The 55,533-nt window shown below is 61.8% G+C and carries 56 protein-coding genes, 1 tRNA gene and 1 pseudogene (2 of these 58 only partly in view); 45 read left to right on the top strand and 13 right to left on the bottom strand.

The features are described 5' to 3' along the window. The 3 genes from AC5PZ0_RS17220 to AC5PZ0_RS17210 all read left to right on the top strand — a co-directional run. On the top strand, positions 1-376 hold the 3' portion of the coding sequence (locus tag AC5PZ0_RS17220) for a GNAT family N-acetyltransferase (RefSeq protein ID WP_027595514.1). 188 nt of this gene lie to the left of the window's left edge; only the last 376 of its 564 coding nucleotides appear in the window; its start codon lies beyond the left edge, outside the window; it ends in the stop codon at positions 374-376. Positions 377-520: 144 nt separating this feature from the next. Next, positions 521-1,060 (top strand): hypothetical protein, encoded by a 540-nt coding sequence (locus AC5PZ0_RS17215; protein WP_493855379.1) that lies wholly within the window; start codon positions 521-523, stop codon positions 1,058-1,060. A gap of 20 nt (positions 1,061-1,080) precedes the next feature. Continuing rightward, positions 1,081-1,467: a lysozyme inhibitor LprI family protein gene (locus tag AC5PZ0_RS17210; protein ID WP_493855378.1), complete on the top strand. Its 387-nt coding sequence runs from the start codon at positions 1,081-1,083 to the stop codon at positions 1,465-1,467. A 123-nt stretch (positions 1,468-1,590) separates the two neighbouring features. On the opposite strand, the gene mnmH is transcribed toward AC5PZ0_RS17210, so the two are convergent. Continuing rightward, positions 1,591-2,703, bottom strand: a complete 1,113-nt coding sequence (gene mnmH / locus AC5PZ0_RS17205; protein WP_099428357.1) for a tRNA 2-selenouridine(34) synthase MnmH — start codon at positions 2,701-2,703, stop codon at positions 1,591-1,593. After that, positions 2,703-3,737, bottom strand: a complete 1,035-nt coding sequence (selD, locus tag AC5PZ0_RS17200; RefSeq protein WP_493855377.1) for a selenide, water dikinase SelD — start codon at positions 3,735-3,737, stop codon at positions 2,703-2,705. The genes mnmH and selD overlap by 1 nt, the downstream gene beginning before the upstream one ends. A gap of 127 nt (positions 3,738-3,864) precedes the next feature. On the opposite strand from selD, the gene AC5PZ0_RS17195 reads away from it, so the two are divergent. The 4 genes from AC5PZ0_RS17195 to phnE are packed head-to-tail and all read left to right on the top strand — an operon-like array spanning position 3,865 to position 7,116. Further along, positions 3,865-4,719, top strand: a complete 855-nt coding sequence (locus AC5PZ0_RS17195) for a putative selenate ABC transporter substrate-binding protein (protein ID WP_493855376.1) — start codon at positions 3,865-3,867, stop codon at positions 4,717-4,719. 11 nt (positions 4,720-4,730) lie between these two features. Then, the gene (locus tag AC5PZ0_RS17190; RefSeq protein ID WP_374707378.1) at positions 4,731-5,531 is read left to right on the top strand and encodes a phosphonate ABC transporter ATP-binding protein; all 801 of its coding nucleotides are present in this window, start codon (positions 4,731-4,733) and stop codon (positions 5,529-5,531) included. Continuing rightward, positions 5,525-6,352 (top strand): PhnE/PtxC family ABC transporter permease, encoded by an 828-nt coding sequence (locus tag AC5PZ0_RS17185; protein WP_099428361.1) that lies wholly within the window; start codon positions 5,525-5,527, stop codon positions 6,350-6,352. The genes AC5PZ0_RS17190 and AC5PZ0_RS17185 overlap by 7 nt, the downstream gene beginning before the upstream one ends. Further along, positions 6,349-7,116 (top strand): phosphonate ABC transporter, permease protein PhnE, encoded by a 768-nt coding sequence (gene phnE, locus AC5PZ0_RS17180; RefSeq protein WP_493855375.1) that lies wholly within the window; start codon positions 6,349-6,351, stop codon positions 7,114-7,116. Before AC5PZ0_RS17185 ends, phnE begins: the two co-directional genes overlap by 4 nt. A gap of 29 nt (positions 7,117-7,145) precedes the next feature. Here the strand turns inward: phnE and AC5PZ0_RS17175 are convergent, their stop codons facing one another. Further along, complete coding sequence (locus AC5PZ0_RS17175) at positions 7,146-8,036, bottom strand: bestrophin family protein (RefSeq protein WP_027595523.1); 891 nt, start codon at positions 8,034-8,036, stop codon at positions 7,146-7,148. 210 nt (positions 8,037-8,246) lie between these two features. Here AC5PZ0_RS17175 and AC5PZ0_RS17170 point away from each other — a divergent pair. Both AC5PZ0_RS17170 and AC5PZ0_RS17165 read left to right on the top strand, forming a co-directional pair. After that, a pseudogene (locus AC5PZ0_RS17170) lies at positions 8,247-8,435 on the top strand (type II toxin-antitoxin system RelE/ParE family toxin); the annotation flags it as partial. Then, on the top strand, positions 8,432-8,728 hold the full coding sequence (locus AC5PZ0_RS17165; protein ID WP_027595525.1) for an addiction module antidote protein: 297 nt from the start codon (positions 8,432-8,434) through the stop codon (positions 8,726-8,728). The pseudogene AC5PZ0_RS17170 and the gene AC5PZ0_RS17165, both read left to right, overlap by 4 nt. A 10-nt stretch (positions 8,729-8,738) precedes the next feature. Here AC5PZ0_RS17165 and AC5PZ0_RS17160 read toward each other — a convergent pair whose 3' ends face one another. Both AC5PZ0_RS17160 and AC5PZ0_RS17155 read right to left on the bottom strand, forming a co-directional pair. Then, positions 8,739-9,218 (bottom strand): GNAT family N-acetyltransferase, encoded by a 480-nt coding sequence (locus AC5PZ0_RS17160; RefSeq protein WP_085272634.1) that lies wholly within the window; start codon positions 9,216-9,218, stop codon positions 8,739-8,741. A 93-nt stretch (positions 9,219-9,311) separates the two neighbouring features. Then, the gene (locus AC5PZ0_RS17155; RefSeq protein WP_027595527.1) at positions 9,312-9,959 is read right to left on the bottom strand and encodes a S1 family serine peptidase; all 648 of its coding nucleotides are present in this window, start codon (positions 9,957-9,959) and stop codon (positions 9,312-9,314) included. A gap of 332 nt (positions 9,960-10,291) precedes the next feature. On the opposite strand from AC5PZ0_RS17155, the gene AC5PZ0_RS17150 reads away from it, so the two are divergent. Continuing rightward, on the top strand, positions 10,292-11,623 hold the full coding sequence (locus tag AC5PZ0_RS17150) for a Fic family protein (RefSeq protein ID WP_493855374.1): 1,332 nt from the start codon (positions 10,292-10,294) through the stop codon (positions 11,621-11,623). 142 nt (positions 11,624-11,765) lie between these two features. Here AC5PZ0_RS17150 and AC5PZ0_RS17145 read toward each other — a convergent pair whose 3' ends face one another. Then, positions 11,766-11,984, bottom strand: a complete 219-nt coding sequence (locus AC5PZ0_RS17145) for a hypothetical protein (protein ID WP_085272636.1) — start codon at positions 11,982-11,984, stop codon at positions 11,766-11,768. Positions 11,985-12,503: 519 nt separating this feature from the next. Beyond that, a tRNA-Leu gene (locus AC5PZ0_RS17140) sits at positions 12,504-12,588 on the bottom strand. A 106-nt stretch (positions 12,589-12,694) separates the two neighbouring features. Between AC5PZ0_RS17140 and queA the strand changes: the two genes are divergently transcribed. The 6 genes from queA to AC5PZ0_RS17110 all read left to right on the top strand — a co-directional run bounded on the left by queA (position 12,695) and on the right by AC5PZ0_RS17110 (position 18,767). Next, positions 12,695-13,744 carry a tRNA preQ1(34) S-adenosylmethionine ribosyltransferase-isomerase QueA gene (gene queA, locus AC5PZ0_RS17135; RefSeq protein WP_027595528.1) on the top strand — a complete coding sequence of 350 codons (1,050 nt, stop codon included), beginning with the start codon at positions 12,695-12,697 and terminating at the stop codon, positions 13,742-13,744. Between the two features lie 14 nt (positions 13,745-13,758). Next, the gene (tgt, locus tag AC5PZ0_RS17130; protein ID WP_077068621.1) at positions 13,759-14,874 is read left to right on the top strand and encodes a tRNA guanosine(34) transglycosylase Tgt; all 1,116 of its coding nucleotides are present in this window, start codon (positions 13,759-13,761) and stop codon (positions 14,872-14,874) included. Positions 14,875-14,916: 42 nt separating this feature from the next. Beyond that, the gene (yajC, locus tag AC5PZ0_RS17125) at positions 14,917-15,252 is read left to right on the top strand and encodes a preprotein translocase subunit YajC (protein WP_027595530.1); all 336 of its coding nucleotides are present in this window, start codon (positions 14,917-14,919) and stop codon (positions 15,250-15,252) included. 64 nt (positions 15,253-15,316) lie between these two features. Next, entirely contained in the window at positions 15,317-17,179 is a 1,863-nt protein-coding gene (gene secD / locus AC5PZ0_RS17120) for a protein translocase subunit SecD (RefSeq protein WP_027595531.1), read from the top strand. A 10-nt stretch (positions 17,180-17,189) separates the two neighbouring features. Further along, the gene (gene secF, locus AC5PZ0_RS17115) at positions 17,190-18,098 is read left to right on the top strand and encodes a protein translocase subunit SecF (RefSeq protein WP_027595532.1); all 909 of its coding nucleotides are present in this window, start codon (positions 17,190-17,192) and stop codon (positions 18,096-18,098) included. 120 nt (positions 18,099-18,218) lie between these two features. After that, positions 18,219-18,767 (top strand): glycine zipper 2TM domain-containing protein, encoded by a 549-nt coding sequence (locus tag AC5PZ0_RS17110; RefSeq protein WP_027595533.1) that lies wholly within the window; start codon positions 18,219-18,221, stop codon positions 18,765-18,767. Positions 18,768-18,910: 143 nt separating this feature from the next. Here AC5PZ0_RS17110 and AC5PZ0_RS17105 read toward each other — a convergent pair whose 3' ends face one another. Beyond that, on the bottom strand, positions 18,911-20,335 hold the full coding sequence (locus AC5PZ0_RS17105; RefSeq protein WP_493855373.1) for a class I adenylate-forming enzyme family protein: 1,425 nt from the start codon (positions 20,333-20,335) through the stop codon (positions 18,911-18,913). A 351-nt stretch (positions 20,336-20,686) separates the two neighbouring features. On the opposite strand from AC5PZ0_RS17105, the gene AC5PZ0_RS17100 reads away from it, so the two are divergent. Beyond that, a complete protein-coding gene (locus tag AC5PZ0_RS17100; RefSeq protein ID WP_265969318.1) occupies positions 20,687-21,403 on the top strand; it encodes a LuxR family transcriptional regulator in 717 nt (238 codons plus the stop codon). A 3-nt stretch (positions 21,404-21,406) separates the two neighbouring features. Here AC5PZ0_RS17100 and AC5PZ0_RS17095 read toward each other — a convergent pair whose 3' ends face one another. Continuing rightward, a complete protein-coding gene (locus tag AC5PZ0_RS17095) occupies positions 21,407-21,637 on the bottom strand; it encodes a hypothetical protein (protein ID WP_027595536.1) in 231 nt (76 codons plus the stop codon). 138 nt (positions 21,638-21,775) lie between these two features. On the opposite strand from AC5PZ0_RS17095, the gene AC5PZ0_RS17090 reads away from it, so the two are divergent. After that, positions 21,776-22,369, top strand: a complete 594-nt coding sequence (locus AC5PZ0_RS17090; protein WP_027595537.1) for an acyl-homoserine-lactone synthase — start codon at positions 21,776-21,778, stop codon at positions 22,367-22,369. A 123-nt stretch (positions 22,370-22,492) separates the two neighbouring features. On the opposite strand, the gene suhB is transcribed toward AC5PZ0_RS17090, so the two are convergent. Continuing rightward, positions 22,493-23,311 (bottom strand): type III secretion system regulator SuhB, encoded by an 819-nt coding sequence (suhB, locus tag AC5PZ0_RS17085; RefSeq protein WP_027595538.1) that lies wholly within the window; start codon positions 23,309-23,311, stop codon positions 22,493-22,495. A gap of 151 nt (positions 23,312-23,462) precedes the next feature. Between suhB and trmJ the strand changes: the two genes are divergently transcribed. From trmJ to AC5PZ0_RS16975, 22 genes are all read left to right on the top strand, one after another. Then, positions 23,463-24,218 (top strand): tRNA (cytosine(32)/uridine(32)-2'-O)-methyltransferase TrmJ, encoded by a 756-nt coding sequence (gene trmJ / locus AC5PZ0_RS17080; RefSeq protein WP_027595539.1) that lies wholly within the window; start codon positions 23,463-23,465, stop codon positions 24,216-24,218. Between the two features lie 3 nt (positions 24,219-24,221). Next, positions 24,222-25,007 carry a serine O-acetyltransferase gene (gene cysE, locus AC5PZ0_RS17075; protein ID WP_027595540.1) on the top strand — a complete coding sequence of 262 codons (786 nt, stop codon included), beginning with the start codon at positions 24,222-24,224 and terminating at the stop codon, positions 25,005-25,007. 179 nt (positions 25,008-25,186) lie between these two features. Further along, positions 25,187-25,678 (top strand): Fe-S cluster assembly transcriptional regulator IscR, encoded by a 492-nt coding sequence (gene iscR, locus AC5PZ0_RS17070; protein WP_027595541.1) that lies wholly within the window; start codon positions 25,187-25,189, stop codon positions 25,676-25,678. Positions 25,679-25,725: 47 nt separating this feature from the next. After that, positions 25,726-26,940, top strand: coding sequence for an IscS subfamily cysteine desulfurase (locus AC5PZ0_RS17065; protein WP_493855372.1), 1,215 nt, complete (start codon positions 25,726-25,728; stop codon positions 26,938-26,940). Between the two features lie 46 nt (positions 26,941-26,986). Further along, positions 26,987-27,373 carry a Fe-S cluster assembly scaffold IscU gene (gene iscU, locus AC5PZ0_RS17060; RefSeq protein WP_003248539.1) on the top strand — a complete coding sequence of 129 codons (387 nt, stop codon included), beginning with the start codon at positions 26,987-26,989 and terminating at the stop codon, positions 27,371-27,373. A gap of 28 nt (positions 27,374-27,401) precedes the next feature. Then, positions 27,402-27,725 carry an iron-sulfur cluster assembly protein IscA gene (gene iscA / locus AC5PZ0_RS17055; protein ID WP_027595543.1) on the top strand — a complete coding sequence of 108 codons (324 nt, stop codon included), beginning with the start codon at positions 27,402-27,404 and terminating at the stop codon, positions 27,723-27,725. 8 nt (positions 27,726-27,733) lie between these two features. Then, positions 27,734-28,255: a co-chaperone HscB gene (gene hscB / locus AC5PZ0_RS17050; protein ID WP_027595544.1), complete on the top strand. Its 522-nt coding sequence runs from the start codon at positions 27,734-27,736 to the stop codon at positions 28,253-28,255. Positions 28,256-28,297: 42 nt separating this feature from the next. Further along, entirely contained in the window at positions 28,298-30,160 is a 1,863-nt protein-coding gene (gene hscA / locus AC5PZ0_RS17045; protein WP_186675547.1) for a Fe-S protein assembly chaperone HscA, read from the top strand. Positions 30,161-30,163: 3 nt separating this feature from the next. Then, complete coding sequence (fdx, locus tag AC5PZ0_RS17040) at positions 30,164-30,505, top strand: ISC system 2Fe-2S type ferredoxin (protein WP_264310212.1); 342 nt, start codon at positions 30,164-30,166, stop codon at positions 30,503-30,505. A 10-nt stretch (positions 30,506-30,515) separates the two neighbouring features. Further along, positions 30,516-30,716, top strand: a complete 201-nt coding sequence (gene iscX, locus AC5PZ0_RS17035; RefSeq protein WP_024762959.1) for a Fe-S cluster assembly protein IscX — start codon at positions 30,516-30,518, stop codon at positions 30,714-30,716. Between the two features lie 90 nt (positions 30,717-30,806). After that, the gene (gene ndk, locus AC5PZ0_RS17030; RefSeq protein ID WP_012316140.1) at positions 30,807-31,232 is read left to right on the top strand and encodes a nucleoside-diphosphate kinase; all 426 of its coding nucleotides are present in this window, start codon (positions 30,807-30,809) and stop codon (positions 31,230-31,232) included. A gap of 28 nt (positions 31,233-31,260) precedes the next feature. After that, entirely contained in the window at positions 31,261-32,406 is a 1,146-nt protein-coding gene (rlmN, locus tag AC5PZ0_RS17025) for a dual-specificity RNA methyltransferase RlmN (protein ID WP_027595547.1), read from the top strand. A 13-nt stretch (positions 32,407-32,419) separates the two neighbouring features. Further along, positions 32,420-33,181: a type IV pilus biogenesis/stability protein PilW gene (gene pilW, locus AC5PZ0_RS17020; RefSeq protein ID WP_493855371.1), complete on the top strand. Its 762-nt coding sequence runs from the start codon at positions 32,420-32,422 to the stop codon at positions 33,179-33,181. Next, the gene (locus AC5PZ0_RS17015; protein WP_493855370.1) at positions 33,178-34,209 is read left to right on the top strand and encodes a RodZ domain-containing protein; all 1,032 of its coding nucleotides are present in this window, start codon (positions 33,178-33,180) and stop codon (positions 34,207-34,209) included. The genes pilW and AC5PZ0_RS17015 overlap by 4 nt, the downstream gene beginning before the upstream one ends. A gap of 3 nt (positions 34,210-34,212) precedes the next feature. Further along, the gene (ispG, locus tag AC5PZ0_RS17010) at positions 34,213-35,322 is read left to right on the top strand and encodes a flavodoxin-dependent (E)-4-hydroxy-3-methylbut-2-enyl-diphosphate synthase (protein WP_027595550.1); all 1,110 of its coding nucleotides are present in this window, start codon (positions 34,213-34,215) and stop codon (positions 35,320-35,322) included. A gap of 25 nt (positions 35,323-35,347) precedes the next feature. Further along, complete coding sequence (hisS, locus tag AC5PZ0_RS17005; protein ID WP_027595551.1) at positions 35,348-36,637, top strand: histidine--tRNA ligase; 1,290 nt, start codon at positions 35,348-35,350, stop codon at positions 36,635-36,637. 39 nt (positions 36,638-36,676) lie between these two features. Next, entirely contained in the window at positions 36,677-37,318 is a 642-nt protein-coding gene (locus AC5PZ0_RS17000; RefSeq protein ID WP_027595552.1) for a tetratricopeptide repeat protein, read from the top strand. A gap of 1 nt (position 37,319) precedes the next feature. Then, positions 37,320-38,462 (top strand): outer membrane protein assembly factor BamB, encoded by a 1,143-nt coding sequence (gene bamB / locus AC5PZ0_RS16995; protein ID WP_027595553.1) that lies wholly within the window; start codon positions 37,320-37,322, stop codon positions 38,460-38,462. 117 nt (positions 38,463-38,579) lie between these two features. Beyond that, complete coding sequence (gene der, locus AC5PZ0_RS16990; RefSeq protein ID WP_027595554.1) at positions 38,580-40,043, top strand: ribosome biogenesis GTPase Der; 1,464 nt, start codon at positions 38,580-38,582, stop codon at positions 40,041-40,043. 148 nt (positions 40,044-40,191) lie between these two features. After that, on the top strand, positions 40,192-41,121 hold the full coding sequence (locus AC5PZ0_RS16985; RefSeq protein ID WP_493855369.1) for an RHS repeat-associated core domain-containing protein: 930 nt from the start codon (positions 40,192-40,194) through the stop codon (positions 41,119-41,121). Positions 41,122-41,338: 217 nt separating this feature from the next. Then, complete coding sequence (locus AC5PZ0_RS16980; RefSeq protein WP_493855368.1) at positions 41,339-42,487, top strand: pyridoxal phosphate-dependent aminotransferase; 1,149 nt, start codon at positions 41,339-41,341, stop codon at positions 42,485-42,487. Continuing rightward, positions 42,475-43,266, top strand: a complete 792-nt coding sequence (locus tag AC5PZ0_RS16975) for an amidohydrolase (RefSeq protein ID WP_085272641.1) — start codon at positions 42,475-42,477, stop codon at positions 43,264-43,266. Before AC5PZ0_RS16980 ends, AC5PZ0_RS16975 begins: the two co-directional genes overlap by 13 nt. A gap of 113 nt (positions 43,267-43,379) precedes the next feature. Here AC5PZ0_RS16975 and AC5PZ0_RS16970 read toward each other — a convergent pair whose 3' ends face one another. Next, positions 43,380-45,935, bottom strand: a complete 2,556-nt coding sequence (locus tag AC5PZ0_RS16970) for a PepSY domain-containing protein (protein ID WP_493855367.1) — start codon at positions 45,933-45,935, stop codon at positions 43,380-43,382. 228 nt (positions 45,936-46,163) lie between these two features. Beyond that, a complete protein-coding gene (locus AC5PZ0_RS16965; protein WP_493855366.1) occupies positions 46,164-48,470 on the bottom strand; it encodes a TonB-dependent receptor in 2,307 nt (768 codons plus the stop codon). Positions 48,471-48,691: 221 nt separating this feature from the next. Here AC5PZ0_RS16965 and AC5PZ0_RS16960 point away from each other — a divergent pair, with 221 nt between their 5' ends. Beyond that, positions 48,692-49,372 carry a Fe2+-dependent dioxygenase gene (locus AC5PZ0_RS16960; protein ID WP_027595559.1) on the top strand — a complete coding sequence of 227 codons (681 nt, stop codon included), beginning with the start codon at positions 48,692-48,694 and terminating at the stop codon, positions 49,370-49,372. Positions 49,373-49,375: 3 nt separating this feature from the next. Beyond that, on the top strand, positions 49,376-50,125 hold the full coding sequence (locus tag AC5PZ0_RS16955; protein ID WP_493855365.1) for a tetratricopeptide repeat protein: 750 nt from the start codon (positions 49,376-49,378) through the stop codon (positions 50,123-50,125). Between the two features lie 154 nt (positions 50,126-50,279). Here the strand turns inward: AC5PZ0_RS16955 and AC5PZ0_RS16950 are convergent, their stop codons facing one another. Then, positions 50,280-51,443, bottom strand: coding sequence for a type III PLP-dependent enzyme (locus AC5PZ0_RS16950; RefSeq protein WP_027595561.1), 1,164 nt, complete (start codon positions 51,441-51,443; stop codon positions 50,280-50,282). A 505-nt stretch (positions 51,444-51,948) separates the two neighbouring features. Between AC5PZ0_RS16950 and AC5PZ0_RS16945 the strand changes: the two genes are divergently transcribed. The 3 genes from AC5PZ0_RS16945 to AC5PZ0_RS16935 form a co-directional block, all read left to right on the top strand. Further along, the gene (locus AC5PZ0_RS16945; RefSeq protein WP_085272642.1) at positions 51,949-52,431 is read left to right on the top strand and encodes a sigma-70 family RNA polymerase sigma factor; all 483 of its coding nucleotides are present in this window, start codon (positions 51,949-51,951) and stop codon (positions 52,429-52,431) included. 17 nt (positions 52,432-52,448) lie between these two features. Beyond that, positions 52,449-53,411, top strand: coding sequence for a FecR family protein (locus AC5PZ0_RS16940; RefSeq protein WP_493855364.1), 963 nt, complete (start codon positions 52,449-52,451; stop codon positions 53,409-53,411). 108 nt (positions 53,412-53,519) lie between these two features. Beyond that, positions 53,520-55,533, top strand: the 5' portion of a protein-coding gene (locus AC5PZ0_RS16935) for a TonB-dependent siderophore receptor (protein WP_493855363.1). It continues 416 nt past the right edge of the window; the window shows 2,014 of its 2,430 coding nt (coding positions 1-2,014); its start codon is at positions 53,520-53,522; its stop codon lies beyond the right edge, outside the window.

Raw genomic sequence — 55,533 nt, 5'->3', positions numbered from 1 at the left:
TGAAGCCTATGCCAATGGCGACCAACTCAAGCTCGGCATGTACCGCCGTGACAACGGCGAACTCATCGGCATGGTCCAACTGTTCAACATCGATGACGTATCCCGCCGTGGCGAGATCGGCTATTGCCTGGCCAGCGCCGTACAGGGCAGGGGGTACATGGATGAGGCATTGACCTGCTTCATCGACTACCTCGCTCACACCCTGCACATGCGCCGCCTGGAGGGCGAGATCGACCCACGTAACCAAGGCTCGGCACGCACGCTCGAACGCCAGGGCTTCGTGCTCGAAGGCACCCTGCGGGCGCGCTGGTGCGTGGCCGGTGAGCTGTCCGACTCGGGCATCTATGGCCTGCTGCTGGAACCACCGGTTGCATAGTGTTATGGCGAACCTCGATTTTCATCGTCTGCTGGTCACCACGCTACCGGTGGTGACCCTGCGCGGCACTTACTAAACGCCTGGAAGCGGGGCAGGGCCTGGGTTATGGTCGCAGCCTGTCCCGTTTTCACCAGGTGTGCCCCTTTGCCCGTTTTCTACCTGAGCATCAGCCTGTTCCTGTACCTGCTCGCGCTGTTTTTCGATGGCGTGCTGATGAGTGGCGACCGCCACATGCCCGCCCTGCAGATGTTGCTGTACGGGCCATGGGGCATGCCCTTCGGGATGTATCAATGGTTTGCCAATCCGCTGCTGGCCGTGGCGATTCTTGCCCATCGACGTTTCCGTCGGTTGGCCTTGGCGTGCGGTGTGGCGGCGTTGTATCTGGCGGCCAGCAGTTTCGGAATCGACCGCCTGCCAGACAGCCAAAGCTACGCGTTTCATGACCGCACCGGTTTTGGTGCAGGCTTTTATCTGTGGCTCATTGCGATGGTGGTGTTTTGCGCGGGCCAGGCCTGGCATTGCTGGAAGGCCCGCAGCGCCGATGACATGCCCGGATGGCGCTGGCTCGATGTGGCCTTGATAGCAGCATTGGGTGTGGCGTTGTATGCCGCGACGCAGATGCCGTCGTTGCGTTTCGAGCCGAACAAGGTGCTGATGCCGCCGGAACAGCCACAGACATTTTGATATCCACAGGGGGAATAGTCATGAACAGGTATCACCTGACGGGCCTGGCGCTGGCGTGTGTGCTGCCGCTGGCCATGGCCGAAGAAAATTCGCCGAGCTACGGCCAATGCATGGACAAGGCGTCCAGCACAGTGGCCATGAGCAGTTGCATCCAGGCCGAGACCCAGTTGCAGGACCAACGCTTGAACCGGGTGTACAAACAGTTGATGGGCAAACTGGAGGCAGGGCAGCAGAAACGCCTGCGGGAGGTACAGCGCAAGTGGATCGCCTACCGTGATGACAACTGCACGTTCCACGTACAGGCCAGTGGCGGGACCATGGCGCAGCTGGAAGGCGGCGTGTGCGTGATGGACATGACCCGGGACCGAGCGGCCGAGCTTGAGCGAGTACTCAGCCCGGGGCAGTGAGGTTGCCTGTTCCGGCCTCATCGCTGGCAAGCCAGCTCCCACAGATGCGGCGCTAGCCTTGGAGGCTACATAGTTCGGGTGGGAGCTGGCTTGCCGGCGATGGGGCGCGAAGCGGCCCTGGTTTTATTTGCGCGGTTCGCGCCGCGCGCGGGCCTTGAGGTATTCGCGCACCTCCACGGCATCCCCCGCAAACTCGATACGCTCAGCCTTGGCATCGCGCTGATAGGCATACATCGGGTCGTAATACTCCTTCAGCAACCCTTCGATCCAGCCCCGGTGCAGCTCCACCGCGCCGCTGCGCTGTTGCTCATCCAGGGCTTGTTGCAGGATGGCGGACAAGCGTTGGCAGCGTTCACCACCCAGTCGCTTGTGGATATTGGCCATGCTCGACAGCATGCGTTCGGCAAACAGTCGGCGGCCCTCTTCGTCGCCGTGCACATCGACGAACTCTGCGCTCAGGTTGACCACGTAATCGCGCAGGATACGTTCAACACGCTGCTCGAAACTGTCCTCCAGCCATACCAACGGGTACTGCTGCATGCCTTGGTACAAGGCCAGCGGCACGGTGCAGCTGCCGACGATACGGCCTTCATCTTCGAGCACGAACTGCTCGATGCCACGCGCGCGCTTTTTCAGCACATCGATGGCCAGCTTGTTCTCGAAGCCGATTTGCGCGGGTTGCGCGGTGGCACGCTTGCCGAAGCTGGAGCCACGGTGGTTGGCATGGCCTTCAAGGTCCAGCCCATTGCTCAACTGGTGCAATACCTCCGTCTTGCCGGTGCCGGTGAGGCCGCCAATCAAAACGAAATCGCAGTGCGCCACGGCCTGTTCAGTGGTGTCCAGCAGGAAGGTGCGCATCGCTTTGTAGCCGCCCTTGACCCGCGGGTAGTCGATGCCCGCTTCCTCGCGCAGCCACTGTTGAACGATCAACGAACGCAGGCCACCGCGGAAACAGTACAGGTAGCCCTCGGGATGCGCCTTGGCGAAGCTGGCCCAGGCGTGCAGGCGGTCGCGCTTGATCGCGCCACTGACCAGTTGGTGGCCAAGCGTGATGGCGGCGGCCTGGCCTTGCTGTTTGTAGCAGGTGCCGACCTTCTGCCGCTCCTGGTCGTTCATCAGTGGCAGGTTGACGACGCCCGGGAAGGCACCCTTGGCGAATTCGATGGGCGCGCGCATGTCCATCATCGGCACGTCGTTCAAAAATAGCGGGCGAAAATCCGTGCAGTCGGGACGCATCAGATCACCTCGACCGCGTTGCTCTGTCGCTCACCCAGCGTGCCGATGGGCGACAGTTGCAGGCCCAGTTCGGCCGCCACGGCCAGAAACTGCGCGTCACCCTCAGGGCTGACCGCCACCAGCAGGCCACCGCTGGTCTGCGGATCGCACAGCAGGTGCTTCTGCTCATCGCTCAGGGCGCCGATCTTGTGGCCGTAGCTTTCGTAATTGCGCAATGTGCCGCCCGGGATGCAGCCCTCGGCCAGGTAGTGATCGACACTTGGCAGGCGCGGTACTGCGGCGTAGTCCAGGTGCGCGGTAAGGCCGCTGCCGTCGGCCAGCTCCACCAAGTGGCCCAACAGGCCGAAGCCGGTGACGTCGGTCATCGCCATCACACCCTCGAGCTTGCCGAAGCGGCTGCCGGGGGTGTTGAGGGTGCACATCCAATCGCGCGCCAGGCCTTGGTCCTGCGCGCGCAGCTTGGCCTTTTTCTCGGCGGTGGTGAGGATGCCGATGCCCAGCGGTTTGGTCAGGTACAAGCGGCAACTGGCGGTGGCGGTGTCGTTGCGCTTGAGATGGCGCTTGCTGACCACGCCAGTGACGGCCAGGCCGAAGATCGGCTCCGGGGCGTCGATGGAGTGGCCGCCGGCCAGCGGGATGCCAGCTTCGGCGCAGACCGCACGCCCGCCGCGGATCACTTCGCGGGCGACTTCCGGCGGCAGCACGTTGACCGGCCAGCCGAGGATGGCGATGGCCATCAACGGGTCGCCGCCCATGGCGTAGATGTCGCTGATGGCGTTGGTGGCGGCGATGCGGCCGAAGTCATACGGGTCATCGACGATCGGCATGAAGAAGTCGGTGGTCGAGACCACGCCGCGCTCTTCGTCCAGGGCGTACACGGCAGCGTCGTCGCGCGAAGCATTGCCGACCCAGAGGTTCGGGTCCAGGGCCTGGACGCCGCTTTCGGCAAGGATTACGTCCAGTACCTTGGGGGAGATCTTGCAGCCACAACCGGCACCATGGCTGTACTGGGTCAGGCGGATTGGCTCGCTCATACATACCTCAGCAGATCAAATTGTTGCGCGATTGTAGCAAAGCTGGCCATTGCGCCATGGGCACTTATACTTTTGACGGTCGGCACGGCTGCCGACCCTTTAGCTGCCAATGACCCGGAGATTGCCCATGCTCAAACGCCCTCTGGCGCTCGCCGCCGGCCTCGTGCTGTCCTGCTGTGCCGTTGTCGCCCAGGCTGCTGAAACCCTTCGGGTCAGTGCCATCCCCGACGAAGCGCCCACGGAGCTACAGCGTAAATTCAAGCCGTTGGGGGAGTACCTGGCCAAGCAGCTGGGCATGGAGGTGAAGTTCGTGCCGGTCGCCGACTACCCGGCGGTGGTCGAGTCGCTGGCCTCCGACCGCCTCGACCTGGCGTGGCTGGGGGGGTTCACCTTTGTTCAGGTGCACTTGAAAGACCCGAACGCCACGCCGCTGGTGCAGCGTGAGCAGGACGCGCAATTCACGTCCAAGTTCATCACCGCCAACCCCAATGTGAAGAGCCTGGCCGACCTCAAGGGCAAGTCGTTCGCCTTCGGCTCCATTTCGTCCACCTCGGGCAGCCTGATGCCGCGTTACTTCATGCTCAAAGAGAACAACATCAAGCCTGAGGAGTACTTCAGCCGTGTGGCCTACTCCGGCGCCCACGATGCCACTGCGGCCTGGGTGCAGGCTGGCAAGGTCGATGGCGGCGTGCTCAATGCCAGCGTCTGGCAAAAGCTGGTGGACGCCGGCAAGGTCGATACCAGCAAGGTGAAGGTGTTCGCCACTACCCCGACCTACTACGACTACAACTGGACCGTGCGCGGCAACATGGCGCCGGCACTCAAGGCGAAGATCAAACAGGCGTTCCTCGACCTGGACCCGGCCAACCCCGAGCACAAGGCGATCCTCGACCTGCAGGCTGCCAGCCGCTTTATCGAGACCAAGCCTGAGAACTACCAGGGCACCGAACAAGCCGCGCGTGAGGCCGGCCTGCTCAAGTGACGTCCGCTCCGGTGGCAATTCATCTGCACGATGCCAGCCTGCAGCATGGCCAGGTCCGCGCGCTCGACGCGATAAACCTGCGCGTGGAGCAGGGCGAGCGGGTCGCGATCATCGGCCCCTCTGGCGCTGGCAAGTCCAGCCTGCTGCACCTGATGGCCACTGCTATCCAGCCCAGTGCCGGGCGCCTGGCACTGTTCGGTGAACAGCCCTGGCAGTTGTCTGGCAGGGCGCGTCAGCGCTTGCGGGCACGGGTTGGCTTGGTGCATCAGGCACCGCCCTTGCCGCCGCGCCAGCGAGTTGTGACCGCAGTGCTGGCGGGGCGGTTGGGGCAGTGGGGTATCGTGCGTGGCTTGTTCAACCTGCTGTACCCGACCGATGTGCCAGGCGTGCGCCAGGCATTGGCCGAGCTGGGGCTGGCGGACAAACTGTTCGTCCAGTGCGGGCAACTGTCTGGCGGCCAACTGCAACGGGTGGGCATTGCACGGGTGCTGTATCAACGCCCGGACTTGCTGCTGACCGATGAGCCCGTTTCGGCGATGGACCCGGTGCTGGCCGACCACAGCCTGGCATTGCTCAACCGCCACGCCCAGGCCAACGGTGTAACGCTGGTGGCCAGCCTGCATGCGGTCGAGCTGGCGCTGGCGCATTTTCCACGGGTGATCGGCATTCGTGAAGGGCAGGTGGTGTTCGACAGCCCGGCCGAGGCGGTCAGCCCGCAAATGCTCGATGCACTCTATGCCAACGAACACTTGGCTTCGCCTCCCTTGCAGGGCCCTGCAGCAGTGCTGACGGTACAGATCCCGCGATGCTGAAGGCCCATGCCCGCGACCCGGCTGCCCTGCCACGGTTGCTGCTGACCCTGCTTGCTGTGGCGGTGTTATGGCCGGGCCTGCAGTTGAGCGAGCTGAACCCCGGCGTGCTGTGGCAGGCCGAAAACCGTCAGCAGATCGCCAGCTTCACCCAGGCGTTCTGGCCGCCGGCGCACGATGCCGCCTTTTTGCAGTTGCTGTACGAAGCCACCTTGCAGACCCTCGCCGTGGCCACGGCCGGCATGACCCTGGCGCTGGTGCTGGCGGTACCTGCCAGCCTGCTGGCCAGCCGTGCCTTGTCGTTGCGCGCGGCCTCCCGAGGCGGGCGGGCTGGGTGGTGGTCGCGGGTGCTGCGGCTGCCGGTACGCGGGCTGCTGATCTTTCTGCGCAGCGTGCCAGAAATCGTCTGGGCCTTGCTGTTCGTGCGTGCCGTGGGGCTTGGGCCAACGGCGGGGGTGCTGGCCATCGCCATTACCTACAGCGGCATGCTCGGCAAGGTCTACGCCGAAATCTTCGAGTCGGTCGACCAACGCCCGGCCCATGCCCTATTGCAGGCCGGCAGTGGTCGGCTGATGGCCTTTTTCTACGGCATCCTGCCCAATGCGGTGTCGGAAGTGGTGTCGTACACGGTGTACCGCTGGGAATGCGCGGTGCGTGCTTCGGTGGTGATGGGGTTTGTCGGCGCTGGCGGGTTGGGGCAGCAGATCGACCTGTCGATGCGCATGTTTGCTGGCGCGGAGGTGGCAAGCATGCTGCTGACGTTTCTGTTGCTGGTATCGCTGGCTGACCTGCTCAGCCGCTTTCTGCGAGGAAGGCTGGCATGAACCGGGCGATCAACCTGCTGGTGCTCGGCGTGATCATCGCGGCGGTGGTGGCCTCGTTCGCCTACCTGGAGCTGGACCTGCACGCGCTGGTCGGTGATGGCGGGCTAGGGCAGATGGGCGAGTACGCGGGGCGCTTCCTGCACCCGGACGTGACCGTCGAGCATTTGCGCGCGGTCTGGCATGGCGCCTTGGAGACTTTGGCGATGTCGGGCCTGGGGACTTTGCTGGCGGTGGTGCTGGGGATGCTGCTGGCGTTACCGGCGGCGGGCCGCTTCGGCTGGCCGCTACAGGCTGCGGCGCGTGTGCTGCTCAATGCCTTGCGGGCCATCCCGGAATTAGTCTGGGCGGCGCTCACCGTGCTGGCCGCAGGGCTTGGCCCGAATGCTGGGACCCTGGCCTTGGCGTTACACACCGCCGGCGTGCTCGGCCGCTTGTTTGCCGAGGCACTGGAAAACGCCCCGGCAGAGCCTGCAGCAGCCATTCGCTTGCAGGGTGGCAGCCAGGTGTCGGCATTCTGCTTTGGTACCTTGCCTAACCTGTGGCCGCAGTTGCTGGCTTACAGCCTGTACCGCTGGGAGAACAACATCCGCATGGCCAGCGTGTTGGGGTTTGTTGGGGCCGGTGGGTTGGGGCAGATGCTCTACACCACCTTGAGCCTGTTCCAGGAGGCGCAAGCCAGCACGGTGATCATCGCCATGCTGGTGCTGGTGTTGCTGGTGGATACCTTGAGTGATGTGCTGCGCCAGCGCTATGTGCGCGCCTGACTGGGGCTGCAGGGCAGCCCGCGCAAGCATCAAGTGGTCAGTTCGCCATGCTGCGCTTCCCGTTGCATCGACTCCAGGTTGCGCTCGATCGTCTCGCAGATGGTGTCCATCTGGATTTGGTGCTCGCTGAAGCGGAAGGGGCTTTGCAGGTCGGTGCCGATCCGCTCGATGGCCAGCAACATGAACCCCACCACCGTCGACGCCAGCGGTGTGAACCACTCCAGCGACTCGACCAGGCCCACCGGCACGATCAGGCAGAACAGCGTGATGAACAGCCGCGGAAAATACACATAAGGGTAGGGCAGCGGCGTATTGGCGATCCGCTCCATGCCGCCCTGGGCGTTGGACAGGTCCACCAAGGTCGACTCCAGCCGCGCCAGGCGAATGCTGTCCAGGCGCCCGGCCTGGTATTCCCGCGCCAGCAGGGCTGCCGAGCCACTGAGGATGTCGTTGGCGAAGTTGTTGGAGCGGTTGCGCCGCTCGAACTCCGCCTGCGGGATGAACGCTATCAGTTCATCCGGGCAGCGGTCGCCCTTGAGGTGCGCAGCCAGGCAGTTCACATAGGCGATATGCCGGCGCAGCAAGGTGGCCTTGATCGGGTTCAGCCCGTCATCCGGGTCATCGATCAGCGTCAGCGTCTGCCGGGCAAAACTGCGCGAACTGTTGACCAGCGCACCCCACAACGTGCGCGCCTCCCACCAGCGGTTGTAGGCGCTGCTGTTGCGAAAGCTCACCAGCACCACCAGCGCCGAACCCAGTAAGGTCAACGGAATCAACGGCAGGGTGAACTTGCTGTTGAAGAACAGCATGAAATCGATGGTGACCAGCACATCCCAGATCAGCAGCCAGAACAGCGACCAGCCGATGTAACCGATGGTCTTCACCACCAAGCGGTACTTGCGGGCGATGATCTCTTTCACACGGGGTACCTCGAAACGCGGGGGATGCAGGATCGGACGTCGAGGGATGGGTATGGTTCGGCAGCTGATGTTGCAAGACATTTTTTTGGACGTGTTTGAAAGAAAAAACTGACTGAGGTATCAGACGCTCCTGAATTCTCTTCGCAAAGGTGAAACGGCAAAGTAGACGGCTTCCATATCTCGCATGAATGTATTCAAAAGGATACAGAAAGTGGAAACCTTGGCGACTACAAAAGCGTTGGGGGGGTAAGTGAGCTTCGCATCAACGTTTCTGCAGGTTATCGAGTCTATTTCACGCGTAAGGGAGCCAAAGTGATTTTTCTGCTGGTGGGCGGAGACAAATCTTCCCAGACCGCCGATATCCTCAAAGCGAGAAAGCTGGTGGAGGAGATGAAATGAGCGAAAAGTTGATCCCTTTTGATATCGCCGACTTGCTTGACAGTGATGCAGCAATCAGCGAATACCTCAGCCAGGTGCTATCCGATGGCGATACAGATGAGATTATCCGGGCCATCGGTCATATCGCTCGGGCACGAGGAATGACACAAATCGCTGCACAGAGTGGGTTAGGTCGAGAAAGTCTCTATAAAGCACTTAGCCCAGGCGCTAAGCCCCGCTTTGATACAGTGCTTAAAGTCATACGTGCCCTAGGCGTGGAGCTTTTTGTTCAGCCCCATACGTCGTCGCATTAGATTTCGCAGGCTAGGCTAGTACCTGCCTCATCTGCACCAACGCCACTCGCTTCCCATCCGGCGCCTGGCGTTCTTCGATGCCGAACGGCACAAAACCGAGCTGTGGATAAAGCAGCAACCCCGCCGTGTTGTGATTGAAGCACGACACCCAAATCTCTCGCGCCGCAAACTGTTCGCGGGCCAGCTCGATCATGGCGGTTACCAGGTAGCTCGCCACCCCATGGCCGCGGGCAGCTGGCGCCACCACCACGTTGCCCAGGGCGCACACGCCGCCGTGCTCGGCTTTGTAGAAGTTGGCAAAGCCCAGCACCATGCCGCCGCCTTGCACCACCGTAGAGCCGTTGCGCTGGGCGATGGCGTCGGTCAATTGCACGGGGGTTAGGGGGTAGGTGGCTTTGGGGAACATGTAGAACAGTTCGTCCGGGCCCTGGGGGAAGCAGCAGATGGCGGGGATGTCGCTGGGTTGAACAGGGCGGTGGCTGAGGTGCATGGCAGGTCCTTTTGCAGTGCGTTGGCTGGCCGTTTGCGGCCAAGCCCCGCTCACAGGCTAGCACTGCCTCAGTGGGAGATCACCGTCGACTGCTCACGGCTTGGCCGCCACCGCCACAATCCCCTTGATCGCCGCAGGTGCATGAGGCTTGGCCTTGCGTGCCAGCAAGTACTGGAAGCGCCGCCATTCCTTGTCGATCTCGCTGTACGACATGAACACGCTGACACGCTCTTTATCGGCGAGGTCCGGGCGAGTGCGCGCATCGATCTCGTTCTTGGGGATGAACGCAATGTTGATACCCACCACCTGGCCATCATCAGCGAACACTGGCCCGCCAGACATGCCCTTGACCATCGGGCCGTCGTGCAGCGAGTAGAAGACACTGCCCGGCGTACCTTCAAGGCGCACCAGCGACGGCAACGCATGGCCCTTGCCCTGCACGGGAATCATCAGGCTGTTGAAGCCGACCGCCGTCACCGACTCACCCGGTACGTATTGCCGCCAATGCGGCACCTCGCTGGCCTTGTGCTTGAAGAACACCACATCGCCGAGGCCCTCATGGACCACGTTACGCAGGAAGGGGGTGTGTTTGGCGGTCACTGCGTAGTCTTCGTTCCACTGGATGGCGCTGGCCATCAGCAACAGCGGCAGCGGCGCACCTGAGGTGACCACGAAAGCTTGGCTGTAGACAGGATCGGAGACGTAGGACGTTGGCACTCCATTGCACCCACTCAGCAGCATCATTGCTGCCAGACAGGGCACGGTTGTTTTCATGTGTCACACAGTCGTGGAGAAATGGGGGCGCAAATATGGCTAAGAGCCATCATGCTGGCAATACTTTGTGCATATATCCGACGAGTGACATCTTAAGTAGGGGGGAGGGTAATGGCCAATAGATTCCCGGCATGGCTGCAGGGCTGACAGTCAGGCGTGCGGCGTCAATTTGATGGGTGGGTGGAGGCTGTGGTTTTGGTGCGCTTTTCAGCTGGGGTGAGCTGCGATGAGCTCAATTGAGCTGTATTCGAGCTGCATTGAGCTATATTGAGCTCTATTGAGCTGTATTCGGAGTTCCGATGACTTTGCCAAACAAAATTCTGAGTGCGCTGGAAGGCGAGCAAGCCCTGAGTTCTCGTGAAATTGCCGAGCTTTTGGGGCTCAGTTGGTCAACCGTCAAACGCCACCTTGATGTATTGATGGAGGCGGGGAAGATTCAGCGTGAGAGAGAAGGACGCACCGCCCGCTATCGGCTCGTACACGCATCTGCGACCCGTCTCCAAAGCATTCCCGCACAAGTTATCGCTTCAGATCTGCCGTGGTCTTCCGAAAGCATTAACCTACGCAAATCCTTGCTGCTTCCACTGGCTATGCGTGACGTCGTCACGTATCAGCGAGATCTGGTCGATAGTTATCAGCCTAATCAAACCACGTGGCTATCTCCTGATCTAGCGGAAACTCTGGAGGTTGAAGGCAGAATGAAGGGGCAGCAGCCTGCAGGCACCTATGCCCGGAAAGTGCTGGAGCCCCTGCTGATCGATCTCTCCTGGTCTTCATCGCGTCTTGAAGGCAACCGCTACACGCTGCTCGACACTGAGCGGTTGTTCAAAAGCGGTATAACCGATGGCGATCTGGATGCGGTGATGCTGCTCAATCATAAGGCAGCCATCGAGTTCATGATCGATGCGGTACCGGAGTATGGCCTCAACTCAGCGGTGATTCGCAACTTGCATGCCTTACTGATGCAGGATCTGCTAGCAGATAGCACTGCGTTGGGCAGTATTCGCCAGACCGTGGTGAACATCAGCGGCACCACCTATTTCCCCACCCAGGTTCCCACTTTGCTGGAGGAGATGTTCGAGCAGATTCTCGACAAGGCCAGGCAAATCAAGAGCCCTATTGAGGCGGCGTTTTTCTTGTGGGTGAACCTGGCTTATCTGCAGCCGTTCGAGGATGGCAACAAACGCACCAGTCGACTGGCGGCGAATATCCCGTTGATGCTCTACAACTGCTCGCCATTATCGTTCCTGGATGTGACACCCCAGGACTATGCACTCGCCATGATGGGGGTTTATGAACAGCGCGACATGGCTATGGCGGTTGATCTGTTCGTCTGGGTTTATCGTAGGTCCATCAAAAAGTATGGCGTCATGCTTGAAGCCATGGGTGTACCCGACCCCGTGCGTCTGCACTTTCGAGAGGTGCTGAACGAGGCAATCAATGCTGTGGTGCGCGACAGGCAGGCAGTAGGCGCAGTGGTCGCCGGGCTGTTGTTGTCGGAACACGAGAAGTTGCAGTTCGAACCGCTGTTGCAGGCAGAGCTGGATAGTCTGGCGCTGCATAACTGCGCCCGGTACCGGCTGGGCATGAGGCAGGTGCAAGCTTGGATCGAGGCGGGGCGGCCACGTTGAGTGGGCATTCCCCCAAAAACCTTGTCTTTTTTGTCCTTCGGCCGCAGTTAGCTGACTCCACAGAAAATTACACAAACAGTAACTTTCTGTGGAGTGTGTTTCCTCTGACTTCAAGTCCGAGGCATAGCGCCATCCGCGGCAATCAATCCTTGCTGGCGTTGAGCTTGCGCAGTTCTTCATAGGTAGCCGACTGCACGAACCAGAAGCCGGATACGATGCACCAGCTCAGGCTGCCAACGACGAAAATGCCCAGGCCAGCGAGGAAGCCGCTGGTGAACATGGCGACCAGCGCAAAAAGCCAGATCACGGCGAGGGAGATGTAGAGGACCAGGTTGTTGACGCTGATGACGAAATCTTTCACTTGCAAATTCCTTGTTGAAATCTGGAGAACGGCGCCCATCCAAGGGCTAGCGAATGATATCACAATGCCTTCATTGGGCTGCCCGCGGAGGCCGTTCCGGGTGCTGTCGGATACCGTGATGGGGGGAGGAGGTGGAGTAGGGGGCTGAGAAGTGCTTGCCGTGAGATCGAGCGCCGCCCGCGCGGCGCTTCGCAGCACAAGGCTGCTCCTACAGTTGTTGCGGGCCAATTATTCCTGGGGCATGGGCCCGCGACCCTCTTGGCGCCTGCCTCAACATTGAGTTGCACGAACCAGGCAATCGCGCGCCGGCCTCACTGACGTGACTGGCCCGAAACAACTGTAGGAGCAGCCTTGTGCTGCGAAGCGCCGCGCGGGCGGCGCTCGTTCTTGAGAGCGCTGCAGATCTGAAGGCATGCACCTGTTAGCCACAGTGCAATGCCATGGCGCGTACCTGATGCCGCCCCCAGCCAAAATCCAGGCGAAAAAAAACCGACCATAAGGTCGGTTTTTTCCGGATTTTGGTGCCCCGAGGGAGACTCGAACTCCCACTCCTTTCGAAAACGGATTTTGAATCCGCCGCGTCTACCAATTCCGCCATCAGGGCAGTGGCGCGCAGTATAGAGAGGTGCTTCTGGTCGGTCAATCGGGTTTCATGGTCAATTTTCACACATTGGGCTAAACTTCCCGGCCCTGCCGAACCGAACATCATCATGCGCGTCGCCGATTTTTCCTTCGAACTCCCCGATTCCCTGATCGCCCGCCACCCTTTGGCCGAGCGCCATGGCAGCCGTCTGCTGGTCCTCGATGGGCCGAGCGGCGCCTTGGTACATCAGCAATTCACCGACCTGCTCGACTATCTGCGCCCCGGCGACCTGATGGTGTTCAACAACACCCGGGTGATCCCGGCGCGGTTGTTCGGGCAGAAAGCCTCCGGCGGCAAGCTGGAAGTTCTGGTCGAACGTGTGCTCGACAGCCATCGGGTGCTGGCGCACGTACGCTCCAGCAAGGCACCCAAGGTCGGTGCGCAGATTCTCATCGATGGCGGTGGCGAGGCCGAAATGGTCGCGCGCCACGACACGCTGTTCGAGCTGCGCTTCACCGAAGAGGTGCTGCCACTGCTTGAACGCGTCGGGCACATGCCGCTGCCACCCTACATCGACCGCCCCGACGAAGGCGCCGACCGTGAGCGTTACCAGACCGTCTACGCCGAGCGTGCCGGTGCTGTAGCCGCACCCACGGCCGGCCTGCATTTCGACGAAGCGCTGCTGGAAAAGATCGCCGCCAAGGGCGTGGAGCGGGCCTTCGTGACCCTGCACGTCGGCGCGGGCACCTTCCAGCCGGTGCGGGTCGACAAGATCGAAGACCACCACATGCATAAAGAGTGGCTCGAAGTGAGCCAGGATGTGGTGGATGCTGTGCAAGCCTGCCGTGCCCGTGGCGGGCGCGTGGTTGCCGTGGGCACCACCAGCGTGCGTTCGCTGGAAAGCGCTGCGCGCGATGGCGTGCTCAAGGCCTTCAGCGGCGATACCGATATTTTCATCTACCCAGGCCGCCCGTTCCATGTGGTCGACGCCTTGGTCACCAATTTCCACCTGCCGGAGTCCACGCTGCTGATGCTGGTCTCGGCCTTCGCCGGCTACCCCGAAACCATGGCCGCCTATGCGGCGGCGGTTCAAGAAGGGTACCGCTTCTTCAGTTACGGTGATGCCATGTTCATCACCCGCAATCCGGCGCCACGCGGGCCCGAGGATCAAGCATGAGTCGCACCTGTCGAATGTCCTTCGAACTGCTGGCCACCGACGGCAAGGCCCGTCGTGGTCGCATCACCTTCCCCCGTGGCACCGTGGAAACCCCGGCGTTCATGCCGGTCGGCACCTATGGCACGGTCAAAGGCATGCTGCCGCGTGACATCGAGGCCATCGGCGCCGAGATGATCCTTGGCAACACCTTCCACCTGTGGCTGCGCCCGGGTACCGAGGTGATCAAGAAGCACAACGGCCTGCACGATTTCATGCAATGGAAAGGCCCGATCCTCACTGACTCCGGTGGCTTCCAGGTATTCAGCCTGGGCGCGATGCGCAAGATCAAAGAGGAAGGCGTGACCTTCGCCTCGCCTGTCGATGGCTCCAAGGTGTTCATGGGCCCTGAAGAGTCCATGCAGGTTCAGCGTGACCTGGGCTCGGACGTGGTGATGATCTTCGACGAGTGCACGCCATACCCGGCCGAGCACGATGTGGCGCGAACCTCCATGGAGCTGTCGCTGCGTTGGGCCCAGCGTTCGAAAAACGCCCACGCCGATAACACCGCGGCGCTGTTCGGCATCGTCCAGGGCGGCATGTACCAGGACCTGCGCATGCGCTCGCTGGAAGGCCTGGAAAACATCGGTTTCGACGGCCTGGCCATCGGCGGCCTGTCAGTGGGTGAGCCCAAGCACGAAATGATCAAGGTGCTGGATTACCTGCCAGATCAGATGCCCGCTGACAAACCTCGTTACCTTATGGGGGTAGGCAAACCGGAAGATCTCGTTGAGGGTGTGCGCCGCGGCGTCGACATGTTCGACTGCGTGATGCCGACGCGTAACGCGCGCAACGGCCATCTGTTCGTCGATACAGGGGTGATCAAGATCCGCAACGCGTTCCATCGCCACGATGAATCGCCGCTGGATCCGACCTGTGATTGCTACACCTGCACCAACTTCTCCCGCGCGTATCTCCACCACTTGGACAAATGCGGCGAAATGTTGAGCAGCATGCTGAATACCATCCACAACTTGCGCCATTACCAGCGCTTGATGGCCGGTTTACGCGAGGCTATTCAACAGGGTAAATTGGCCGCCTTTGTCGACGCCTTCTACGCCAAACGCGGGCTGCCTGTGCCGCCTTTGGGCTGACTGTCAGCACTAAAATATTAAAATTCAGTAATGGAGTGCCTCATGAGCTTTCTGATTCCCGCCGCTTACGCGGACGCAGCTGCACCAGCCGCCGGCCCAGCCGGTACCGGTTTTGAATGGATCTTCCTGGTCGGCTTCCTGGTCATCTTCTACCTGATGATCTGGCGTCCACAGGCCAAGCGCGCCAAAGAGCAGAAGAACCTGCTGGGCAACTTGCAGAAAGGTGACGAAGTTGTCACCAACGGCGGCATCGCCGGCAAAATCGTCAAAGTTACCGATGACTTCGTGGTGCTGGAAGTGTCCGACACCGTCGAGCTGAAGTTCCAGAAGGGCGCCATCGCCGCGACCCTGCCAAAAGGTACGCTCAAGGCTATCTGAGTTACCGGTTTTATTTTTCCAGTCGGGGCGCGCAACGCGCCCCGCGTCTTGAACGGGCGGCGTGATGCTGAACAAATACCCTCTGTGGAAATACGCACTGATCTTGCTGGTACTGGCGATCGGTTTTATTTATTCCGCTCCCAACCTCTACCCGGATGACCCGGCGGTGCAAGTCAGTGGTGCCAGTTCGGCGCTGCAGGTAAGCCAGGCCGACCTCGATCGCGTCACCAAGGCGCTGACCGATGCCGGTATTACCGTCAAGGGCGGCAGCCTGGGTGAGAAGGGCAGTGCGCTGATTCGCCTGACCAACCAGGAAGACCAGCTTCCAGCCAAGGATGTAGTGCGCAAGGCACTGGGCGATGATTACGTCGTGGCCCTGAACCTGGCACAGACCACTCCGCAATGGCTGCGCAACCTGGGTGCAAGCCCGATGAAACTGGGCCTGGACCTGTCCGGTGGTGTGCACTTCCTGTTGGAAGTGGACATGGACAAGGCCATGAGCGCCCGCATGAAGGTCTATGAAGGCGAGGTCAAAACCCTCCTGCGCAAAGAGCGCATCCGCTACCGCAGCCTGCCTCAGCAGGATGGCGGCATCATGCTGGGCTTCTCTGACGATGCAACCCGCGAGCAGGCACGTGCCCTGATCCGCAAGAATTTCAGTGATTTCGACCTGACCGCCACCGAGCGTAATGACCTCGCTGTGCTGCGTCTGGCGCTGACTCAGGCGAAAGTCGCCGAGATCCGCGAATACTCGATCAAGCAGAACCTGACCACCGTCCGCAACCGTGTCAACGAGCTGGGCGTGGCCGAGCCGCTGGTTCAGCGCCAAGGCGCCAACCGTATCGTGGTCGAGCTGCCAGGCGTGCAGGACACTGCCGAAGCCAAGCGTATCCTCGGCAAGACGGCCAACCTGGAGTTCCGCTTCGGTGCCGAGCCGGGTGCGTCCAAGGCGACCACCGAGGTCTTCGAGTTCCGTGAGGGCGGCCGTTCCGCCCCGGTCGAGCGTGGCCTGATCATCACCGGTGACCAGGTCACCGACGCCCAGGCCAGCTTCGACGAGCATGGCCGCCCGCAAGTGAACATCCGCCTGGATGGCCACGGCGGCGAGCTGATGAGCCGCGCCACGCGCAGCAACGTCGGCCGCAGCATGGCGGTGATCTTCATCGAGCAGAAGCCTGTCACTCGCTACGTCAAGCAGACGGTCGACGGCGTCGAGAAGGAAGTGCCGGTACAGAGCTTCCAGGAAGAGAAAAAGATCATCAGCCTGGCGACCATCCAGTCGCCACTGGGCAGCCAGTTCCGTATCACCGGCCTGAACGGCCAGGGCGAGTCGTCCGAGCTGGCGCTGCTGCTGCGTGCCGGTGGTCTGGCCGCGCCGATGTACTTCGCTGAAGAACGTACCATTGGCCCAAGCCTGGGTGCGGACAACATCACCAAGGGTATCGATGCGTCGTTGTGGGGCATGCTGTTCGTCTCGCTGTTCATCATCGCCATCTACCGCGGCTTCGGCGTGATCGCCACCGTCGCCCTGGCGGGCAACATGGTGCTGCTGCTGGCGCTGATGTCGCTGCTGGGTGCAACCCTGACCCTGCCGGGTATTGCCGGTATCGTGTTGACCATGGGTATGGCGGTAGACGCCAACGTGCTGATCTTCTCGCGTATCCGTGAGGAGCTCAAAGCCGGCATGTCGGTGCAGCGCGCCATTCACGAAGGTTTCAACCGCGCCTATACCGCGATCATCGACGCCAACCTGACCAGCCTGCTGGTCGGCGGCATCCTGTTCGCCATGGGTACCGGCCCGGTCAAGGGCTTTGCGGTCACCATGTCCCTCGGGATTTTCACCTCGATGTTCACCGCCGTCATGGTGACCCGCGCTATGGTCAACCTGACCTGTGGCGGGCGTGACATCAAGAAGCTGTGGGTTTGAGGGAGCTGCGATGAAAACCATCAACTTCATGGGCGTGCGCAATGTCGCGTTCGCCATCACTGTGCTCCTCACCGTCCTGGCGTTGTTCAGCTGGTGGCAGAAGGGCCTGAACTTCGGCTTGGACTTCACCGGCGGTACGCTGATCGAGCTGACCTACGAGCGCCCGGCCGACCTCAAGGCGGTACGTGCCGAGCTGGTCGAGTCCGGTTTCCACGAGGCTGTGGTGCAGAGCTTCGGCGCTACCACCGACCTGCTGGTGCGTATGCCGGGCGATGACCCGCAGCTGGGCAGCAAGGTTGCCGAGGCGCTGCAGAAGGCCGGCGGCGACAACCCGGCTACGCTCAAGCGCGTCGAGTTCGTTGGCCCGCAGGTGGGTGAAGAGCTGCGTGACCAGGGTGGCATGGGCATGCTCCTGGCCCTGGGCGGCATCCTTATCTACCTGGCCTTCCGCTTCCAGTGGAAGTTCGCCGTGGGCGCGATCATCTCGCTGATCCACGACGTGGTGGTGACGCTGGGTATTCTGTCGTTCTTCCAGATAACCTTCGACCTGACGGTATTGGCGGCGGTGCTGGCGATCATCGGTTACTCGCTCAACGACACCATCGTCGTATTCGACCGGGTGCGTGAGAACTTCCGCGTGATGCGCAAGGCGTCGCTGATCGAGAACATCAACGTCTCGACCACCCAGACCCTGCTGCGTACCATCGCCACCTCGGTGTCGACCTTGCTGGCCATCGCTGCGCTGCTGTTCTTCGGCGGTGACAACCTGTTCGGCTTCTCGCTGGCGCTGTTCATCGGCGTCATGGCCGGTACCTACTCGTCGATCTACATCGCCAACGTGGTACTGATCTGGCTGAACCTGAACAGCGAAGACCTGATTCCGCCAGCCAAGGCTGAGGGTGTGGACGAGCGTCCGTAAGGGCTTTTCCTGCGCCGTTTGGCGAATCAAGAGGCGCGAGTATTGAACTCGCGCCTTTTTTTTTGCTCCAAGGCAGGGAGAAGGCGGGCCAAGTCCCGCGGGTATGATCAGGAGGTTCACGTGAATAAATCAATGCTGGTGGGTGCGGTGCTGGGTGCTGTCGGTGTAACTGCCGGAGGTGCTGTGGCGACCTACAGCTTGGTGAACAAAGGGCCTGAGTACGCCCAGGTCACCGACGTGCAGCCAATCAAGCAGCAGGTGAAGACGCCGCGTGAAGTCTGCAAGGACGTCACCGTGACGCGTCAGGCGCCGGTCAAGGACCAGCACCAGATCGCGGGTACGGTAGTGGGTGCGCTGGCCGGCGGCCTGCTGGGTAACCAGATCGGCGGCGGTACCGGCAAGAAGATCGCCACCGTGGCCGGTGCGGTCGGTGGTGGTTATGCCGGTAACAAGGTGCAGGAAGGCATGCAAGAGCGTGATACCTACACCACGACGCAAACCCGCTGCAACACAGTCCACGACATCAGCGACAAGGTCGTTGGGTATAACGTGAAGTACACCATTGGTGATCAGGTGGGGCAGGTGAAGATGGACCACGAGCCTGGCTCGACCATTCCTGTGGACAAGAATGGCAAGCTGATCCTCAGCGAGAATCAGGCCGGGCAGTGATCGCCATCTGCTGAAATCCGTTGTATCTAAAATCCCTTGTAGGAGCAGCCTTGTGCTGCGAAGAGGCCGGTGAAAACACCCTAGATCTACTGTGTTTTCACCGGCCTCTTCGCAGCACAAGGCTGCTCCTACAGTTGGCGCAGCTATATCACTGGGTGAGCGGCTAGCAGCTTGCGAAGCCTGACGCGGTCCGGCTTGCCGGTGGGGGTTAAGGGTATTCGCTCGAGTGCTGTGACGTTGGCATTGATCCCCAGTCGGTCCAGCCCCCCGCTCAGCTCATTCAACCGCTCCAGGGCGTCAGCGATGTTGGCTTGCACCACCACCTGGGCGCGTCGACGATCCTGCTCGTCGACCAGTATCACCACCCGTTCGAATTTCATGGCCTGTGCAATCTGCGCTTCGAGGGCCGGTGCGAACTGGGTGCCTTGTTTCGTCAGCAGGGCATCGGTCGCACGCCCCATGGGCATCAGGCTGCCGTCGGCCAGGCGCCGGGCGATATCGCCGGTGGCGTAGGCTTGGTCCTCGCAGGGAATGGGGGGAGGTGGGAAGTACCCCGAGCCGCGGTGTGCGGAGCGCGCGATGATTTCGCCGACCTCCGGTTGCGCAGGGTCCAACGCTTTCAATGTGACCTCGACATCACCCACCGGGCGCATGCCGCAACCCACTTGCAGCCCAGGCGCGAAGTTGGCCAGGACCATGCCAAATTCCGTCGAACCATAGATCCGCTTCAGGTGCACACCTAAGTGGCGTTCGCACTCCAGCACCACATGGTCATCCAGGTAGGCCCCACCACAGAACGGTTTGCTCAGTGCTGGCAGGCGAATGCCGCGGCTTTGCGCGGCCTGGGCCAGCGCCAGGTACTGTGACGGCAACGCGCTCATCACGCTGATGCGTTGTTCGTGCAGGGTTTGCAGGGTGTTCTCGACCTGGGTGGCATCGCCCAGGTACAGCGTGGCGCCCGTCAGCAAGGCCGGGAACACATGCAGGTCCACCGCATGCCCGCCATCGAGGGTGTGGATGCTCAAGTAGCGGGCGCTGGCATCGAGGCCGGCGCTATCGACCCAGTGCATGATTTCCCGGTACAGCCTGTCCTGGCGCCACAGTGCAAGTTTGGGAGCCCCGGTGCTGCCGGATGTTTCCTGCATACGCATCAAGCCGGCGCAGTCACGCCAGGCGGGTGTCTTGAGGTTGACGGGTGTCGGCGAGTGCAGGGTAAAGCCAGGGATGCCCAGGCCCGCCGGCACGATGCCGGCTTCGGTCACCAGCAGGGCGGCACCGACCTGGCCCAGGCGCATGGCGCGCTGGTGGATGCTGCTGGCCACGCTTACAGGGCAATGAATCAGCCCCAGGCTGGCCATGGCGAACAACAGAGCGACATAGCCGCTACTGTTGCCCAGTTGGGTGGCAACCACGTCGCCTTCGCGCAGGCCTGCGGCGTGCAGCCTGGCGCGCAATTGATCGATATCATGCAGCAGTTCGCCGTAGCTGCGGGTCTTGCCATGGCTGTCGACGATCGCCGGGTGGTCGCGATGGCGTGCAACCATGCTGAAGAACTGTTGCTGGAACATGCAGGGGTCTCCTTGAGGGGCAGCCGAACTACAGCTTCAGGTGTCTTCCCTTGCCGTCCATGTGCAAAGCGGTGCAGCCTGCCGTATGCAGGCTGGTGCCACGCTAGTTAATAGGCTGCGCGCGGCGCCTGGTACCTCCCAGAACAGGGAGGTTGTGGTGCGCCTGGCAGTTTTATTACTGTCTTCGACCGCCTGCGTCGGGTGGGTAACTCGTCGGCAGGCACAATTCGCACGTTGATTTCAAAGTGCCACGTAACTATCTTATCGACCCACCTGAATGAGGGAGTCGATATTCCCTCGCGTGTCGTCTCGCCATGAGACCACCGTCAAACGGTGCCTACGAGGAAGGGAATGGCCCTACTGGTAATGGATGAGCTGCTGAAACTCGGCGAAATGGAGCGCTTTGAGGACTGGCTGGCTCACCTGAAAATCCTGACCCGCAAGCTGGGTTACTCGAACTTTTTGATCGGCCTCAAACCTGCCCCCACGGACGCTTGTCAGCAGGTGCTGATCTACAGTGATTACCCCGATGCCTGGCGTACGCGTTACGACGCCGAGTCTTACGCGGCAGTCGACCCGGTCGTTCAGCATTGCCTGAACGCCAACCGGCCACTGCTGTGGAACCGCGACAACTATCGGGGGCCCTCAGAGTCGGAGTTCTTCGAAGAAGCCGCAGCGCACGGGTTGCAGCAAGGGCTGGCGCTGCCCCTGCATGGCCCGCGGGGCGAGGCGGGCATGCTGTGCCTCAAGCCGGATGAGAGCGGCGAGCAGGCGACTGCTGCAATGATCCAGTCCTTGCCCATGGCAACCCTGCTGCGCGATTACGCGATGGAAGGGATGCTCAGGGCGCGCATTGAATGCTCCGAACCTGTGCACCTGACCACCCGGGAGAAAGAGGTGCTGCAGTGGAGCGCGGCGGGCAAGACTACCTGGGAAATCTCGATGATCTTGTCGTGTACGACCTCGGCCATCGACTTCCACTTCAAGAACATCCGCCGCAAGTTCCAGGTCAGCTCACGCCAGATGGCGGTGCTCAAGGCCATCCAGCAGAAGTCGATCACGCCCTGAGTATCACTGTGGGCGTTGGGCCAGGTCGCTCTCCTCGAGGCGGCCGCTGAGGTACAGGCGCAGCAGAATGTATACCGGCGCAGGCACTTGGCTGGTGCATTCGATGCGGCTGGCGCAGGCCTGGCTGATGCCAAAGCGCGACCAGAACTCGGTCTGGCTCTGCTTGAGGCCCAGGCGCAGGCTGATGGCTTGATGGGCGACCTCGCGTACGGCGGAGGTATTGAGTAGCTTCATCCGGAATCCATCCTGCAAAAGCCGAAAAATTAACAAGCCCGAGTAACTTCGGCCACCTCCCAAATTAGGTAGGATTTTATTTATTCAGCGTGAATATACCGTGGGCGGCAACTCCAACCCCTGCCGGTATTTGCCCCTATGCTTATCTCCATTGATCGCCGCACTAACATCGACCCACAAGCGCTGAATGCGATGCACAAACTTCGGGCGCGTATTTTCAAGGTTAAAAAGATGTGGGACATCCCACTGATCAACGACATGGAAATCGACGGGTATGATGCGCTCGACCCCTATTACATGATCATCAACCGCGAGGACGAGGCGGGTTATGTGTGTGGCTGCTGGCGCATACTGCCGACGACCGGCCCTAACATGCTGGCGCACACCTTCCCAGAGCTGCTGCATGGGCACCCGGCGCCGTGCTCCGACGCGATCTGGGAGCTGAGCCGCTTCGCCATCGAGCTGCCGGACGGCAACCGGTTCGGCTTCTCCCAAGGCACCACGCAAGCGATTCACGCCATCGTCAACTACGCCATCAGTTGTGAGGTGAAACAGTTCGTCACGGTGACCACGGTGGGCGTCGAGAAGATGTTGATTCGCCTGGGCCTGGATATCAGTCGTTTCGGTCCGGCATTGCAAATTGGCGTTGAACGCGCGGTGGCACTGCGCATTGAATTGAATGATAAAACCACGGCGGCCTTGGAAGCGGCAATCAATAGCAACTGCCATTGAATAGACGCCGGGTGTATTCACGCTGACTTGCCATCAAGTTGTATGTCCCTTGCCATGCACAGCACACTTATAGCGCCCATAAAAAAAGCACCCCGAGGGGTGCTTTTTTAATACAGCCAGCGCTTAGCGCTTCATGCTCTCTGGCAGGTGCGGCTGAATAGCCGTCAATACTGCTTTGAAGCACTTGATGTTGCCGGCGACGATGTGGCCTTTGTCGAGGAAGTCGTGGCCACCGTTGAAGTCGCTTACCAGGCCGCCTGCTTCTTGAATCAGCAGTACGCCTGCAGCCATGTCCCACTCGGCCAGGCCCGACTCCCAGAAGGCATCGAAGCGGCCGGCGGCGACGTAGGCGAGGTCCAGGCTGGCGGAACCTGCGCGGCGGATGCCGGCGGTCTGGCCAGTCAGGGCGCGGAACATGCCCAGGTAGTTGTCCAGGTCGGCCATTTGGTTGTCACGGAACGGGAAGCCAGTACCCAGCAGGGCGCCTTCCAGGCTGGTGCGCGAGCTGACGCGCAGGCGACGGCCATTGAGCTGGGCGCCGCGGCCACGGCTGGCGGTGAATTCTTCCTGGCGAACCGGGTCGAGTACCACGGCGTGCTCGAGGCGACCACGGTATTTGCAGGCGATGCTGACGGCGAAGTGAGGGATGCCGCGCAGGAAGTTGGTGGTGCCGTCCAGCGGATCGATGATCCACAGGTAGTCCTTGCCTTCTTCGCCGGTGCCCGCGTGCATGCCGGTCTCTTCACCCTGGATGGAGTGGTTCGGGTAGGCTTTGCGCAGGGCGTCGACGATTTTCTGCTCGGCGGCGCGATCGACTTCGGAAACGTAGTCCTTGGCCTCTTTCTCATCGACCTTGATGCTATCCAGGCGTTCGATGGAGCGGAAAATCAGTTCACTGGCGCTGCGAGCGGCGCGCAGGGCGATATTCAGCATAGGCTGCATGGGCGGGTCACCTGGAGATGTTAAAGAAGAAAGCCGATCATTCTAGCAGAAATCTTTGACGGCAGAAGTGTCACATTTGCTTTCATGGCGTTACGTCCGTCGGTTCTGTAAGATCGAAGGCCCTGATATCAGCCTCTGAGAGCACAACACCGTGCTGCAAAATATTCGTGTTGTTCTGGTCAATACCAGCCACCCCGGCAACATCGGCGGCGCTGCACGTGCCATGAAAAACATGGGCTTGTCGCGCCTGGTGCTGGTGCAGCCGAAAGAGTTCCCTGCGGCCGAAGCCAGTGCGCGTGCCTCCGGTGCCGACGATGTGCTGAGCAATGCCCAGGTCGTCGACAGCCTTGAGCAGGCGTTGGTCGGCTGTAACCTGGTCATGGGCACCAGTGCCCGCGAGCGCAGTATCCCTTGGCCGTTGATCGGCCCTCGAGAATGCGGGGCCAAGGCCGTGGAGCATGCGCTGGGCGGCGAGGAAATCGCCTTGGTGTTCGGGCGTGAACACGCCGGCCTGACCAACGAAGAACTGCAGCGATGTCACTTCCACGTGCACATTCCCTCGAACCCCGACTTCAGCTCGCTGAATCTGGCCGCCGCTGTCCAGGTGCTCTCTTATGAGGTGCGCATGGCTTGGCTGGCGGCCGAGGATGCACCGGCCAAAGTCGAGAAGGTTGACGCCAGCGAGCTGGCGACCATGGACGAAATGGAGCTGTTCTATGACCACCTGGAAAAGACCCTGGTGGACATCGGCTTCCTCGACCCCGAGAAGCCCAAGCACCTGATGGCGCGCCTGCGCCGGTTGTATGGGCGAAGCTCGGTCGAGCGTCCGGAAATGAGCATTTTGCGCGGCATCCTCACCGAGACCCAGAAAGTGGCTCGGGGCGAACCGCATAAAAGGAAGGGCTGACAGATGTTCGAACGTCTGCGTGAAGATATTCAAAGCGTATTCCACCGTGACCCCGCCGCGCGCAATGCCTTCGAGGTACTGACCTGCTACCCGGGCATGCACGCCATCTGGCTGCACCGGTTGGGTAATGCCTTGTGGAAACGTGATTTCAAATGGCTGGCCCGGCTGGTGTCGAACTTCGGCCGCTGGATGACCGGGATCGAGATCCACCCCGGCGCCACCATCGGCCGCCGCTTCTTCATTGACCACGGCATGGGGATTGTCATCGGCGAGACCGCTGAGATTGGCGACGATGTCACCCTTTACCAGGGCGTCACCCTGGGCGGCACCAGCTGGAACAAAGGCAAGCGCCACCCAACCCTGGAAAACGGCGTGGTGGTAGGGGCGGGGGCCAAGGTACTGGGGCCGTTCACTGTCGGCGCCGGGGCCAAGATCGGCTCCAATGCGGTGGTGACCAAGGCTGTGCCGGCAGGGGCGACTGCCGTCGGTATCCCAGGGCGTATTATCGTCAAGAGCGAAGAGACCGAAGTCGAAGCCCGGCGCAAAGCCATGGCCGAGAAGATCGGCTTCGATGCCTACGGCGTCAGTGGCGACATGCCTGACCCGGTCGCGCGTGCCATCGGCCAGATGCTCGACCACCTGCAGGCGGTCGATGAGCGCCTGGAGGGCATGTGCGGTGCGCTGACCAAGATGGGTAGCGACTACTGCGCCAAGGAGTTGCCGGCGCTGCCGGAAGATGACTTCACCGAAGTTGCCCAGGTCGCCCAGCGCGACACTCAGTCGCATTGATCGCGCCGCGCTGAAATCATAGTGACATACGGGGCGTGTACGCACGCCCCTCGTCTGCTACAATCGCGGCCGCCTCCCGATGCAAAACCCGACTAAAGCAGTAGGTCTTATAGTTGACTTAAATGCTCGGGAATCGCATACTCGCTCACATCCTGTAACTCCCGTGGTACCCAATAGCCATGCGACTGACTACCAAAGGCCGATACGCCGTGACAGCCATGCTTGACCTGGCGTTGCACGCGCAGCATGGGCCGGTGTCTTTGGCCGACATTTCCGAGCGCCAGGGCATTTCCCTCTCTTATCTGGAGCAGCTGTTCGCCAAGCTGCGCCGCAGCAGCCTGGTATCCAGTGTGCGCGGTCCAGGCGGTGGCTATCAGCTGTCGCGGGGCATGGAAACCATCCAGGTGGCCCAGGTCATCGACGCGGTCAACGAATCGGTCGATGCCACCCGTTGCCAAGGCCTTGGGGATTGCCATGCCGGTGACACCTGCCTGACCCACCACTTGTGGTGCGATCTCAGCCAGCAGATCCATGAATTCCTCAGCGGCATCAGCCTGGCCGACCTCGTCAAGCGCCGTGAGGTGCAGGAAGTCGCCCAGCGCCAGGACCTGCGTCGTGTCGCAGGCCGATCCGCCCAGTTGGACAAGATTGAGACGTCCGCCGTCGACTGACCGTTATGACAGCGACGAGCGACGCCACCGCCTGATAGGAGATATCCATGAAGTTGCCGATCTACCTCGATTACTCCGCGACCACCCCGGTCGATCCCCGTGTCGCCCAGAAGATGGCTGACTGCCTGCTGGTTGACGGGAACTTCGGTAACCCGGCTTCGCGCTCCCACGTATTCGGCTGGAAAGCCGAAGAAGCGGTCGAGAACGGTCGTCGCCAGGTCGCCGAGCTGATCAACGCCGATCCGCGCGAAATCGTCTGGACCAGCGGTGCCACCGAGTCCGACAACCTCGCACTCAAAGGTGTCGCGCACTTCTATCAGACCAAGGGCAAGCACATCATCACCTCCAAGATCGAGCACAAGGCGGTCCTGGATACCGCTCGCCAGCTCGAGCGTGAAGGTTTCGAAGTCACCTACCTTGAGCCAGGCGAAGACGGCATCGTCACCCCGGCCATGGTCGAATCCGTGCTGCGCGACGACACCATTCTGGTCTCGCTGATGCACGTCAACAACGAAGTCGGCTCGATCAACGACATCGCCGCCATCGGTGAGCTGACCCGCGCCCGCGGCGTGCTGTTCCACGTCGATGCCGCCCAGTCGGCCGGCAAGGTCGAAATCGACCTGCAAAAACTGAAAGTCGACCTGATGTCGTTCTCGGCGCACAAGGTCTACGGCCCTAAAGGTATCGGCGCGCTGTACGTCAGCCGCAAGCCGCGTGTGCGTCTGGAAGCGATCATCCACGGTGGTGGCCATGAGCGCGGCATGCGTTCGGGTACCTTGCCGACTCACCAGATCGTCGGCATGGGCGAAGCCTTCGCCATTGCCAAGCAGGAAATGGCCAGCGAGAACGCTCGCATCAAGGCCCTGAGCGACCGCTTCTTCAAGCAGGTCTCGGACCTTGAAGAGCTGTACGTCAACGGCAGCCAGACTGCCCGCGTACCGCACAACCTGAACCTGAGCTTCAACTACGTCGAAGGCGAGTCGCTGCTGATGTCCCTGAAAGACATCGCCGTATCGTCCGGTTCGGCCTGTACCTCCGCTTCGCTCGAGCCGTCGTATGTACTGCGCGCTCTGGGCCGTAACGACGAGCTGGCGCACAGCTCGATCCGCTTCTCCTTCGGCCGCTTCACCACCGAAGAAGAAGTCGACTACGCCGCGCAGAAAGTCTGCGAGGCCGTTAACAAACTGCGTGAGCTGTCGCCGCTGTGGGACATGTACAAAGACGGCGTTGACATCTCCAAGATCGAGTGGGCCGCCCACTAAGCAGTCGCCGGCAAGAGCGGCTCCCTGATGAGGAAGGAATTGCACCATGGCATACAGTGAAAAGGTCATCGACCACTACGAAAACCCGCGCAACGTCGGCAAGATGAATGCCGAAGACCCGGACGTCGGTACCGGCATGGTCGGCGCGCCGGCCTGCGGTGACGTGATGCGCCTGCAGATCAAGGTCAACGAGCAGGGCGTCATCGAAGACGCCAAGTTCAAGACCTACGGCTGCGGTTCGGCTATCGCTTCCAGCTCCCTCGCCACCGAGTGGATGAAGGGCAAGACCCTGGACGAAGCTGAAACCATCAAGAACACCCAGCTGGCTGAAGAACTGGCGTTGCCGCCGGTCAAGATCCACTGCTCGGTACTCGCCGAGGATGCCATCAAGGCAGCCGTTCGCGATTACAAGCAGAAGAAAGGCTTGATCTAAGTCGCCTGTTGCGAGGTAAGGAGTTCTGATGGCTATCAGCATGACAGAAGCCGCCGCCAACCACGTGCGGCGTTCCCTGGAAGGGCGCGGCAAGGGTGAAGGCATTCGCCTGGCCGTACGCACCACCGGCTGTTCGGGCCTGGCCTATGTGCTGGAGTTCGTCGACGAAGTGGCGGGCGAAGACCAGGTATTCGAGAACCACGGCGTGAAGGTCATCATCGACCCGAAAAGCCTGGTGTACCTCGATGGCACCGAGCTCGACTTCGTCAAGGAAGGGTTGAACGAAGGCTTCAAGTTCAACAACCCCAACGTGCGCGGTGAGTGTGGCTGCGGCGAAAGCTTCAACGTCTGAGGCTGGCTGTGGGTACTCCTTGTCATTACGCTCTGTTTGATCTCCAGCCGTGCTTCCGGCTGGACCTCGACAAGCTGGCCACTCGCTACCGCGAGCTGGCCCGCGAGGTCCATCCTGACCGTTTTGCCGACGCTTCCGAGCGCGAGCAGCGGGTAGCCCTGGAGAAGTCCGCGGCCCTCAACGACGCCTACCAGACGCTGCGCAGTGCGCCGCGCCGAGCCCGCTACTTGCTGGCAATCGGTGGCCACGAAGTGCCCCAGGAAGTCACGGTCCATGACCCCGACTTCCTGCTGCAGCAGATGCAGTGGCGCGAAGAGCTCGAAGAGCTGCAGGACGAAGCCGACCTCGATGGTGTTGCCGTGTTCAAGAAGCGCCTCAAGGGTGCGCAGGACACGCTGAACGAGGATTTCGCCGCCTGCTGGGATGTGCCTGCCGAGCGCGAGAAGGCCGAACGCCTGATGCGCCGCATGCAGTTCCTCGACAAGCTCGCCCAAGAAGTGCGCCAACTGGAAGAGCGCCTCGACGATTAACCCGGCGTTGCCCGTGATGACGCCTAAGGTATTCAGATAAGCATGGCCCTACTGCAGATCGCCGAACCCGGTCAAAGCCCTCAGCCGCACCAGCGCCGCCTGGCGGTGGGTATCGACCTGGGTACCACCAATTCTCTGGTCGCTGCCGTTCGCAGCGGTCGCAGCGAGCCCCTGCCTGATGTGCAGGGTAATGTCATTTTGCCGTCTGCGGTGCGCTACCTCGAAGGGCGCAGCGAAGTCGGGCAGGCTGCGCGCGATGCCGCTTCCAGCGACCCTTTGAACACCGTGCTGTCGGTAAAGCGCCTGATGGGGCGCGGCCTGGCCGACGTCAAGCAGTTGGGCGAGCAGCTGCCGTACCGCTTCATTGGCGGCGAGTCGCACATGCCGTTCATCGATACCGTCCAAGGGCCGAAAAGCCCGGTGGAAGTGTCGGCCGACATCCTCAAGGTGCTGCGCGAACGCGCCGAGCAAACCCTCGGTGGCGACTTGGTGGGGGCGGTGATTACCGTGCCAGCCTATTTCGACGACGCCCAGCGCCAAGCGACCAAGGATGCCGCGCGCCTGGCCGGCCTCAATGTGTTGCGCCTGCTCAACGAGCCAACCGCAGCGGCCGTGGCCTATGGCCTGGACCAAAACGCCGAAGGCGTGGTGGCTATCTATGACCTGGGCGGCGGTACGTTCGATATCTCCATCCTGCGCCTGACGGCCGGTGTGTTTGAAGTGCTGGCCACCGGTGGCGACACCGCCCTGGGCGGCGATGATTTCGACCACGCGATTGCCGGTTGGATCATTGAACAGGCTGGGCTGTCTTCCGACCTCGACCCGGGTACCCAGCGCCAGCTGCTGCAGGCCGCCTGCGCCGCCAAGGAAGCCCTGACCGACGCCGACGTGGTCAGCGTCAGCCACGGTGCCTGGCAGGGTGAGCTCAGCCGGGCCGCCTTCGATGCCATGATCGAGCCGCTGATCGCTCGCAGCCTCAAAGCCTGCCGCCGCGCCGTGCGCGACAGCGGTGTCGAGCTGGAAGAAGTGGGTGCAGTGGTCATGGTCGGTGGTTCGACCCGCGTTCCACGCGTGCGTGACGCTGTTGGCACACTGTTCGGCCGTACCCCGTTGACCTCGATCGACCCTGACCAGGTGGTGGCCATCGGTGCTGCCATTCAGGCCGACACCCTGGCTGGCAACCGCCGCGAAGGTGGCGAGTTGCTGCTGCTCGACGTCATCCCGCTGTCCCTGGGCCTTGAGACCATGGGCGGGTTGATGGAGAAGGTGATCCCGCGCAACACCACCATTCCGGTGGCGCGTGCGCAAGAGTTCACCACCTATAAAGATGGCCAGTCGGCCATGATGATTCACGTCCTGCAAGGCGAGCGCGAGCTGATCAGCGACTGCCGCTCGCTGGCGCGCTTCGAGCTGCGCGGCATCCCGGCCATGGTCGCCGGTGCGGCGAAAATCCGCGTGACCTTCCAGGTCGATGCTGATGGCCTGCTCAGCGTCGCTGCCCGTGAACTGGGCTCGGGCGTCGAAGCCAGCATTCAGGTCAAGCCGTCCTACGGCCTGACCGACGGTGAGATCGCCCGCATGCTCAAGGATTCGTTCGAGCACGCAGGCAGCGACAAGCAGGCCCGTCAGTTGCGTGAACACCAGGTTGACGGTGAGCGCCTGCTCGAAGCGGTACAGGGCGCCTTGGACGCCGACGGCGAACGCTTGCTCAGCAGCGAAGAGCGCGAAGCCATCGAATTCCAGATGCAAGAACTACGTGATTTGCTGACCGGCACCGATGGCCCCGCCATCGAGCAACAGACCAAGCGTCTGTCGCAGGTGACCGATGCATTTGCCGCCCGTCGCCTTGATTCGACGGTCAAAGCCGCACTGGCCGGGCGCAACCTGAATGAGATCGAGGAGTAACCGATGCCGCTGGTGACATTCCTGCCGCACGAGAAGTTCTGCCCAGAAGGGCTGACCGTGGAGGTACCGACCGGGACCAACATCCTGGAGCTGGCCCACGATCATCACATCGAGATGGAAAGCGCCTGCGGTGGCGTCAAGGCCTGTACTACCTGCCACTGCATTGTTCGCAAAGGTTTCGACTCGCTCGAGGAAGCCGACGAGCTCGAAGAGGACATGCTGGACAAGGCCTGGGGCCTGGAGGCCCAGTCGCGCCTCGGCTGCCAGGTGGTCGTCGGTGATGAAGACCTGACCATCGAGATCCCCAAGTATTCGCTTAACCACGCTGCCGAAGCGCCCCACTGAGGATTTTTGCATGAGTCTGAAATGGGTTGATGTACTTGAGATCGCCATCCAGCTTGCAGAAAGCAAGCCGGACGTCGATCCTCGTTATGTGAATTTCGTCGATCTGCACCGCTGGGTGCTGGCATTGCCAGAGTTCAGCGACGATCCGTCACGCGGCGGTGAGAAAGTGCTCGAGGCCATCCAGGCGGCCTGGATTGATGAAGCCGACTAAGCGCGTCGCTGCAGGTTAGGCAATCCCCTGAAACCCGCGTATAATTCGCGGGTTTAATTTTTCGCAACACTCATATTTCTGGAGTTTTCCATGGCTGTTCAACGTACTTTCTCGATCATCAAGCCTGACGCAGTTGCCAAAAACGTCATCGGCAAGATCACCACTCGCTTCGAAGAAGCTGGCCTGAAAATCGTTGCCTCGAAAATCAAGCAACTGTCCAAAGCCGAAGCCGAAGGCTTCTACGCTGAGCACAGCGAGCGCGGCTTCTTCGGCGACCTGGTTGCCTTCATGACTTCCGGCCCGGTTGTTGTTCAGGTTCTGGAAGGCGAAAACGCCATCGCTCTGAACCGTGAGCTGATGGGCGCTACCAACCCTAAAGAAGCTGCTGCCGGCACCATCCGTGCTGACTTCGCCGAGTCGATCGACGCCAACGCCGTTCACGGTTCGGACTCCGAAGCTGCTGCTGCTCGCGAAATCGCTTACTTCTTCGCTGCTACCGAGGTAACCACTCGCTAAGCGAAAGCTTACGGGTGAGGGTGAATCCATGACGACATCTACTGGCAAAATCAACCTGTTGGGCCTGACCCAGCCGGAAATGGAACAATTCTTCGACTCTATAGGGGAGAAGCGCTTCCGTGCCGGCCAGGTGATGAAATGGATTCACCATTTTGGCGTCGATGATTTCGCCGCCATGACGAACGTCGGCAAGGCCTTGCGCGAAAAGCTCGAGGCTGTTGCCGAAATTCGCCCACCGGAAGTGGTCAGTGAAGACATTTCCGCCGACGGCACCCGTAAATGGGTGATCCGCGTTGCCTCTGGCAGCTGCGTCGAGACCGTCTACATTCCTACCGACGACCGCGGCACGCTGTGCGTATCGTCGCAAGCCGGCTGCGCCCTGGACTGCAGTTTCTGCTCCACCGGCAAGCAAGGCTTCAACAGCAACCTCACCGCCGCCGAAGTGATTGGCCAGGTGTGGCTTGCCAACAAATCTTTCGGGACCGTCCCGGCCAAAGTCGACCGCGCGATTACCAACGTGGTCATGATGGGCATGGGCGAGCCTTTGCTGAACTTCGACAATGTCATCGCCGCCATGAAGATCATGATGGATGACCTGGGCTATGGCATTTCCAAGCGTCGCGTCACCTTGTCCACCTCGGGCGTGGTGCCGATGATCGACGAACTGGCCAAGCACATCGACGTGTCGCTGGCCCTGTCGCTGCACGCGCCGAACGACGAGCTGCGTAACCAGCTGGTGCCGATCAACAAGAAGTACCCGCTGAAGGTGCTGCTGGAGTCGTGCATGGGCTACATGGCCACCCTGGGTGGCAAGCGCGTGTTGACGGTCGAGTACACCCTGCTCAAGGACGTGAACGACCAGCCTGAACATGCTGCGCAGATGATCGAACTGCTGCGCGACGTGCCGTGCAAGATCAACCTGATCCCGTTCAACCCGTTCCCGCATTCCGGTTACGAGCGGCCGAGCAACAACGCCATCCGCCGCTTCCAGGACCTGCTCCACCACGGTGGTTTCAACGTCACCACCCGTACCACCCGTGGCGAAGACATCGACGCCGCCTGTGGTCAGCTGGTCGGCCAGGTCAACGACCGTACCCGCCGCAGTGAGCGCTACATCGCCGTGCGCCAGCTCTCTGCCGACGCCGAGCTGCAAGACAGCGCCGCGCGCCACTGACCGAGAACTCGCCATGACCCTGCGCGCCGCGCTGTCGATCCTTGCGCTTTTGCTGCTGGCCGGCTGCGTGTCGGGCGGCGCAGGTGACCCGCTGGCCAGCCGCCAAGGGCGGCAAGAGGCGGGCAGGGCGTATGTGCAGTTGGGGCTTGGCTATTTGCAACAAGGCTTGACCGAACAGGCGAAGGCCCCGCTGGGCAAGGCGCTTGCCCTGGACGCCAGCGATGCCGGCGCGCATGCGGCGCTGGCGCTGGTGTTTCAGGCTGAAGGTGAGCCGGCCCTGGCCGAGCAGCACTTTCAAAAAGCCTTGCAGGCACGCCCTGACGACACGCGAATTCGCAACAACTACGGCAGTTTCCTTTATGCTCAGGGGCGATTTGCCGAGGCCAAGCAGATGTTTCGCCTGGCCAGTGCCGATACCCTGTATCCTGAGCGCTCACGCGTGTACGAGAACCTTGGCTTGACCGCCCTGAAGCTCGAGCGTCGAGACCAGGCGCACGCCTATCTGCTCAAAGCGTTGCAACTCAACCCACGGCAACCCAAGGCGTTGCTGGAAATGGCTGAGTTGTCCTACGAAAACAGGCATTATGTGCCGTCCCTGGACTACTACGATCGTTTCAGCCAGTTGAGCGACCACGACGCCCGTAGCCTCCTGCTGGGCAGCCGCCTTGCCCGGGTGTTCGACGAGCAGGGCACATTGGCCAATTTGGGCCAGCAATTACAACGACTTTATCCCGGTACGCCGGAATATCAGCAATACCTGTCGGAGCAACGATGAACGCCGCGCATCCCGAAGTAGCAGTAGCGCCTGGCCAGAACCCCGGTGAGCTTTTGCGTCAGGCCCGTGAGAAGCGGGACTGGTCACAAGCCGAGGTGGCCCGCAAGCTCAACCTCACTGTCAGTTCGTTGAACCACGTTGAAACCGGCGCCTTCGACAAGTTGCCCGGGCACACGTTCGCCCGTGGCTATATCCGCGCCTACGCCAAACTGATGGACCTGGACCAAGCCACGCTGGTCGAGGCCTTCGACCGTTACACCGGCACCCACGCCAAAGGCAGCGAAGTGCATTCGCTGGGCCGCATCGAAGAGCCTGTACGCCTGTCGCACAATATCCTGCGCGGCGTCAGCCTGTTGCTGCTGGTGGCGGTGGTCGGTGGCGGCTTCGTGTGGTGGCAGGACCAAGGCAGCCTGCGTGGCAAGGACCTGGCCAAGATCGCCCTGGAGCACGTCGAAGTCGAGAGCGCCGACGGCACCACGCAGATTCACCCGCTGGACGAGCCTGAAGACCAGGCCGTGAGCGCCGGCCAGCAACCCGAGAGCGCCCCGTTGCCGCTGGAGCAGCCCGCAGGTGAACAGTCGGCCGCCGCTGCCGAGCAAGCACCCGCCGGCGCTGCGCAGCCCCCTGCAGCAACCGTAACACCAGCCCCCGCTCTGCAGCCCCAAGCGGCCACCGCAGCCACTGCGCCAACGCCTGCGCCTGCTCCGGCAGCGCCGGCTGCAACCGCGCCCGTGGCTGCCGCGCCCGCTGCCACTGTGCCCGCCGCGCCCATCGCAGTGCCGGCCGGTAGCGCCAGTGTCTCGATTCAGTTCAGCGCCAATTGCTGGACCCAAGTCAACGACGGCAATGGCAAGGTGCTGTTCAGCGGCGTCAAGCGCAAGGGCGACAACCTCGAGCTGACCGGCAAGCCGCCGTTCGCGGTACGCCTGGGCTTTGCCCGTGGCGCGCAGGTCAGCTACAACGGCCAGGCCGTCGATGTTGCTCCGTTTACAAGCGGCGAGACTGCTCGCCTGAAGTTGGGACAGTAAGTCATGCACGGCGAATCTCCGATCAAACGTCGCGAATCCCGCAAAATCTGGGTCGGCAATGTGCCGGTGGGTGGTGATGCGCCCATCGCGGTACAAAGCATGACCAACACCGACACCAACGATGTCGATGCCACCGTCGGGCAGATCCAGCGCCTGGTGGATGCCGGTGTCGACATCGTGCGTGTCTCGGTGCCAGACATGGACGCCGCCGAGGCCTTCGGCCGCATCAAGCAACGGGTCAGCGTGCCGCTGGTTGCCGACATTCACTTCGACTACAAGATCGCCTTGCGTGTGGCCGAACTGGGCGTCGACTGCCTGCGCATCAACCCGGGCAACATCGGCCGTGAAGACCGTGTGCGTGCCGTGGTCGATGCGGCCCGCGACCGCGGTATCCCGATCCGTATCGGCGTCAACGCAGGCTCCCTGGAAAAGGACCTGCAGAAGAAGTACGGCGAACCGACCCCAGCCGCGCTGGTCGAGTCGGCGCTGCGCCATGTCGAGCACCTGGACCGCCTGGACTTCCAGGACTTCAAAGTCAGCGTCAAGGCCTCCGACGTGTTCATGGCCGTCGAAGCCTACCGCCTATTGGCCAAGCAGATCATCCAGCCCCTGCACCTGGGCATCACCGAAGCCGGTGGCCTGCGCTCGGGGACAGTGAAATCCGCCGTCGGCCTCGGTATGCTGCTGGCCGAAGGCATCGGCGATACCATTCGTATCTCGCTGGCTGCTGACCCGGTCGAGGAAGTGAAAGTCGGTTACGACATCCTCAAGTCGCTGCACCTGCGTTCGCGTGGCATCAACTTCATCGCCTGCCCAAGCTGCTCGCGGCAGAACTTCGATGTGGTCAAGACCATGAACGAGCTGGAAGGGCGCCTGGAAGACCTGTTGGTGCCGCTGGACGTCGCGGTGATCGGTTGCGTGGTCAACGGCCCCGGCGAAGCCAAGGAAGCCCACGTAGGGCTGACCGGCGGTACGCCGAACCTGATCTACATCGACGGCAAGCCGGCGCAGAAGCTGACCAATGACAACCTGGTCGATGAGCTCGAAAAGCTCATCCGCCAGAAAGCGGCCGAAAAGGTCGAAGCCGACGCGGCGCTGATCGCCCGTGGCTGACACACAGAATTCGTAAGGACTTTTCGTGAGCAAATCGCTGCAAGCCATCCGTGGCATGAACGACATCCTGCCTGAACAGTCGCCACTGTGGCGCTACTTCGAGGGCACCGTGGCCGGCCTGCTGGACACCTACGGGTACAGCCAGATCCGCACGCCGATCGTCGAGTTCACCGAGCTGTTCAAGCGCTCCATCGGTGAAGTGACCGACATCGTCGAAAAAGAGATGTACACCTTCGAGGACCGCAACGGCGATTCGCTCACCCTGCGCCCCGAAGGCACTGCCGCCTGTGTGCGTGCCGTGCTGGAACATGGCATCACCGGCAACGGCCAGGTGCAGAAACTCTGGTACATCGGCCAGATGTTCCGCCACGAGCGCCCGCAAAAAGGCCGCTACCGCCAGTTCCACCAGATCGGCGTAGAAGTGTTCAACCTTGACGGGCCGGACATCGACGCCGAACTGATCATGCTGACCTGGCGCCTGTGGGGCCTGCTGGGCATCCAGGACGCGGTCAAGCTCGAGCTCAACAGCCTGGGTACCAGCGAAGCCCGTGCCCGCTACCGTGATGCGCTGGTCGAGTTCCTCTCGGCACGCCTCGAGCAGTTGGACGAAGACAGCCAGCGTCGCCTGAAGAGCAACCCGCTGCGCATCCTCGACAGCAAGGACCAGAACACCCAGGCGGTGCTGGTTGGCGCGCCGAAGCTCGAAGATTACCTGGACGAAGAATCCCGCGTGCACTTCGAGGGCCTCAAGGCCCGTCTGGAGGCTGCCGGTATTCCGTTCGTGATCAACACCAAGCTGGTGCGTGGCCTGGACTACTACAGCAAGACCGTGTTCGAGTGGGTCACCGACAAGCTCGGCGCCCAGGGCACTGTCTGCGCCGGTGGCCGCTACGACGGCCTGGTCGAGCAGATGGGCGGCAAGCCGACCACCGGCGTTGGTTTCGCCATGGGTATCGAGCGCCTGATTCTGCTGCTGGAGACCCTGGGCAAGGTGCCCGAGTCGATCAGCCGTCAGGTCGATGTCTACCTCTGCGCCTTCGGCGAACAGGCCGAGCTGGCTGGCCTGCGCCTGTCCGAACGCCTGCGTGATCGTCTGCCGGGCCTGCGCCTGGTGGTCAACGCTGGGGGTGGCAGCTTCAAGAGCCAGTTCAAGAAAGCCGACAAGAGCGGCGCGCTGTTCGCCCTGATTCTTGGCGACGACGAGCTGGCCCAGCAAGCGATCGGCTTCAAGCCCCTGCGTGGTCAGGGCGAACAACAGAACATTGCCTGGGATGCTCTGGCTGAGCACCTGGAAACCGCGGTCGCACAGGCGTAACGCGGTCCAACAAGCGAATAGGCGAAAAGGAGTATTGGGGTGTCGAGTACCGATGATGATGACCTGGCAGGGGTCAAGGACTGGTGGAACCGCAACGGCAAGCCGCTGCTGACGGGCGCGTTGCTGGCCGGTGTGGTGGTACTGGGCTGGAATACCTGGCACAAGTACCAGAACAACCAGTCGCAAGGTGCCTCGCAGCTGTACCAGGCTTTGCTTGAAACCAGCCTGACGCCGAGTGGCCAGCCTGACGCAACCAAGGTCGCGGAACTGGCCGGCAAGCTCAAGAGCGAGTTCGGTGGTACCGCCTACGCCCAGTACGGCAGCCTGTTCGTGGCCAAGGTCGCGGTCGAGAGCGGCAAGCTCGACGACGCCGCTGCCGAGCTCAAAGCTGTGTTGGACAAGCCAGCCGATGCCACCCTGGGCGAGATCTCGCGCCAGCGCCTGGCCCGTGTACTGGCTGCCCAGGACAAGGCCGAAGAGGCACTCAAGCTGCTCGACGGCGACGCCGACAAGGCGTTCCTGGCCAGCCGCGAAGAATTGAAGGGTGACCTGCTGGTGCAGCTGGGTCGCGCCGACGATGCTCACAGCGCTTATGAGAAAGCCAAGGCCTCGCTGTCGGATGAAGCAGCGGTCGGTGGCCTGCAACTGAAGCTGGATGACTTGGCCAAAGGGGACGCGTGACGTGATCGGTTGGAAACAAGCAGCAGTGCTGACCCTGGCCGTACTGGCCGCGGGTTGCAGCAGCAACAGCAAGAAGGAACTGCCCCCGGCCGAGCTGACCAAGTTCACCGAGGAAGTGGTACTGAAGAAGCAGTGGAGCCGCTCGATCGGTGACGGCCAGGGCGAGACGTACAACACCCTGGTACCGGCCATCGAAAACGACCGTATCTACGCCTCCGACGTCAACGGCGAAGTCTTCGCCCTCGACCGTATCACCGGCGACGTGGTGTGGAAAAAAGACTTGGACCTGCAAGTGTCGGGCGCTGTCGGCGTGGGTTACGGGCTGGTCATGCTCGGCACCCTCAAAGGCGAAGTCATCGCGCTGGACTCCAGCACCGGTGAAGAGCGCTGGCGTTCGCGCGTGACCAGTGAAGTGCTGGCACCGCCCGCCAACAACGGCGACGTGGTGGTGGTGCAGACCCAAGACGACCGCCTGATCGGCCTCGATGCCGCGACCGGCGACCGCCGCTGGATCTACGAAAACACCCCGGCCGTACTGACCCTGCGCGGCACCGGTGCACCGATCGCGACCAACCGCCTGGCGGTTGCCGGCCTGTCCACCGGTAAAGTGATCGCGGTGGATATCAACAACGGCGTGCCAGTGTGGGAGAGCCGTGTGGCCATCCCGCAGGGGCGTTCCGAGTTGGACCGCGTGGTAGATATCGACGGCGGCCTGCTGCTGTCCGGTGGTACCCTGTACGTCAGCACCTACCAGGGCCGCGTAGCGGGCCTGGACCTGGAAAGCGGCCGCGTGCTGTGGCAGCGTGATGCGTCCAGCTACGTGGGTGTCGCCCAGGGTTACGGTAACGTCTATGTCAGCGAAGCCTCGGGTACCGTTGAAAGCGTCGACGAGCGCTCTTCCAGCGCCCTGTGGACCAACGATTCCATGGCTCGCCGTCAGCTGTCGGCACCGGAAGTGTTCTCCAGCTACGTGGCTGTAGGGGACTTCGAGGGTTACCTGCACCTGCTCAGCCAGGTCGATGGCCGCTTCGTCGGCCGTGAACGAATCGACAGCGATGGCCTGCGCGCCCGGCCCCTGGTGGTCGGCGACACCATCTACGTCTTCGGCAACAGCGGTAAGCTCGAGGCACTGACCGTCCGCTGAAGCTAAGCTCAAGACCGCCAACGGTCTTGAGCCGCGGTGTAGGAAACGCCGCACAAACTCCGGCCGCTGCCTTGCAGCGGCCTTTGCATTTTCAAGAATTCAAGAGTGGAGAGCCGCATGGTTCCCGTAATCGCCCTGGTGGGACGGCCGAACGTCGGCAAATCCACCATGTTCAACCGCCTGACCAAGACCCGCGATGCCATCGTCGGTGACCTGTCGGGCCTGACCCGTGACCGCCAGTATGGTGATGCCTCCTGGCAGGGTCGTTCTTTCATCCTGATCGACACCGGCGGTATCACCGGTGACGAAGTGGGCATGGACGAGAAAATGGCCGAGCAGTCGCTCATGGCCATCGAAGAAGCCGACTATGTGCTGTTCCTGGTCGATGCCCGTGCGGGCATGACCGCAGCCGACCAGATGATTGCCGAGCACCTGCGCAAGCGGAACAAGTCGGCGATTCTGGTTGCCAACAAGATCGACAACATCGACCCCGACGTTGCGCGCGCCGAGTTCTCGCCGATGGGCATGGGCAACGCCATTCCGGTGGCGGGCTCCCAGGGCCGTGGTATCAACGCCCTGATGGAAGCCGTGCTCGGCCACCTGCCGCGTGATGCCGAGGACGAAGCCCTCGACCAAGACGTCGCCGAAGGCGAGGAAGCCGCGCGCATTCCTGGCCCAAGCGAAAAAGATGGCATCAAGATCGCCATCATCGGCCGCCCGAACGTCGGTAAGTCGACCCTGGTCAACCGCATGCTCGGCGAAGAGCGCGTGGTGGTCTACGACGAGCCGGGTACCACCCGAGACAGTATCTACATCCCGTTCGAGCGCGATGGCGACAAGTACACCTTCATCGACACCGCCGGGGTGCGCAAGCGCGGCAAGATCCACGAGGAAGTCGAGAAGTTCTCGGTGGTCAAGACGCTGCAGGCGATCAAAGACGCCAACGTGGTCATCTTCGTCATGGATGCCCGCGAAGGTGTGGTCGACCACGACCTGAACCTGCTGGGCTTTGCCCTTGAGGCCGGCCGCGCCATCGTCATCGCCCTGAACAAATGGGATGGCATGGAGTCGGGTGAGCGCGCCTACGTGAAGACCGAGCTGGAGCGCCGGCTGTTCTTCGTCGATTTCGCCGACATCCACTTCATTTCCGCGCTTCACGGCACGGGCGTGGGCAACCTGTACAAGTCGGTACAGGCCGCGTTCACGTCGGCGGTCACCCGTTGGCCAACCAGCCGCCTGACGCAGATCCTCGAAGATGCGGTCAGCGAGCACCAGCCGCCGTTGGTCAATGGCCGCCGCATCAAGCTGCGTTATGCCCACCTGGGCGGCGCCAACCCGCCGCTGATCGTGATCCACGGCAACCAGACCGAGAGCATTCCCAAGTCGTACTCGCGTTACCTGGAAAACACCTACCGCCGCGTGCTGAAACTGGTCGGTACGCCGATCCGCATCGAGTACAAAGGCGGTGAGAACCCGTACGAGGGCAAGAAAAACACCCTCACCGATCGCCAGGTCAACAAGAAGCGCCGCTTGATGTCGCACCACAAGAAGGCCGAGAAGAAGCGCCGCGACAAGCGCTAAGCAACTCGAGCCAACCGCACGGGCCGTCATACGGCCCGATTGCTCTCCTCCCTCCCTGACCTATCATTTCTGCCAGTTTCTGTTTTTAGGTGTTTAAGTACACTCCACTCATTGATGACATTGGGTTGTCTCAGTGTGGGAGAGCGCTATGAGAAGCACAGGGCATGAGCTTTTTTTCTACAAAGCTGGGAAACCTGCGAGCGTGCTAGGCGACCAGCCGGCAACCGCTTACTTGAGAGTGGATACAACGCTGCTGTCAGATTTGACTGGAGGTTCAGCCGCTTCACTATTGGCGGTTGAAAGTAGCGGCAGTGTCCTGCAGGACTGCCAGTTAGATAATGCACAGGGTTTCAGTTACACGCCTTATGGTCAAAGGTCTGCGGGTGATTCACGAGTGACTCGGATGGGGTTTAATGGCGAGTACTTAATGCCTTCCCTTTCGATGTATTTGTTAGGTAATGGTTATCGCGCTTTTAACCCTGTACTCATGCGCTTCCATTCACCCGATAGCTTTTCTCCGTTTCGAGTTATTAATGCCTATGCTTATTGCGGTGGTGATCCGGTTAATAACTTGGATCCTGATGGGCATATAGAAAGGAAGCATCTCGCTAAGCTTAATGCGAACATTAAAATTATTAAGAATGCTCAAAGCAAATTTATTGTAGCTGCTGAAAGCGTATCTTACTTGCCTGATAATATGCTTCTACCGGACGCGGAGCAAGTAGTCAGAAACGCTCTGAACAAAATATACAAGCTCTATGAGGAAGCCAGTCCGGCTCTCGCGTGGTTAACAAGGAAAGCGCATTGGTTTAATTCAAAGTATAGAGATAAGTTTGGTGTGATGAACAAGGTTAGCTCGCGTTTTAAGAATGTGTACACACATTCTTTGAGTACTGTGAACCTGAACGCTCTTCAGAAACATGCGAAATGGACTAACAATTCGGCCAATCGGGAGTTGAATGGGGAATTGAAGCAATTAGAGGCGGACGGTAGCAGACTCCGACTAGGAGGAAGTGAGGCAGGCCCCAACAGACTCCTCGAGATTGATGCAGAAAAAAATCGCCTTAGGAAAGATTAAGTTCCGATTGTCTCTGGATTCAAGCTTCTCCAACGTGCTCCATCAGCCGAATAAGGTGGGGCACGCAGCCTCTGGGCGCATATCTTCGAAGCCGTTTCTCCAACAGGAGCCTTGATCCAAAGCAATCCCCCTATTGTTTCAACCTTTTTCCTGACCGCTCGATCCGCTATGCTCGGACTCCACCCCGTGCCGGATAAACCCCAGGAAAGAGGGCTCCATGATCCGCAGCAAACTGCCGAATGTCGGCACGACCATCTTCACCACCATGTCCCAGCTCGCCGTGCAGACCGGTGCGCTCAACCTTTCCCAAGGCTTCCCCGACTTCAACGGCCCACAGGCGTTGCTCGATGCAGTGGGCCGGCATGTGGCCGCCGGGCATAACCAGTACGCGCCAATGACTGGCCTGCCGGCCCTGCGCCAGCAGGTAGCGGCCAAGGTCGCACGTTTGTATGGCGCACAGGTGGATGCCGATCACGAAGTGACCATCACCCCAGGTGCCACCGAGGCAATCTTTTGCGCCATTCAGGCGGTGATCCAGGCCGGTGACGAAGTCATCGTCTTCGACCCGTGCTATGACAGCTACGAGCCGTCGGTGGAACTGGCCGGTGGCCGTTGTGTGCATGTGCAATTGAGCGACGGCGACTTCCGCATCGACTGGCAGCGGTTCAGCGACGCCCTCAGCCCGCGTACACGCATGGTCATTCTCAACTCGCCGCACAACCCCAGCGGCGCGCTGATCACCCGTGAAGACCTGGAGCAGCTGGCGCAGCTGATCGCTGATCGCGATATCTACCTGGTCAGCGACGAAGTCTACGAGCACCTGGTGTATGACGGCGTACGCCACGCCAGCGTGCTGGCCCATGCCGAGCTCTATAACCGTGCCTTCGTGGTCAGTTCGTTCGGCAAGACCTACCATGTGACCGGTTGGAAAACCGGCTACGTGATCGCCCCACCGGCCCTGAGCGCCGAGCTGCGCAAGGTGCACCAGTACGTCAATTTCTGCGGCGTCACGCCGTTGCAGTGCGCGCTGGCCGACTTCATGGCCGAGCACCCCGAGCACCTCGATGAACTGCCAGGCTTCTACCAGGCCAAGCGCGACCTGTTCTGCGATTTGCTCGAAGGTTCGCGCTTCAGTTTCCGCCGCACGGCCGGCACCTATTTCCAGCTGGTGGACTATTCGCAGATCCGCCCGGACCTGAACGATGTCGAGATGTCGTTGTGGCTGACCCGTGAGCACGGCGTGGCGACCATTCCGGTGTCGGTGTTCTACCAGCAACCCATCCCCGAGCAACGCCTGGTGCGCCTGTGCTTTGCCAAACGTGAGGAGACGCTGCGTCAGGCGGCGGAAAAACTATGCGCGATCTGAGTACACTGCCCGACCTGAAAATCGCCTTGGTGCAGACCACCCTGGCCTGGCACGACCGCGAGGCCAATTATGCGCACTTCGAGGAACTGCTGAAGCAAGTGGGTGAGGTGGACCTGGTGATCCTGCCAGAGATGTTCACCACCGGCTTCTCGATGGAGTCCGAAAGCCTGGCCGAGCCCGAGAACGGCCCGACCTACAAATGGCTCAAGGCCCAGGCGAAGAAGTACAACGCGGTGATCACCGGCAGCGTGATCATCCAGGCCGCCGATGGCAGCCACCGTAATCGCCTGCTGTGGGCGCGCCCGGACGGTGAGATCTTGCACTACGACAAGCGCCACCTGTTCCGCATGGCGGGCGAGCACAAGCATTACACCCCCGGTGAGCGTCAGGTGCAGTTCGAGATCAAGGGCTGGCGGGTGCGCCCGTTGATCTGCTACGACCTGCGCTTCCCGGTGTGGAGCCGTGATGCCCAGGACACCGACCTGTTGCTGTACACCGCCAACTGGCCGGCGGCGCGCCGCCAGCACTGGAACCGACTGCTGCCGGCGCGGGGCATCGAGAACCTGTGCTTTGTCGCGGCGGTGAACCGCGTGGGCACCGATGGCAAAGGCTTCGCCTATTCCGGTGACAGCCAGGTACTGGACTTCCAGGGCGAGAGCCTGCTCAGTGCTGGCGAAGCGGACGGGGTGTTCACGGTGGTGTTGAGAGCGGCGGAGCTGGCGGCATACCGGGCCAAGTTCCCGGCGAACCTGGATGCCGATACCTTCGAGCTGCACTAACAGCCTGCACTGGCCTTTTCGCAGCACAAGGCTGCTCCTACACGTTATGCGCTACACCTGTAGGAGCAGCCTTGTGCTGCGAAAGGGCCAGATGCCTTTACATCAATATCTGATCAGTACACATCCCGCCGATACCGCCCATCCTCGATCAGTTGCTGTACAACGGCTTCTCCAAGCATGCCCTTGAGCGCCGCATCAACGCCGGCCGCCATGCCCTGCAAGCTGCCGCAGACATACACACAGGCGCCATCCGCCACCCAGCGTTTGAACGCATCAGCCTGCTGCAGCAACACATCCTGCACATACACCTTCTCGGCCTGATCCCGCGAAAACGCCAGCTCCAGGCGTGCCAAATCGCCGCTGTCGAGCCAGCCTTGCAGTTCGTTGCCGCACAGCAGGTCATGCGCGCGGTTACGTTCACCGAACAGCAGCCAATTGCGTTGTTCGCCCGCGTTGACCCGCGCGCGCAGCAGGCTGCGCAGGCCAGCCAGGCCAGTACCGTTGCCGATCAGAATCATCGGCACCGGCGATTCGGGCAGGTGGAAGCCACTGTTGCGGCGCAGGCGCACGTTCAGCAGGCCATTCACCGGCAGGTACTCGGTCAGCCAACCAGACCCCAGCCCGAAATTGCCATCCGGGTGACGTTCCTGGCGCACGATCAATTCCAATACACCATCACTGGCGATCGAAGCGATGGAGTATTCACGCGTGCCGATCGGTACCAGCGCATCGACCAGCGCCTGTGCGTGCAAGCCCACTAGCTGATCGCGCCGGCTGGGCAACTGACGGCTGGCCAGCGCCTGGCCCAAGGTCTCGCTCAGGCCGTCGAGCTGCACGGGGGCGTTGGCATCCAGGCCCAGGCCGTCGAGGAAGGCGTCGACCCGCAGCTGAGCATTGCGCGGCAGGATTTCCACCAGGTCGCCGGCTTGCCAGCTGGCAGGCTCCTCGGGGCGCAGGCCGATCAGGTAGACCGGCAAGCCCTGGCTGCCCGGGTTCATCAACTCACGTTGCACCAGCGTCCAGTTGCCGAAACTCGGCGGCTGCCAGGCCGTAACCGGCTGGGCCCCCGTCAGCTGCGCCAGTGCCTGTTGCCATTGTTGCAGCGCCGCCTGGTCGGCGTTGTCCACTTCCACCGGGCTGAACGCCGTGCTGGCACCGCGTTCACCCAACCAGGCCTGCAGGCGACGCGCAAAGCCGCAGAAGTGCGGGTATTGGCGGTCGCCCAGGGCGAGCACGGCATAGTGCAGGTTGTTCAGCGCCCAGGGTTGGCCAAGCACCTTGCGCTCGAACGCGCGGGCGCTATCTGGCGCTTCGCCATCGCCGAAGGTACTGACCACGAACAAGGCACGACGGGCCTGGCGCAGGTCATCCTCGCCCAGCTCGGCCAAGGCGCGGACTTGCACCGGCAGGCCAGCCGCTTGCAATTGCCCGGCACTTTGCCAGGCCAGCTGTTCGGCGAAGCCGCTCTGGCTGGCAAAGCCGATCAGCCAGCTGTCGCTGCCAGCCTGGGTGCTGTCGACGCCGCCTCGGGCAGCGCGAACCTGGCGTTTCTTGCGGCGGCGGTCAAGGTACAGCAGCCAGCCGGTGACGAAGAACAGCGGCATGGTCAGGCTGGCGAGGGTGACGATGATCCGGCCCGGCAAGCCGAAGTATTCGCCCACGTGCAGGGCGTAAACGCTCTGCAGCAACTGCGCCTTGAAGGATTTGTCGGTGTAGCGGTCGTGGCTTTTCACCTGGCCGGTGGCCGGGTCAAGGACCAGCGTGTTGAACGCGCGCGGGTGCGCGGCATCGTCCAGCAGGTAGAACAGGTTGGCCGGCTGGCCACCCGCCGGTGGCAGGCGAAGGTTGTACATGGCCAGGCCCGGGCCTGCGGCCTCTTTGAGGTTGGCCCAGATGGCGTCGTAGTCGACCACCAGCGGCGGTGCGTTCTTGTCGACCTTCTGTGGCCCGTGGCGGCCACGGCCTTCGCCGCGTTTTTGCTGCTGGCCCGCTGCCGGTGCATCGGCCAGCAGCTTGTTCAGGCCTTCGCGATACCATTCATAGGACCAGAACAGGCCGGTGAGGGCGAACAGCAGGTAGAACAGCAGGCACCAGGTACCGGCCACGGCGTGCAGGTCCCAGTTGAAGGCGCGGCCTTTCTTGGCCCACTCGAAGGTCAGCCAGACCCGCCAGTTGAGCGCCTTGCGCGGCCAGCGCAGGTACAGGCCGGAGAGGCAGAAGAAGATCAGCATCAGGGTGCAGGCACCGGTGATCTGCCGGCCGCTGTCGCCCATGGCCAGGAACCGGTGCAGGTTGAGCATCAGATTGAAGAAGTCCTGCCCGGCCACTTCACCCTTGAGCTCGCCGGTGTACGGGTCGGCATAACGCAGCTCACCACGGCGCTGGCCCGGCGGCGGGGTGAAGAAGATCCGCGCAGCATTGCCTTCGTGCAGGTCCACCCACAGCATCGCGACCTTGTCGCCTTGCGCGGCCTCGGCCCGCTGCACCAGTTCGGCGGGCGGCAACACGCCCTCGGGGCGTACTTCGACCTTCAGCACATCGGCATTGAAGGCCCGCAGCAGTTCTTCCTGAAACGACCAGATCGCCCCGGTGATGCCCATCAAGGCCAGCACCAGGCCAGCGGTGATGCCAAAGAACCAGTGCAATTGGAACAGCGTCTTCTTCACCACATCGATCACCTTGTCTTGCCGTTTCAGTTCAGGCGGCGTGCATTATGCCTTGGTACAGGTAAATACGAATCATTGATACACACAAACCCTGTGGGAGCGGGCTTGCCCGCGAATACGTCGGTGAATCCACCAACGCATTCGCGGGCAAGCCCGCTCCCACAGGGTCCACGTTTGCGGCCTAGATCGCAGGTACATCCACCGGCCTTGGCCGGCGGATGTACCTTCACATCAGAAGTGAACGCTGGTGGTCAGCAGCGCCGTCCGCCCAGCCGCCTGGTTGGCGAAGTGGGTGGAGAACGCTTTGTCGTAGTACACCTCGTTGGTCAGGTTCTGCACGTTCAGTTGCAGGTCGACGTTCTTGGTCAGCTTGTAGGCGGCCATGGCGTCGTAGCGCACGTAGCTGTCAACCATGGTGGTGTTGGCCACGCTGCCGTACACGTCATCCACATAGAACGCGCCACCCCCGACGGTCAGCTTCGGCGTGATCGAGTACGTGGTCCACAGGCTGGCGCTGTTGTTCGGCGTGTTCGGCAGTTGGTTGCCATCGTTGGCCTTGCCCAGCGGGCCGCCATCGATCTGGCGCGCCTGCATGTAGGTGTAGCCGGCAAAGACCTGCCACTTGTCAGTGAGCTTGCCGCTGGCCGACAGCTCGATACCCTGCACGCGGGTTTCGCCGACGTTTTCGTAGGTGGTGGTGTCCACCTGAACGCGGGCGTTTTCCTTCTCGGTACGGAACAGCGCGGCGGCCAGGGACAGGCGCTGGTCGAGCAGGTCCCACTTGGTGCCGATCTCGTAGTTGGTGGTTTCTTCCGGCTCCATGTCGCTGCTCAGCAGGTTGCCGGCGCGGTCGCTGGTGTTGCCCAGTGGGTTGCCTTCGGTGCCCTCGCCGAGCATCGCGCCGGGTGGCGTCGCGGAGGTGGCGTAGGAGACATAGATGCTGCCGTTTTCGGCCGGTTTCCAGACCAGGCCCAGTTGGCCGGTGACGAACTCGCTGGTATCACGGCCCTTGGAGGCCACGCCCTTGGCGTTGACCACGGTGGCGCCAGCGGCATCGTAGGTGCGGTACTGGGTATCGAAGTGGTCGTAGCGCAGGCCCATGTTCAGCAGCCAGTCAGGCGTCAGCTCCAAGGTGTCGAAGACGTACAGGGCGCGGGTGTTGCTCTTGGTGTCGGTGCCGGCGTAGTTGCGCGAGATCGCGCCATTCCACGGATCATCCGGGTTCGGATTGCTCAACGAGGTGCAGTTGTAGCCGCTGTTGGCGCCGATCAGGCTCGGGTTGCACGTCGAGGCAGTAGAGCCCCCCGTGTTGGTATCAACGGTGTACGACGAACGCTTGCTCTCTTCCCGGCTCAGCTCGATACCGGTGGAGAAGCTGTTCTTCATCCCACCCACATAGAACTCACCAAACAGGTCGGTCTGGTTGGTGGTGGTGGCGGTGTTGCCAACGCGGCTGTTGGCGCGGCGCCAGACGCTGCCGTTGTTGACGTTGCCCTTGCTGTCGTCAGGCTGGGTCAGGATGTAGTCCTGCATGCTGTTGCCGTGACGCAGGGTATTCTTGATGGTCAGCGCGTCGGTCAGGTCGTGCTCGATCGCGAAGGTGGCGATGTCGACGCGGCTCTTGCGGAAGTCGCGGCCGGTCAGGCCATAGAAGTTGTCGCTGTCACCGCCATCGTACGGTTTGCTCGGGTGCGCCGAGGTACGGGCGCCGCTACCACCGGTAGGAATGGTGTACGGGATGCCGGAATCCGGCAGGTCGTCGCTTTCCAGGTGGTAGTAGTCGAGGTTGACGCGGGTCGGGGTGCCCAGGCCGAAAGCCAGGGACGGGGCGATGCCCCAGCGGTCGTAGTTGACCTTGTCGCGGCCGGCGACGTTGCTCTCGTGGGTCATCAAGTTGAGACGACCGGCCACTGTGTCGCTGAACTGGTAGTTGCCATCGAAGGTGTAGCGTTGGGTCTGGTCACTGCCCCAGGTCCAGGCGCCATCCAGCGAGTTGCCCAGGTGCGCGCGCTTGCTCACCAGGTTGATGGTGCCGCCTGCTGCGCCACGGCCACCGATGGCCGAGTTCGGGCCCTTGGCCACTTCCACCGACTCGATGGCGAAGATCTCGCGGGTTTGCGCGCCGGTATCGCGTACGCCGTCCAGGTAGGTGTCGCCCTGGGCGTCGAAGCCGCGGATGAACGGCCGGTCACCTTGCGGGTTGCCGCCTTCACCGGCACCAAAGGTGATGCCAGGTACCGTGCGCAGGGCGTCCTGCAGGCTGAGGGCGTTGGTGTCCTTGATGACCTGCTGCGGGATCACCGTGACCGAGCGTGGGGTGTCTACCAGCGGCGCGGTGTACTTCTGCGATGAGGCCTTCTCGACCTTGTAGTCGGTGCTGGCTTGTTCGGCCTTGCCGTTGACGCTGGTGGCGTCAAGGGTGACAGCGTTGTTGGCGGCAGGCTCGGCAGCGTAGGCGGTCGAAGCAGTGATGGCGACGCCGATGGCGGTCACGATCAGGCGTGGTGAACTCACAGCAGATGGCACGTAGTGACGCATTGGTAAGGACCTTCCCCAAGGTGATAAGGCGGCGGATCTTAATGTAAGCAATTGTGACTAACAATTGAGAGTCGTTACCATTCGTGAAGAATTTACAATCTTTACAGTTTGCCCTTACGGTTTTCAGTGGCTGAAACGTCTTAAGCGGCGAATGGGGCTTGTGGTATGTAAAAGGGAATCAATATCATTGACGCCTTCACATTTGCCCAGGTGCCGCCGCCATGCTGCTTCACATACCCGGCCTGTTCGATGCCGACGAACTCACGCGTATCCGCGAGGCGCTGGAGCAGGCTGATTGGGCCGATGGCAAGGTCACTGCCGGGTATCAATCGGCCAAGGCCAAGCACAACCTGCAGTTGCCTGAAGGCCACCCGCTGGCCAAGGAACTGGGCAGCGCGCTGATTGACCGCCTGTGGAACACGCCGCGCTTCATGTCAGCAGCGCTGCCGCACAAGGTGTTTCCACCGCTGATCAACTGCTACCGCGAAGGCGGCAACTTCGGCTTCCACATCGACAATGCATTGCGCCAGCCCAAGGGCAGCCCGGAGCGCGTGCGTACCGACCTGTCCTCGACGCTGTTCCTCAGCGACCCGGACAGCTACGACGGCGGCGAACTGGTGATTCAGGACACTTACGGCGTGCAGCAGGTCAAGTTGGCAGCTGGCGACCTGGTGCTGTACCCCGGCACCAGCCTGCACAAGGTCAACCCGGTGACCCGCGGCCAGCGTTATGCGGCGTTTTTCTGGACGCAGAGCCTGGTGCGCGAGGACAGCCAGCGTGCGCTGCTGTTCGAGATGGACAATGCCATCCAGCAACTCACCGCCGATGTGCCCGATCACCCATCGCTGCTGCAGTTGACGGGGACTTACCACAACCTGCTGCGCCGCTGGGCTGAGGTCTGAACCGTGTCATACCCGTTGCGTCGTGAAGAAGTGGTGGATGTTGCAGGGCTCAAGGCCATGCTCGAAGACAGCCCCGGCAAGGCGGCCCAGGCGATCCTGGCAGCAGCGGGGGAGGGGGTGGTCGAGGCGCAGTTGCTGCTGGGGCAGATTCTGCTGGATGGGCGCGGTATCGAGCAGGATGTAGACCTGGCCCGGCGCTGGTTCGCCATTGCCACGGAGGGAGGCAGTGTCATGGCCTGCAACATGCTGGGGCGTTGCCTGGAGCATGGCTGGGGCGGTGAAGCCAGCCTGACGCAGGCGGCCATTCACTATGCCCGAGCGGCAGACGCCGGGCTGGATTGGGGGCTTTACAATCTGGGCAACCTACTGGCCACCGGGCGCGGGGTGCCGGCCAACCAGGCCCAGGCGTTGGTCTGTTACGAGAAGGCCGCGCAGTTGGGGCATGCCAAGTCGATGAACCTGTACGGGCGTTACCTGGAGCAGGGCATTGCCACGGCGGCAAGCCCGGCGCGGGCGGTGCGCTGGTATCGGCGTTCGGCCGAGGCGGGGGACTTTCGCGGGATGTTCAGTTTGGCGATGGTGCTGGTCGAGCGGGGGCAACTGGCTGAAGCCGGGCCTTGGCTGGAGCGGGCGCGGGTTGAGGGGAATGAGAATTTCTTGCGCAGTGCGGTGGCTACATTGCGTGGGGCTGGGCCGTTGCTGGCGGGGTATGCAGCAGGGTATGCCGAGGAACTCGAACAGCGCGGGGAATGATGTCTAGACTGCTGGCCTCTTCGCGGGGCAAGCCCGCTCCCACAAGTTATCTGTTGCCTGTGGCACTTCAGGGTCCTGTGGGCGCGGGCTTGCCCCGCGAAGAGGCCGGCACTGACGCACACATGAAAACGGGGCCTTGCGGCCCCGTTGTTCATTACAGGTAGTAGGCCTTCAGCGGCGGGAAGCCGTTGAATTCCACCGCGCTGTAGCTGGTGGTGTAGGCACCGGTCGACAGCCAGTACAGGCGGTCACCGATCGCCAGGTTCAGCGGCAAGCCATACTTGTAGTGCTCGTACATGATGTCGGCGCTGTCGCACGTCGGGCCGGCGATGACCACTTCTTCCATCTCGCCTTTCTTCTCGGTCCAGATCGGGAACTTGATGGACTCGTCCATGGTTTCGATCAGGCCGGAGAACTTGCCCACGTCGGTGTACACCCAGCGCTCGACCGCGGTGCGCGACTTGCGCGCCACCAGCACCACTTCGCTGACCAGGATGCCGGCGTTGGCGATCAGCGAACGGCCTGGCTCGAGGATGATTTCCGGCAGGTCGTCACCGAAGTCTTCCTTCAGGAAGCGGATGATTTCTTCGGCGTAGGTTTCGAGGCTGTTGGTACGGGTGATGTAGTTGGCCGGGAAGCCGCCACCCATGTTGATCAGCTTCAGTTCGATGCCGTCTTCTTCTTTCAGGCGTTCGAAGATCACCTTGACCTTGGCGATGGCAGCGTCCCAGACGCTGATGTCGCGCTGCTGCGAGCCCACGTGGAAGGAAATGCCGTAGGGCACCAGGCCCAGGTCGCGGGCGAGGATCAGCAGGTCCATGGCCATGTCGGTCTGGCAGCCGAATTTGCGCGACAGCGGCCAGTCGGCAGTGGTCGAGCCTTCGGTGAGGATACGCACGTAAACCTTGGAGCCCGGTGCGGCCTTGGCGATGTTGCGCAGGTCGGCTTCCGAGTCGGTGGCATACAGGCGCACGCCCTTCTCGTAGAAGTAGCGGATATCCTTGGACTTCTTGATGGTGTTGCCGTAGCTGATGCGGTCGGCGCTGACGCCACGGTCCATCACTTTGTCCAGCTCGTAGATCGAGGCGATGTCGAAGCTCGAACCTTTTTCTTTGAGCAGGTCGATGATCTCGACCGCCGGGTTGGCCTTGACCGCGTAGTAGACCTTGGCGAATTCGAAACCGGCGCGCAGGTCGTCATAGGCCTGGCTGATCATCTGGGTATCGATGAGTACGAACGGGGTTTCCTGCTTGTCGGCGAACGCCTTCATTTTCTGGAAGGTGTCACGCGCGAAATAGTCTTCGACCTGGATCGACATGCTCAGGGACTCCATGGGCAAACTGAAAAGATAAGTGGCTGCAAACTGAACGTCCTCCGTATCCCCACTTTGGTTCGCCTACTCAGTACTTGAGCCGGATGGATCGTTTCCAGCATGGACGTTCGGCGCGCACTTTAGGGCGTGAAGAATGCAAGATCAACAGGCAATCCGGGCGTGTTCGTCGCGGATCGACGACCTGCCATTTGAATAACCGACTCATGTGACCGGCAGATGTTCCCCTGGGGTTCGCAAGCGTAAAAAATTGTGGAATAGACCGTGTTGTCCCTTTCGCGGGTAAACCCGCTCCCACAGGGATTACGCTATTCCTGTGGGAGCGGGTTTACCCGCGAAGGGGCCGGTGGTGTTCATATTTATGGCCACGATTTGCTGGCACTTCCGTCCATGAAATCCGCAAAAATTTTTTGTTACCGACTGGCGGATTTGCCGGTTTTGATGAGAAACATTACTATTCGCACCCTTGTCTGCCTCCCTGACGACCCCCACCGTGTCCGCACACAAAGGCTTCCTCGACCACTACCATGAGCTGATCGGCACCTGGACGCGCAAGCTGCGCAGTCGCCAGCAGGCCGAGGACCTCACGCACGATGCCTTCGTCAGGGTTCTGGAGAACCCCCGCGAGCAGGTCGAGCAGCCACGCGCTTACCTGCACCAGACGGCGCGCAACATTGCCGTGGATGGTTTTCGCCGCGAGGACCGGCGTCAGGCGCTGGAAGTGTTCGATGAAACCAGCACAAGCAGCAGCGGCGACCCCGAAGCCTATGTGCACGCCCTGGAGCTGGCCGACAGCGTCGAACGGGCGCTGGCCGAATTGCCCCTCAACTGCCGCCGGGTGTTCATCTGGCAGAAGCTCGAAGGCCTGACCCAGGCCGAGATCGCTCAGCGCATGGGCTTGAGCAAGAACATGGTCGAAAAGTATATGATCCGCACGCTCCGACACCTGCGTGAACACCTGGATGTGTCGGGATGATGAGTCAGGAGACCTCGATGAAACAGCACGGCACCGACACCGTCCGCGAGCAGGCGGCCGAATGGTTCGCCCGCGTGCAGGACGCGCCGCGGGATGCCGAGCTGCAGGCGCGCTTGCACACCTGGTTGGCAGTGGACCCGCGCCATCGCGATGAATTCGAGCAGCTTGCCAGCCTGTGGCGCGCCGCCGACTTCATTCCACGCCAGCGCCTCGAGGCGCTGTGCCAACCAGAGCCCGTGCATCAACTGCCACGCCGGCGCTTGGTACGCCAGGCACTGGCGGCCGGGGTGGCGGTGGTTGCCCTGGGGGTGGCCTGGAGTGGCTGGCAGTACCAGCGCCTCAACCACCAGGGCCAGCTGCAGACCGCCTTTGCCGAACGTCGGCAGGTCGAGTTGCCGGATGGGTCGCAACTGACGCTGAACGGCGGCACGCAACTGCAGGTCGATTTCAGCGCCGGGCGTCGGCACATCCAGCTGAATGCCGGCGAAGCGATGTTCATCGTGGCCCACGACAGCAGCCGGCCGTTTGTGGTCGACACCGCCCAAGGCAGCGTGACCGTCACCGGCACCCGCTTCGATGTGCGCCTGGACCCGGCCGCCACCCGCGTGGCGGTGGAGCAGGGTTCGGTGCGTGTGCAGGGCAAGGATGCCTCGCAGGCGCAACTGACGGCCGGCCTGGGCGCGCATATAGATGCACAAGGCAAGGTGACGCCTTCCTACGCGGTCAATGCCGCCGCGCTCACCGCCTGGCGCCAGGGCAAGCTGGTGTTCGACAACGCCACCCTGGCCGAGGTGGTGGCCGAAGTGTCGCGCTACCGCACTGAGCCGCTGCGCGTTGCCCCCGGCAAGGTGGCGCAGTTGCGCCTGTCCAGCACCTTCAGCAGCGACGACACCGATGCCTTGTTGCGCGCCTTGCCGAGCATTCTGCCGGTGGCCATCAAAGCCCATGAAGACGGTTCTCGCGAAATAATCGCGAAATAGATTCAGGTTTTTTTCAGCCCGTTCGTCTTCCTCGCCAGCTGCAACTGCCAAGCATTTCCATTTGCATGCGGTTGGCGTTTATCCCGAACTTCAGGATGTCTTGACGACGTGAACAACAACAAGCCTTTCCCACGCGTGCGCGCCCTGGCGCTGGCCCTTGCGGTCAGTGCCGTGGCCGTCAACAGCCAGGCCGAGCAGGCCGGCACTGCCATTCAGATCCAGGCGCAACCGCTGGCTTCGGCCCTAAGCCAGCTGGGCCAGCAAACCAACCTGCAGCTGTTCTACAGCCCGGAACTCGTGGCCGGTAAACAGGCCCCGGCAGTGTCCGGCAACCTGGCGCCGGTGCAGGCCCTGCACCAGTTGCTGCAAGGCAGCGGGCTGACGTTCGAGGTGTCGCAGGACACCGTGGTGGTCAAGCCACTGCCCACCACGCTCGACCTGGGCAGCGGTAGCCTGGAGCTGGCGCCCACCGACATCAAGGTTGTCGGTGACTGGCTGGGCGATGCTGACCAGGCCGTGGTCCAGAACCACCCAGGCGCGCGCACCGTGGTGCGGCGTGAGGCCATGGTGGAGAAGGGCGCGATGAACGTGCGTGACGTGCTGCGCGGTATCCCTGGCGTACAGGTGCAGGATTCCAATGGCACCGGTGGCAGCGACCTTTCACTGAACGTTGGCGTGCGCGGCCTGACCTCGCGTTTGTCACCACGCTCGACCGTGTTGATCGATGGCATCCCGGCTGCCTTCGCCCCCTATGGCCAGCCGCAGTTGTCGATGGCGCCGATCTCTTCGGGCAACCTCGACAGCATCGACGTGGTGCGCGGTGCCGGCTCTGTGCGCTATGGCCCGCAGAACGTCGGTGGGGTGATCAACTTCGTCACCCGGGCAATCCCGGAGCAGGCCTCGGCGCAACTTTCCACCACCCTGGAAACCTCGCAGCACGGCGGCTGGAAGCACACCGAATCGGCCTTCGTCGGCGGCACCGCCGACAACGGCATGGGCGTTGCGCTGTTGTACACCGGGGTGAACGGCAACGGCTACCGCGAGAGCAACAACGGCAACGACATCGACGACGTCATCCTCAAGACTCACTGGGCGCCGACCGACGTCGACGAGTTCTGGCTCAACTTCCACTACTACGATGGCCGTGCCGACATGCCCGGTGGCTTGACCCAGGCTCAGTACGACAGCAACCCGTACCAGTCGCTGCGTGACTACGACTACTTTGCCGGCCGGCGCAAGGACGTGTCGTTCAAGTGGCAGCGCCAGCTCGACGACGCCACCCAGTTCGAAGTGCTGACCTACTACACCGACAGTTTTCGCGGCAGTGCCATCGCCTCGCGTGACATGAAGACCTTGTCCTCGTACCCGCGCAACTACCACACCTTCGCCATCGAGCCGCGGGTGTCGCGGATCTTCTTCGCCGGCCCGACCACCCAGGAAGTCAGTGTTGGCTATCGCTACCTGAAAGAAGCCATGCGCGAGCAGTCGACCCGCCTGGCGCTGATCGACAACGTACCGACGTCGACCCCGACCTCCGATGGCCACGTGTTCCAGGACCGCAGCGGCGGCACCGAAGCCAGCGCCTACTACATCGATGACAAGATCGACGTCGGCAACTGGACCATCACCCCGGGCGTGCGTTTCGAGCACATCAACACCGACTGGCGCGACCGCCCGGTGCTGGACGCCAACAACCGCCCGGTGGCGGAGAAAAAGCGCAGCATCACCAGCAACGAGCCGCTGCCGGCGCTGAGTGTGATGTACCACCTCTCCGACGCCTGGAAGGTGTTCGCCAACTACGAGACCTCGTTCGGCAGCCTGCAGTACTTCCAGCTGGGCCAAGGCGGCACCGGCAACAGCACGGCCAATGGCCTGGAGCCGGAAAAGGCCAAGACCTACGAGGTTGGGACGCGTTATGACAATGGCGGCTTCGCCGGTGAGCTGACAGCGTTCTACATCGACTTCGATGACGAGCTGCAGTACATCAGCAACGATGTCGGCTGGACCAACCTGGGCGCCACCAAGCACCAAGGGATCGAGGCGTCGGTGCGCTATGACCTGGCCGGGCTGGATGCACGGCTGGAGGGGCTGTCGGTCAATGGCGGCTATACCTATACCCGCG

The sequence above is a fragment of the Pseudomonas sp. 5.2 genome, from assembly GCF_059025405.1.
This window is presented reverse-complemented; position numbering and strand designations above follow the sequence as displayed.

What these genes read in the sequence shown, in the direction of transcription:
- AC5PZ0_RS17065 (WP_493855372.1), top strand. Translation starts at nt 25,726, where the DNA reads ATGAAGTTGCCGATCTACCTCGATTACTCCGCGACCACCCCGGTCGAT.
- yajC (WP_027595530.1), top strand. Translation starts at nt 14,917, where the DNA reads ATGAGCTTTCTGATTCCCGCCGCTTACGCGGACGCAGCTGCACCAGCC.
- secF (WP_027595532.1), top strand. Translation starts at nt 17,190, where the DNA reads ATGAAAACCATCAACTTCATGGGCGTGCGCAATGTCGCGTTCGCCATC.
- mnmH (WP_099428357.1), bottom strand. Translation starts at nt 2,703, where the DNA reads ATGCGTCCCGACTGCACGGATTTTCGCCCGCTATTTTTGAACGACGTG.
- suhB (WP_027595538.1), bottom strand. Translation starts at nt 23,311, where the DNA reads ATGCAGCCTATGCTGAATATCGCCCTGCGCGCCGCTCGCAGCGCCAGT.
- AC5PZ0_RS17015 (WP_493855370.1), top strand. Translation starts at nt 33,178, where the DNA reads ATGAACGCCGCGCATCCCGAAGTAGCAGTAGCGCCTGGCCAGAACCCC.
- pilW (WP_493855371.1), top strand. Translation starts at nt 32,420, where the DNA reads ATGACCCTGCGCGCCGCGCTGTCGATCCTTGCGCTTTTGCTGCTGGCC.
- AC5PZ0_RS17185 (WP_099428361.1), top strand. Translation starts at nt 5,525, where the DNA reads ATGCTGAAGGCCCATGCCCGCGACCCGGCTGCCCTGCCACGGTTGCTG.
- AC5PZ0_RS16940 (WP_493855364.1), top strand. Translation starts at nt 52,449, where the DNA reads ATGAAACAGCACGGCACCGACACCGTCCGCGAGCAGGCGGCCGAATGG.
- AC5PZ0_RS17165 (WP_027595525.1), top strand. Translation starts at nt 8,432, where the DNA reads ATGAGCGAAAAGTTGATCCCTTTTGATATCGCCGACTTGCTTGACAGT.
- AC5PZ0_RS17100 (WP_265969318.1), top strand. Translation starts at nt 20,687, where the DNA reads ATGGCCCTACTGGTAATGGATGAGCTGCTGAAACTCGGCGAAATGGAG.
- cysE (WP_027595540.1), top strand. Translation starts at nt 24,222, where the DNA reads ATGTTCGAACGTCTGCGTGAAGATATTCAAAGCGTATTCCACCGTGAC.
- AC5PZ0_RS16950 (WP_027595561.1), bottom strand. Translation starts at nt 51,443, where the DNA reads ATGTCGATCCAGGTCGAAGACTATTTCGCGCGTGACACCTTCCAGAAA.
- selD (WP_493855377.1), bottom strand. Translation starts at nt 3,737, where the DNA reads ATGAGCGAGCCAATCCGCCTGACCCAGTACAGCCATGGTGCCGGTTGT.
- AC5PZ0_RS16960 (WP_027595559.1), top strand. Translation starts at nt 48,692, where the DNA reads ATGCTGCTTCACATACCCGGCCTGTTCGATGCCGACGAACTCACGCGT.
- hscA (WP_186675547.1), top strand. Translation starts at nt 28,298, where the DNA reads ATGGCCCTACTGCAGATCGCCGAACCCGGTCAAAGCCCTCAGCCGCAC.
- queA (WP_027595528.1), top strand. Translation starts at nt 12,695, where the DNA reads ATGCGCGTCGCCGATTTTTCCTTCGAACTCCCCGATTCCCTGATCGCC.
- ndk (WP_012316140.1), top strand. Translation starts at nt 30,807, where the DNA reads ATGGCTGTTCAACGTACTTTCTCGATCATCAAGCCTGACGCAGTTGCC.
- AC5PZ0_RS16985 (WP_493855369.1), top strand. Translation starts at nt 40,192, where the DNA reads ATGAGAAGCACAGGGCATGAGCTTTTTTTCTACAAAGCTGGGAAACCT.
- fdx (WP_264310212.1), top strand. Translation starts at nt 30,164, where the DNA reads ATGCCGCTGGTGACATTCCTGCCGCACGAGAAGTTCTGCCCAGAAGGG.
- AC5PZ0_RS16975 (WP_085272641.1), top strand. Translation starts at nt 42,475, where the DNA reads ATGCGCGATCTGAGTACACTGCCCGACCTGAAAATCGCCTTGGTGCAG.
- iscU (WP_003248539.1), top strand. Translation starts at nt 26,987, where the DNA reads ATGGCATACAGTGAAAAGGTCATCGACCACTACGAAAACCCGCGCAAC.
- rlmN (WP_027595547.1), top strand. Translation starts at nt 31,261, where the DNA reads ATGACGACATCTACTGGCAAAATCAACCTGTTGGGCCTGACCCAGCCG.
- phnE (WP_493855375.1), top strand. Translation starts at nt 6,349, where the DNA reads ATGAACCGGGCGATCAACCTGCTGGTGCTCGGCGTGATCATCGCGGCG.
- der (WP_027595554.1), top strand. Translation starts at nt 38,580, where the DNA reads ATGGTTCCCGTAATCGCCCTGGTGGGACGGCCGAACGTCGGCAAATCC.
- AC5PZ0_RS17095 (WP_027595536.1), bottom strand. Translation starts at nt 21,637, where the DNA reads ATGAAGCTACTCAATACCTCCGCCGTACGCGAGGTCGCCCATCAAGCC.
- AC5PZ0_RS17160 (WP_085272634.1), bottom strand. Translation starts at nt 9,218, where the DNA reads ATGCACCTCAGCCACCGCCCTGTTCAACCCAGCGACATCCCCGCCATC.
- iscR (WP_027595541.1), top strand. Translation starts at nt 25,187, where the DNA reads ATGCGACTGACTACCAAAGGCCGATACGCCGTGACAGCCATGCTTGAC.
- iscA (WP_027595543.1), top strand. Translation starts at nt 27,402, where the DNA reads ATGGCTATCAGCATGACAGAAGCCGCCGCCAACCACGTGCGGCGTTCC.
- secD (WP_027595531.1), top strand. Translation starts at nt 15,317, where the DNA reads ATGCTGAACAAATACCCTCTGTGGAAATACGCACTGATCTTGCTGGTA.
- AC5PZ0_RS17210 (WP_493855378.1), top strand. Translation starts at nt 1,081, where the DNA reads ATGAACAGGTATCACCTGACGGGCCTGGCGCTGGCGTGTGTGCTGCCG.
- iscX (WP_024762959.1), top strand. Translation starts at nt 30,516, where the DNA reads ATGAGTCTGAAATGGGTTGATGTACTTGAGATCGCCATCCAGCTTGCA.
- AC5PZ0_RS17090 (WP_027595537.1), top strand. Translation starts at nt 21,776, where the DNA reads ATGCTTATCTCCATTGATCGCCGCACTAACATCGACCCACAAGCGCTG.
- AC5PZ0_RS17105 (WP_493855373.1), bottom strand. Translation starts at nt 20,335, where the DNA reads ATGTTCCAGCAACAGTTCTTCAGCATGGTTGCACGCCATCGCGACCAC.
- AC5PZ0_RS17150 (WP_493855374.1), top strand. Translation starts at nt 10,292, where the DNA reads ATGACTTTGCCAAACAAAATTCTGAGTGCGCTGGAAGGCGAGCAAGCC.
- ispG (WP_027595550.1), top strand. Translation starts at nt 34,213, where the DNA reads ATGCACGGCGAATCTCCGATCAAACGTCGCGAATCCCGCAAAATCTGG.
- AC5PZ0_RS16965 (WP_493855366.1), bottom strand. Translation starts at nt 48,470, where the DNA reads ATGCGTCACTACGTGCCATCTGCTGTGAGTTCACCACGCCTGATCGTG.
- AC5PZ0_RS17195 (WP_493855376.1), top strand. Translation starts at nt 3,865, where the DNA reads ATGCTCAAACGCCCTCTGGCGCTCGCCGCCGGCCTCGTGCTGTCCTGC.
- tgt (WP_077068621.1), top strand. Translation starts at nt 13,759, where the DNA reads ATGTCCTTCGAACTGCTGGCCACCGACGGCAAGGCCCGTCGTGGTCGC.
- AC5PZ0_RS16980 (WP_493855368.1), top strand. Translation starts at nt 41,339, where the DNA reads ATGATCCGCAGCAAACTGCCGAATGTCGGCACGACCATCTTCACCACC.
- AC5PZ0_RS17155 (WP_027595527.1), bottom strand. Translation starts at nt 9,959, where the DNA reads ATGCTGCTGAGTGGGTGCAATGGAGTGCCAACGTCCTACGTCTCCGAT.